The organism is Streptomyces parvulus, assembly GCF_014648855.1.
In the GTDB taxonomy this organism is placed as follows: Bacteria; Actinomycetota; Actinomycetes; order Streptomycetales; family Streptomycetaceae; genus Streptomyces; species Streptomyces parvulus.
The window spans coordinates 1-57,151 of record NZ_BMRX01000003.1 but is presented as its reverse complement, the minus strand read 5'-3'; the positions used below and the strand labels follow the sequence as shown (position 1 = coordinate 57,151).

Annotated in this window: 52 protein-coding genes and 2 pseudogenes (1 of these 54 cut by a window edge); 38 read left to right on the top strand and 16 right to left on the bottom strand. The window is 71.7% G+C overall.

What is annotated here, in order from left to right; translation table 11 throughout:
- From IE108_RS05720 to IE108_RS05650, 15 genes are all read left to right on the top strand, one after another.
- Positions 1–342, top strand: partial view of an aldose epimerase family protein gene (locus tag IE108_RS05720; RefSeq protein WP_064726411.1) — the end only. 657 nt of this gene lie to the left of the window's left edge; the window shows 342 of its 999 coding nt (coding positions 658–999); the start codon falls outside the window, past its left edge; it ends in the stop codon at positions 340–342.
- A gap of 10 nt (positions 343–352) precedes the next feature.
- Positions 353–625 (top strand): phosphopantetheine-binding protein, encoded by a 273-nt coding sequence (locus tag IE108_RS05715; RefSeq protein ID WP_079163414.1) that lies wholly within the window; start codon positions 353–355, stop codon positions 623–625.
- Complete coding sequence (locus IE108_RS05710; RefSeq protein ID WP_064726409.1) at positions 609–1,565, top strand: LLM class flavin-dependent oxidoreductase; 957 nt, start codon at positions 609–611, stop codon at positions 1,563–1,565. Before IE108_RS05715 ends, IE108_RS05710 begins: the two co-directional genes overlap by 17 nt.
- Positions 1,566–1,662: 97 nt before the next feature.
- Positions 1,663–1,980: a hypothetical protein gene (locus IE108_RS05705; protein ID WP_202545335.1), complete on the top strand. Its 318-nt coding sequence runs from the start codon at positions 1,663–1,665 to the stop codon at positions 1,978–1,980.
- A 16-nt stretch (positions 1,981–1,996) separates the two neighbouring features.
- On the top strand, positions 1,997–3,508 hold the full coding sequence (locus IE108_RS05700) for a pyridoxal phosphate-dependent decarboxylase family protein (protein ID WP_064726407.1): 1,512 nt from the start codon (positions 1,997–1,999) through the stop codon (positions 3,506–3,508).
- Entirely contained in the window at positions 3,505–4,422 is a 918-nt protein-coding gene (locus IE108_RS05695; RefSeq protein ID WP_064726406.1) for a phytanoyl-CoA dioxygenase family protein, read from the top strand. Before IE108_RS05700 ends, IE108_RS05695 begins: the two co-directional genes overlap by 4 nt.
- A gap of 10 nt (positions 4,423–4,432) precedes the next feature.
- A complete protein-coding gene (gene hppD, locus IE108_RS05690) occupies positions 4,433–5,530 on the top strand; it encodes a 4-hydroxyphenylpyruvate dioxygenase (RefSeq protein WP_064726405.1) in 1,098 nt (365 codons plus the stop codon).
- Positions 5,527–6,675, top strand: a complete 1,149-nt coding sequence (locus tag IE108_RS05685) for an alpha-hydroxy acid oxidase (RefSeq protein WP_064726404.1) — start codon at positions 5,527–5,529, stop codon at positions 6,673–6,675. The genes hppD and IE108_RS05685 overlap by 4 nt, the downstream gene beginning before the upstream one ends.
- Positions 6,672–8,045, top strand: a complete 1,374-nt coding sequence (locus IE108_RS05680) for an aminotransferase-like domain-containing protein (protein WP_064726403.1) — start codon at positions 6,672–6,674, stop codon at positions 8,043–8,045. The genes IE108_RS05685 and IE108_RS05680 overlap by 4 nt, the downstream gene beginning before the upstream one ends.
- 23 nt (positions 8,046–8,068) lie before the next feature.
- Positions 8,069–9,241: a LeuA family protein gene (locus tag IE108_RS05675; protein WP_064726402.1), complete on the top strand. Its 1,173-nt coding sequence runs from the start codon at positions 8,069–8,071 to the stop codon at positions 9,239–9,241.
- Positions 9,238–10,662: a 3-isopropylmalate dehydratase large subunit gene (gene leuC, locus IE108_RS05670; RefSeq protein ID WP_064726401.1), complete on the top strand. Its 1,425-nt coding sequence runs from the start codon at positions 9,238–9,240 to the stop codon at positions 10,660–10,662. Before IE108_RS05675 ends, leuC begins: the two co-directional genes overlap by 4 nt.
- On the top strand, positions 10,650–11,270 hold the full coding sequence (gene leuD / locus IE108_RS05665) for a 3-isopropylmalate dehydratase small subunit (RefSeq protein WP_064726400.1): 621 nt from the start codon (positions 10,650–10,652) through the stop codon (positions 11,268–11,270). The genes leuC and leuD overlap by 13 nt, the downstream gene beginning before the upstream one ends.
- 10 nt (positions 11,271–11,280) lie before the next feature.
- Positions 11,281–12,306 (top strand): isocitrate/isopropylmalate dehydrogenase family protein, encoded by a 1,026-nt coding sequence (locus IE108_RS05660; RefSeq protein ID WP_064726399.1) that lies wholly within the window; start codon positions 11,281–11,283, stop codon positions 12,304–12,306.
- Between the two features lie 58 nt (positions 12,307–12,364).
- Positions 12,365–13,429, top strand: a complete 1,065-nt coding sequence (locus tag IE108_RS05655) for an SAM-dependent methyltransferase (RefSeq protein ID WP_064726398.1) — start codon at positions 12,365–12,367, stop codon at positions 13,427–13,429.
- Complete coding sequence (locus IE108_RS05650) at positions 13,426–14,565, top strand: pyridoxal phosphate-dependent aminotransferase (protein ID WP_064726397.1); 1,140 nt, start codon at positions 13,426–13,428, stop codon at positions 14,563–14,565. Before IE108_RS05655 ends, IE108_RS05650 begins: the two co-directional genes overlap by 4 nt.
- Before the next feature lie 109 nt (positions 14,566–14,674).
- Here IE108_RS05650 and IE108_RS05645 read toward each other — a convergent pair whose 3' ends face one another.
- On the bottom strand, positions 14,675–15,883 hold the full coding sequence (locus IE108_RS05645) for a cytochrome P450 (RefSeq protein ID WP_064726396.1): 1,209 nt from the start codon (positions 15,881–15,883) through the stop codon (positions 14,675–14,677).
- Complete coding sequence (locus IE108_RS05640) at positions 15,880–17,133, bottom strand: MFS transporter (protein WP_064726395.1); 1,254 nt, start codon at positions 17,131–17,133, stop codon at positions 15,880–15,882. Before IE108_RS05640 ends, IE108_RS05645 begins: the two co-directional genes overlap by 4 nt.
- A 192-nt stretch (positions 17,134–17,325) precedes the next feature.
- On the opposite strand from IE108_RS05640, the gene ileS reads away from it, so the two are divergent.
- From ileS to IE108_RS05615, 5 genes are all read left to right on the top strand, one after another.
- Complete coding sequence (gene ileS, locus IE108_RS05635; protein WP_229851662.1) at positions 17,326–20,445, top strand: isoleucine--tRNA ligase; 3,120 nt, start codon at positions 17,326–17,328, stop codon at positions 20,443–20,445.
- Positions 20,442–21,998, top strand: a complete 1,557-nt coding sequence (locus tag IE108_RS05630) for an amino acid adenylation domain-containing protein (protein ID WP_064726393.1) — start codon at positions 20,442–20,444, stop codon at positions 21,996–21,998. The genes ileS and IE108_RS05630 overlap by 4 nt, the downstream gene beginning before the upstream one ends.
- 2 nt (positions 21,999–22,000) lie before the next feature.
- The gene (locus IE108_RS05625) at positions 22,001–22,297 is read left to right on the top strand and encodes an acyl carrier protein (RefSeq protein WP_159394592.1); all 297 of its coding nucleotides are present in this window, start codon (positions 22,001–22,003) and stop codon (positions 22,295–22,297) included.
- A complete protein-coding gene (locus tag IE108_RS05620) occupies positions 22,294–23,337 on the top strand; it encodes a GNAT family N-acetyltransferase (RefSeq protein ID WP_064726392.1) in 1,044 nt (347 codons plus the stop codon). The genes IE108_RS05625 and IE108_RS05620 overlap by 4 nt, the downstream gene beginning before the upstream one ends.
- A 139-nt stretch (positions 23,338–23,476) precedes the next feature.
- Positions 23,477–24,205 carry a hypothetical protein gene (locus IE108_RS05615; RefSeq protein WP_229851648.1) on the top strand — a complete coding sequence of 243 codons (729 nt, stop codon included), beginning with the start codon at positions 23,477–23,479 and terminating at the stop codon, positions 24,203–24,205.
- A 48-nt stretch (positions 24,206–24,253) separates the two neighbouring features.
- On the opposite strand, the gene IE108_RS05610 is transcribed toward IE108_RS05615, so the two are convergent.
- A complete protein-coding gene (locus tag IE108_RS05610) occupies positions 24,254–25,108 on the bottom strand; it encodes a class I SAM-dependent methyltransferase (RefSeq protein WP_064726391.1) in 855 nt (284 codons plus the stop codon).
- A gap of 49 nt (positions 25,109–25,157) precedes the next feature.
- Between IE108_RS05610 and IE108_RS05605 the strand changes: the two genes are divergently transcribed.
- Complete coding sequence (locus IE108_RS05605) at positions 25,158–25,730, top strand: helix-turn-helix domain-containing protein (protein ID WP_064726390.1); 573 nt, start codon at positions 25,158–25,160, stop codon at positions 25,728–25,730.
- Positions 25,731–26,033: 303 nt separating this feature from the next.
- Positions 26,034–26,765, top strand: a complete 732-nt coding sequence (locus IE108_RS05600) for a GAF and ANTAR domain-containing protein (protein WP_064726389.1) — start codon at positions 26,034–26,036, stop codon at positions 26,763–26,765.
- 225 nt (positions 26,766–26,990) lie between these two features.
- Here the strand turns inward: IE108_RS05600 and IE108_RS05595 are convergent, their stop codons facing one another.
- Together IE108_RS05595 and IE108_RS05590 are read right to left on the bottom strand one after the other, a co-directional pair.
- A complete protein-coding gene (locus tag IE108_RS05595) occupies positions 26,991–27,851 on the bottom strand; it encodes an alpha/beta fold hydrolase (protein ID WP_064726388.1) in 861 nt (286 codons plus the stop codon).
- 129 nt (positions 27,852–27,980) lie between these two features.
- Positions 27,981–28,655, bottom strand: coding sequence for a TetR/AcrR family transcriptional regulator (locus IE108_RS05590; RefSeq protein WP_064726387.1), 675 nt, complete (start codon positions 28,653–28,655; stop codon positions 27,981–27,983).
- Between the two features lie 92 nt (positions 28,656–28,747).
- On the opposite strand from IE108_RS05590, the gene IE108_RS05585 reads away from it, so the two are divergent.
- The 4 genes from IE108_RS05585 to IE108_RS35300 all read left to right on the top strand — a co-directional run bounded on the left by IE108_RS05585 (position 28,748) and on the right by IE108_RS35300 (position 32,584).
- Positions 28,748–29,629, top strand: coding sequence for an SDR family NAD(P)-dependent oxidoreductase (locus tag IE108_RS05585; protein WP_064726386.1), 882 nt, complete (start codon positions 28,748–28,750; stop codon positions 29,627–29,629).
- A 124-nt stretch (positions 29,630–29,753) separates the two neighbouring features.
- Positions 29,754–30,767, top strand: a complete 1,014-nt coding sequence (locus tag IE108_RS05580; protein ID WP_064726385.1) for an ATP-binding cassette domain-containing protein — start codon at positions 29,754–29,756, stop codon at positions 30,765–30,767.
- On the top strand, positions 30,764–31,573 hold the full coding sequence (locus tag IE108_RS05575; protein WP_064726384.1) for an ABC transporter permease: 810 nt from the start codon (positions 30,764–30,766) through the stop codon (positions 31,571–31,573). The genes IE108_RS05580 and IE108_RS05575 overlap by 4 nt, the downstream gene beginning before the upstream one ends.
- A 174-nt stretch (positions 31,574–31,747) precedes the next feature.
- Positions 31,748–32,584: a DUF427 domain-containing protein gene (locus IE108_RS35300; RefSeq protein WP_159394591.1), complete on the top strand. Its 837-nt coding sequence runs from the start codon at positions 31,748–31,750 to the stop codon at positions 32,582–32,584.
- Between the two features lie 34 nt (positions 32,585–32,618).
- Here the strand turns inward: IE108_RS35300 and IE108_RS05565 are convergent, their stop codons facing one another.
- A complete protein-coding gene (locus IE108_RS05565) occupies positions 32,619–33,005 on the bottom strand; it encodes an SRPBCC family protein (protein WP_064726383.1) in 387 nt (128 codons plus the stop codon).
- A gap of 184 nt (positions 33,006–33,189) precedes the next feature.
- Between IE108_RS05565 and IE108_RS05560 the strand changes: the two genes are divergently transcribed.
- Positions 33,190–34,491 carry an alginate lyase family protein gene (locus IE108_RS05560; protein WP_064726382.1) on the top strand — a complete coding sequence of 434 codons (1,302 nt, stop codon included), beginning with the start codon at positions 33,190–33,192 and terminating at the stop codon, positions 34,489–34,491.
- A 62-nt stretch (positions 34,492–34,553) separates the two neighbouring features.
- Here the strand turns inward: IE108_RS05560 and IE108_RS05555 are convergent, their stop codons facing one another.
- Positions 34,554–35,519, bottom strand: a complete 966-nt coding sequence (locus IE108_RS05555; protein WP_064726381.1) for a right-handed parallel beta-helix repeat-containing protein — start codon at positions 35,517–35,519, stop codon at positions 34,554–34,556.
- Positions 35,520–35,803: 284 nt separating this feature from the next.
- Here IE108_RS05555 and IE108_RS05550 point away from each other — a divergent pair, with 284 nt between their 5' ends.
- From IE108_RS05550 to IE108_RS05530, 5 genes are all read left to right on the top strand, one after another.
- Positions 35,804–36,880 (top strand): glycoside hydrolase family 5 protein, encoded by a 1,077-nt coding sequence (locus IE108_RS05550; RefSeq protein WP_064726380.1) that lies wholly within the window; start codon positions 35,804–35,806, stop codon positions 36,878–36,880.
- Positions 36,881–37,246: 366 nt separating this feature from the next.
- Positions 37,247–38,170, top strand: coding sequence for an NADP-dependent oxidoreductase (locus tag IE108_RS05545; RefSeq protein WP_064726379.1), 924 nt, complete (start codon positions 37,247–37,249; stop codon positions 38,168–38,170).
- 152 nt (positions 38,171–38,322) lie between these two features.
- Positions 38,323–39,345, top strand: coding sequence for a DUF6215 domain-containing protein (locus tag IE108_RS05540; RefSeq protein WP_064726378.1), 1,023 nt, complete (start codon positions 38,323–38,325; stop codon positions 39,343–39,345).
- Between the two features lie 87 nt (positions 39,346–39,432).
- Positions 39,433–40,188 (top strand): dienelactone hydrolase family protein, encoded by a 756-nt coding sequence (locus IE108_RS05535; RefSeq protein ID WP_064726377.1) that lies wholly within the window; start codon positions 39,433–39,435, stop codon positions 40,186–40,188.
- 53 nt (positions 40,189–40,241) lie between these two features.
- Positions 40,242–40,472, top strand: coding sequence for a bacteriocin immunity protein (locus tag IE108_RS05530; protein ID WP_064726376.1), 231 nt, complete (start codon positions 40,242–40,244; stop codon positions 40,470–40,472).
- Between the two features lie 124 nt (positions 40,473–40,596).
- Here the strand turns inward: IE108_RS05530 and IE108_RS34750 are convergent.
- Positions 40,597–41,116: pseudogene (locus IE108_RS34750) on the bottom strand (transposase); the annotation flags it as partial.
- Between the two features lie 205 nt (positions 41,117–41,321).
- Here IE108_RS34750 and IE108_RS05520 point away from each other — a divergent pair.
- Together IE108_RS05520 and IE108_RS35200 are read left to right on the top strand one after the other, a co-directional pair.
- Positions 41,322–42,515 carry a hypothetical protein gene (locus IE108_RS05520; protein ID WP_159394589.1) on the top strand — a complete coding sequence of 398 codons (1,194 nt, stop codon included), beginning with the start codon at positions 41,322–41,324 and terminating at the stop codon, positions 42,513–42,515.
- A gap of 255 nt (positions 42,516–42,770) precedes the next feature.
- Positions 42,771–42,923, top strand: coding sequence for a hypothetical protein (locus IE108_RS35200; protein WP_308433745.1), 153 nt, complete (start codon positions 42,771–42,773; stop codon positions 42,921–42,923).
- A 174-nt stretch (positions 42,924–43,097) separates the two neighbouring features.
- Here the strand turns inward: IE108_RS35200 and IE108_RS05510 are convergent, their stop codons facing one another.
- Complete coding sequence (locus IE108_RS05510) at positions 43,098–43,388, bottom strand: hypothetical protein (RefSeq protein ID WP_064726374.1); 291 nt, start codon at positions 43,386–43,388, stop codon at positions 43,098–43,100.
- 303 nt (positions 43,389–43,691) lie between these two features.
- Here IE108_RS05510 and IE108_RS05505 point away from each other — a divergent pair, with 303 nt between their 5' ends.
- Positions 43,692–44,567 carry a glycosyltransferase family 2 protein gene (locus tag IE108_RS05505; protein WP_064726373.1) on the top strand — a complete coding sequence of 292 codons (876 nt, stop codon included), beginning with the start codon at positions 43,692–43,694 and terminating at the stop codon, positions 44,565–44,567.
- Positions 44,568–44,910: 343 nt separating this feature from the next.
- Here IE108_RS05505 and IE108_RS05500 read toward each other — a convergent pair.
- Positions 44,911–45,132, bottom strand: a pseudogene (locus IE108_RS05500) (transposase); the annotation flags it as partial.
- Positions 45,133–45,283: 151 nt separating this feature from the next.
- Positions 45,284–46,252 carry a DUF3500 domain-containing protein gene (locus IE108_RS05495; RefSeq protein ID WP_064726372.1) on the bottom strand — a complete coding sequence of 323 codons (969 nt, stop codon included), beginning with the start codon at positions 46,250–46,252 and terminating at the stop codon, positions 45,284–45,286.
- 200 nt (positions 46,253–46,452) lie between these two features.
- Here IE108_RS05495 and tsaD point away from each other — a divergent pair, with 200 nt between their 5' ends.
- Complete coding sequence (gene tsaD / locus IE108_RS05490) at positions 46,453–47,523, top strand: tRNA (adenosine(37)-N6)-threonylcarbamoyltransferase complex transferase subunit TsaD (RefSeq protein WP_064726371.1); 1,071 nt, start codon at positions 46,453–46,455, stop codon at positions 47,521–47,523.
- A gap of 86 nt (positions 47,524–47,609) precedes the next feature.
- Complete coding sequence (locus IE108_RS05485) at positions 47,610–48,212, top strand: dienelactone hydrolase family protein (protein WP_064726370.1); 603 nt, start codon at positions 47,610–47,612, stop codon at positions 48,210–48,212.
- Between the two features lie 62 nt (positions 48,213–48,274).
- Here IE108_RS05485 and IE108_RS05480 read toward each other — a convergent pair whose 3' ends face one another.
- From IE108_RS05480 to IE108_RS05460, 5 genes are read right to left on the bottom strand one after another with little or no spacing between them, the layout of a single operon-like run.
- Complete coding sequence (locus IE108_RS05480; RefSeq protein ID WP_064726369.1) at positions 48,275–48,910, bottom strand: DUF6875 domain-containing protein; 636 nt, start codon at positions 48,908–48,910, stop codon at positions 48,275–48,277.
- Positions 48,907–49,470 carry a hypothetical protein gene (locus IE108_RS05475; RefSeq protein WP_064726368.1) on the bottom strand — a complete coding sequence of 188 codons (564 nt, stop codon included), beginning with the start codon at positions 49,468–49,470 and terminating at the stop codon, positions 48,907–48,909. Before IE108_RS05475 ends, IE108_RS05480 begins: the two co-directional genes overlap by 4 nt.
- A gap of 9 nt (positions 49,471–49,479) precedes the next feature.
- Positions 49,480–49,680: an MbtH family protein gene (locus tag IE108_RS05470; protein WP_161346813.1), complete on the bottom strand. Its 201-nt coding sequence runs from the start codon at positions 49,678–49,680 to the stop codon at positions 49,480–49,482.
- A 45-nt stretch (positions 49,681–49,725) separates the two neighbouring features.
- Entirely contained in the window at positions 49,726–49,962 is a 237-nt protein-coding gene (locus IE108_RS05465) for an acyl carrier protein (protein ID WP_064726367.1), read from the bottom strand.
- Entirely contained in the window at positions 49,959–51,362 is a 1,404-nt protein-coding gene (locus IE108_RS05460) for a class I adenylate-forming enzyme family protein (RefSeq protein WP_064726366.1), read from the bottom strand. Before IE108_RS05460 ends, IE108_RS05465 begins: the two co-directional genes overlap by 4 nt.
- Positions 51,363–51,881: 519 nt before the next feature.
- Between IE108_RS05460 and IE108_RS05455 the strand changes: the two genes are divergently transcribed.
- On the top strand, positions 51,882–57,151 hold a 5,270-nt coding region (locus tag IE108_RS05455; RefSeq protein ID WP_189397587.1), incomplete at its 3' end, for a non-ribosomal peptide synthetase.

Genomic DNA, 57,151 nt, shown 5'->3' with positions numbered 1-57,151 from the left:
CTCCAGGGCCCACCGGAGAGCGTCGTCGGCACACCGCTCGACTACCGCACGCCCCGGCACCTCGGCGACGCCCGCCTCGACAACTGCTTCGTGCTGGACGACCCCTCCTGGGCCGCGGAGCTGTACGACCCGGTCGGCGGCCGCGCGATGCGTGTGACCACCGACCAGCGAGGACTGGGCGTGTACTCCGCCGACGGTTTCACCGGCCACCCGCGCGGGGGCCTGTGCCTGGAGGCGGGAGCCGTGCCCGACCCGCCGGGCCAGGAGGTGTCCGCCTCCGCCCGCCTCGATCCGGGCCAGGTCTACCGGCACCGGACGACACACCAGTTCCTGACCCGCTGAGGAGGCCGCCTTGGACCCAACCCTCGTGTCCGTCACCGACGTCGTACGGCGCGTCCTGCCCGAGGACCGGGCCGGCGCCCTGTCCGGGCCCGACCAGGAACTGCGCGACCTCGGACTCGGCTCGCTCGAACTCGTGGGCCTGCTGGTCGCGATCGAGGACGCCTTCTCGGTGCGCCTGCCGGCGGACGTCATGCACCAGGCCACCTTCCGCAGCGTGCGCACCCTCACGGCCGCGCTCCGCACGGCCACGGAAGCGGAGGACCCCCATGCCCGTCCACGGTGACACCGTCCGGTTCGGCGTCCACTCGGGCCAGCAGAACCGGACGTTCGGCGAATCCCTGGAGCTCTGGCAGCGCGCCGAGGAACTCGGCTACGCGTGGGCGTCCGTCTTCGACCACTTCAGACCTCCGCTGGGCGGCCCCGGCGGGCCCTGCTTCGACGGCATGACGCTCCTGGCCGCCCTCGCCGCGCGCACCAGCCGGATCCGCTGCGCCCTCATGGTCTCGGCGCCCACCTGGCGTCATCCCGCGGTGGCCGCCGCCATGGCCGCGACCATCGACCACATCTCCGGCGGGCGCCTGGAGTTCGGCCTGGGCGCCGGAGGCGACGACCTCGCCTACGCGCAGTACGGCATCCCCTTCCCCCCGGCGGGGACTCGGATGGACCTGCTGGAAGAGGCCTGCGGGGTGGCACGGGCCCTGTGGACACGCGAGGTGTCGGACTTCGCGGGGCGGCACGTGCGCCTGGAAGGGGCGCATCTGGAGCCCAAGCCGTTGCAGTCCCGCATCCCCCTGGTCATCGGCGGCGACGGGGAAAGGCGCCTGCTGCGAATCGTGGCCGAGCACGCCGACATCTGGAACACCCTCGCCGGCACGCCCGAGTCGTACCGCCGCAAGCGCGACGCACTGGCCCGGCACTGCGCCGAGACCGGCCGGCCGCCGGAGGAGATCCGCCGGTCGGTCACGTTCCGGGCCGTACTCGCGGAGAACGAGAGAGACGCGGCGGCACGGAAGGAAGAACTGCTGCTGCGCCTTCCCGCGGACTCTCCGCTGCTCGACGAGTACGTGACGTTCGGTACGCCCGAACAATGTGTGGCCGACCTCCTTCGCTTTCGCGCCCTGGGGGTGACCGACTTCATCCTCGGGGTCCGCCCGCCGATCGACTGGCTCACCGTCGAGCTGGTGGCCCGTCACGTCATGCCCGCCGTTGTTACCGCGAAATGAGTTGACCGTGGAATACGGCCATTCGCAGACGGTGCGTCCAAGCGTAGGGTCTGCTCCAGGAAATGCCGAAAGGGAGGTGCTGAAAATGGTGACGGTGATGGAGACGTGGCGACTCAGGGACGAGTTCGCCGGCCGGTCGCTGGAACTCATGCAGGAAATGGACGACATCGTCGGACCGGCCGCCCACGTGGACCCCGGCTGGTGCGAGCACGGGCGGTTCTTCCAACTCCACGGCAGTCCGGGCGAGATCAGGATGATGTACACCTGGCGCACCCGGGCCGAGCACGAGGTGTTCATCAAGAACGAGGAACTGCTGCTCACCGACTTCTACGAGCGGTACTGCGTCGGGCCGCGTGAGATCACCTACTTCGACGAGCTCCCGGTGGACGTAGATGCCGTCGGCGCCACTTCCTGACCCGCGGGACGGAGAGATGCCCGAGGAATTCGGGGACTGGGATCCCGAGATATTCGAGAAGCACGGCCGCGAGGTCATCTCGCAGATTCGCGGCCATTTCGAGAAGATCCGGGACGTGCCGGTGGCCGTGCCCCGGGATCCGGCGGAACTGAAATCCGCGGTGGCGGCGGATCCGCCCGAGACCGGTGAGCTATTCGAACGGGTCCTCGCCGACACGTGGGAAAAGGTCGTCCCCGGACTAGTCCAGTGGAACCACCCCTCCTTCCACGCCTACTTCCCCACGTCCGCCAGCCTGCCCGGCGTCCTCGCCGAGACACTGACCGCCGCACTCAACGTCAACTCCATGCTGTGGCAGACGAGTCCCGCCGCCACCGCGCTCGAACTGGTGGTGCTGCGCTGGCTCGCCGCCATGGCCGGCTACCCGCAGGACGCCGACGGCCTGCTCGTCACCGGCGCCTCGCTGGCCAACCTCTACGCCCTGGCGACGGCCCGCGACCACGCCCTCGACTTCGACGTCAGGGAACGGGGCACCGGCGGCCCCGGAGCGCCCACCCTGCGCATCTACACCTCGGACCAGGCGCACAGCTCCGTCGACAAGGCGGCGATCACCCTCGGCACGGGTCTCGCCAACGTGGTGAGGGTGCCCTCCGACGAGCAGTACCGCATGCGGCCGGACCTCCTCGACGAGGCGATCCGCCGCGACCTGGCGGCGGGGTTCCGGCCGCTCGCCGTGGTGGCCACGGTGGGCACCACCGCGGTCGGCGCCGCCGACCCCCTCGAACGCGTGGCGGAGGTGTGCGCCGGGCACGGCGTGTGGCTCCACGTCGACGCCGCGTACGGCGGGCTCTACCGCCTCGCGCCGTCGCTCGCCGGCACCCTGGAGGACCTGTCCGTCGGCGACTCCGTGGTGGTCAATCCGCAGAAGACCCTCTTCGTCCCCCTCGACTCGACGGCGCTGTTCTGCCGCCGGCCGGGCGCGTTGGCGCGCACCTTCCGGCTGGTGCCCGAATACCTCACCTCGGCACACGACGGCGACACGACGGACCTCATGGACCTCTCCCCGCAACTCGGCCGCGGATTCAGGGCGCTGAAGGTGTGGTGGGTGATCCGGACGTTCGGGCGCGCGGGCCTCGCCGCCCGGCTCGACGCCTCCGTCGCCCTGGCCCGCCGACTCCGCGAACGCGTCGACCGCCATCCCGACTGGACGTGCCCCGCACCGTCGGCGTACCCCCTGGTGTGCCTGCGGTACACGCCCGAGGCCGTCACGGCGGACCCGCGGCTCTCCGAAGGCCGCAAGCGTGAGATCACCGACGCGCTCAACGCGCGCATCCTCAGGAGGGTCAACGCCTCCGGCACGGCGTTCCTGTCCCACGCCGTCCTGCGCGACGGCTACGTGCTGCGGCTGTCCATCGGCAACATCCGCACGGTCGGGGAGGACGTCGAACGGGTCTGGCGCGAGCTCGACCGCATCGCCGCAGCAGAACTGGCCGAACCGACCGGCACGACAGCGTGGACGGACCCAGCATGACGACAAGCATCAGGAAATTCGAGCTGACCGACGCCGAGACCGAACTCCTCCCCTCCGATCAGGACGTCGCGTTCTACGCGGAGCACGGGTGGTACCTCTCGAAGAAGCTCTTCAGCGACGAGGAGGTGGAACGGCTGGAGGCGGCGAGTGAACGCTTCTACGCCGGCCACGTCGACCGTCCGCTGCCCGGCCGCCCCCCGCGCCTCGCCTACTGGCGGCCGCGGGACGGACCGGTCCAGCGCCACAACGACTACATCCACTACGAGAGCGCGGCCATCGGGGAGATCCTGCGCAAGCCCCTGCTCGGCGCGGTGGCCGCACGGCTCAGCGGAGCCCGCGAGATCCGGATCTTCCAGTCCACGCTCATCTACAAGCCCCCGCGGCCGGACGAGGCCAGCAACGTCGTCCCCTGGCACTTCGACCGGGACTACTGGGCCACGTCGACCTCCGAGCGGATGCTCACCGCCTTCATCCCCTTCCACGACTGCGACGAGCGCATGGGCACCATCACCATGGTCGACGGCAGCAACCGCTGGCGGCAGGAGAGCCGGGCCAACGTCACGTCGCTGCACTTCGCCGACCGCGACCGGGACGACCTCGAAGCGACCCTGGAGCGGAACGCGAAGTACAACGGAGCGGCCGTGCGCAAGGTCCCCGTGGTCATTCCGAAGGGCCACGTCAGCTTCCACCACAACCACACGTACCACGGCAGCGGCCCCAACCGGTCGACGAGTCCGAGGCGTGCGATCTCCCTCCACCTCCAGGACGGGGAGAACACCTACCGGCGCTACGTCCTGCCCAACGGCGAGACGGCCTCGTACAACCACGACTTCCTGGTGCGGCGGACCCCGCAGGGGTCGCCCGACTACGGGGACCCGGCCTACTGCCCGGTGACCTGGCGCAGCCGATTCTGAGGAGCCCCCCATGACGCACAACGCCCCTTCCCCCGTGCTGCCCGAACTCACGGTCAACCACGTGGAGTTCTACGTCGCCGACGCCCGGGAGCAGGCCGACCGGCTCTGCGGGCAGTACGGATTCACCACCGTCGCGGCCTCGGGGACACCGGACGGGCCGGGCGACCACTTCTCCATCGCCCTGCGCCAGGGCGGCATCACCCTCGTCGTCACCGAGGCGCGCTCCGAACGGCACCCCGCCCACGCCTACGTCGAGGCCCACGGCGACGGGGTCGCCGACATCGCCCTGCGCACCCGCGACGCGCGGGCCGCGTTCGACCGGGCCGTGGCGGCCGGGGCCGGACCGCTGTCCCCGCCGCACCGGCCGCGGGACTCCCGCGCCGGCGTGACGGCCGCGATCGACGGCATCGGCGGAATCCGGCACACCTTCGTACAGGCTCCCGACGAGGACACGTTCCTCCTCCCCGGCTTCCCGGACCTCGGGGCGGCCGCCGAGGACACCGGCACGGCCCTGCTCGACATCGACCACTTCGCGGTCTGCCTCGGGGCCGGCCGCCTGGACGCCGCCGTCGCCTTCTACGGGACCGCTCTGGGGCTCGGTCTGGTCTTCGAGGAGAAGATCAACGTCGGCTCCCAGGCGATGCGTTCCCAGGTGGTGCAGAACGCGTCCGGCACCGTCACCCTGACCCTGATAGAGCCCGATCCCACCGCCGACCGCGGCCAGATCGACGCGTTCCTCGACAGCCACCGCGGCGACGGCGTGCAGCACATCGCGTTCCGGACCGACGACGTCGTGCGCACCGTCGCGACGCTCGCCGGCCGGGGCGTGGAGTTCCTGACCACCCCGGGTTCCTACTACGACCTGCTCGGCGAGCGCCTGACTCCGGACGGGCACTCGATCGAGGAACTTCGGCGCCTGAACGTGCTGGCCGACGAGGACCACGGCGGGCAGCTGTTCCAGATCTTCACGCACTCCGTCCACCCGCGCCGCACGTTCTTCCTGGAGATCATCGAACGGCTGGGCGCGAGCACGTTCGGCAGCAGCAACATCAAGGCCCTGTACGAGGCCGTCGAGGCCGAGCGGGCCAAGGCGGGGGCGCTCTCGTGAGCGCACCGGCCCACGACGCGGGCACGCCGTTCGACATCGACGACGTCGCGCGCGCCGCCTGCCGGGCGCTTCCCGGCCCCGTGTGGGACTTCATCGACGGCGGCAGCGGCACCGAGTCGACGCTCGCGGCCAACCGCAGCGCCCTCGGCGGGATCTGCCTGGTGCCCCGCGCCCTGACCGGCGTCACCCGCGGGGACTGCGCGGGCGAACTGCTCGGCAGCCGGGTGAGCGCACCGCTCGCGGTCGCACCCATGGCCTACCAGCGGCTCGTCCACCCGGACGGCGACCTAGCCCTGGCCCGCGCCGCCCGGTCCGCCGGGACGGTGTACGTCGCCAGCATGCTCAGCAGTCACACGGTGGAGGAGATCGCCGGCACCGGCGCCGAAACCTGGTTCCAGCTCTACTGGCTGCGCGACCGCGACCGCACCGGCGCACTCGTCGAACGCGCCGAGGCGGCGGGCTGCCGTGCCCTGGTCCTCACGGTGGACGTGCCCCGCATGGGCCGTCGGCTGCGCGACCTGCGCAACGCCTTCGCACTGCCCCCCACCGTGACCGCCGCGAACCTGGACACACCCGCCGGCGAGGCCCGGAGCACCACCGCCCACACCGCACGGCCCGGCGCCTCCGCCGTGACCGCACACACCGCCGAAACCCTCGACCCGACCCTGAACTGGGCCGACCTGGCGTGGATCCGCGCCCGGACCCGCCTCCCGCTGGTCATCAAAGGAATCATGGACCCCGGCGACGCGGCCAGGGCGGTCGAGGCCGGAGCCGACGCCGTCGTGGTCTCGAATCACGGCGGGCGCCAGCTCGACGGCGCCCTGCCCAGCATCAGCGCCCTGCCCGGCGTGGTCCGGGCCGTGGACGACCGGTGCCCGGTGCTGATGGACGGCGGCATCCGCAGCGGCGCGGACGTGCTCAAGGCCCTCGCGCTGGGCGCCACCGGCGTGCTCGTGGGCCGGCCCGCCCTGTGGGGACTGGCCGCGGGGGGCCAGGAAGGCGCGTCGGCCGCGCTGCGCCTGCTCCACACCGAGCTGGAGGAGGCGATGGCGCTCGCCGGGTGCGGCGACCTCGCGGCGGCCCGGCGGCTCTCCGTCCGGACGGCGGCCGGCGCCCAGGTGGCCGACGAGGGAACCGCGCGATGACCACCACGGCGGAGTCCGGACCGCGCGCCGGAGCGACGGCGTGCCTGCGCCTCGACGACCTGCACGACTCGGTCACCGACCCACTGTCCGACTCGATGAACCTGCTGAACGAGGTGGCCCAGCGCCACCCGGAGGCCCTCTCCTTCGCCGCGGGCCGCCCGTCCGAGGCCTTCTTCGAGACCGAGCAGGTCCATCGCCACCTGCGGACCTTCTGCGCCCACCTCGGCGGCGCGGGCGGCCGGCCGGACGAGGAGGTGCGCCGGACGCTCTTCCAGTACGGCCGCACCAAGGGCGTCATCCACGACCTGGTCGCCAGGAACCTCGCCGTCGACGAGGACTTCGAGCCGGACCCCGAAGCCGTCGTGGTCACCGTGGGCTGCCAGGAGGCCATGTTCCTGGTGCTGCGCGCCCTGCGCACCGGCCCCCGGGACGCGGTCCTCGCCGTCGCACCCACCTACGTCGGGTTCAACGGAGCCGCGCGCCTCGCCGACTTGCCGGTGCTCCCCGTGCGTTCCGGAGACGACGGCGTGGACCTCGACGACCTCGTCCGCACCGTGCGGCGGGCGTGGGAGGAGGGACTGCGCCCCCGGGCCTGCTACGTCATCCCCGACTTCTCCAACCCCCTCGGGATCAGCCTCGCCACGGACACCCGGCGCCGGCTCCTCGATCTCGCCGCGGAACACGATCTGCTGCTCCTGGAGGACAACCCCTACGGACTCTTCCCCGCCAAGGGCTCCCGCCGGCCCACCCTCAAGTCCCTCGACACCGGACGACGCGTCGTCTACCTCGGCTCCTTCGCGAAGACGGTCATGCCCGGCGCCCGGGTCGGATTCGTCGTCGCCGACCAGGAGGTGACCGACGCCGACGGACGCCGGGTGGGGCTGCTGGCCGACCAGCTCGCGAAGGTCAAGAGCATGCTGACGGTGAACACCCCGCCCCTGGCACAGGCGGTCGTCGCCGGCAGCCTCCTGGAGAACGGGCACTCCCTCGTACGCGCCACCGCGCGGGAGGCGGAGCTGTACCGCGGGAACCTCCACGTGCTGCTCCGGGGACTGGAGGAACGCTTCCCGCCGGGCTCCGGCGTGTCCTGGAACACCCCCGACGGCGGCTTCTTCCTGGTTCTGACCGTGCCGTTCCGCACCGACGACGCCCTGCTGGAGCACTCGGCCCGCCGGCACCGGGTCATCTGGACCCCCATGCACCACTTCTACGCCGGCCGTCCCCACTCGAACCAGATCCGTCTCTCGTTCAGCACCCTGCGCCCCGAGGAGATCCGGACCGGCCTGGACCGGCTCGCCGGCCTCGTCCGGGAGCAACGGGCCCGCGCCGGACGGCCCACGACCGGCACACTCCCGCACCCGAACCCGTAACCGACCCGAACGGCGGTAGGACCATGCGCCGAATACGCGTTTTCGATGCGACACTCCGTGACGGGGAACAGGCCCCGGGCAACGCGATGTCCCCCGAGCAGAAGCTCGCTCTCGCGCTGAAACTGGAGGAGATCGGGGTCGACGTCGTCGAGACCGGCTACCCCGGCTCCTCGCCCTCCGACTTCAAGGCCACCCAGCTCATCGCCCAGTCCCTCACCCGGGCCGGCTTCGCCACGTTCAACCGCTGCTCGCGCGAGGACATCCGGCTCTCCATGGAGGCCGCCGGGGACGACCCCCGCCACCAGGTGCAGGTCTGCTGCACCGGCAGCGACATCCACCTGCGCCACAAACGCGGCATCACCCGGGCCGAGGGCCTGCGCGAGATCGACGACTCCGTCCGGTTCGCCCGGTCACTGGGAGCCGTCGACATCAACCTCGCCGTCGAGGACGCCAGCCGCGGCGAGCACGACTGGATCCGCGCCCTGGTCGGCACCGCCGTCGAGGCGGGCGCGACCGCCGTCACCCTCGCCGACACCACCGGCTTCGCCGTCCCCCAGGAGTTCGGCGAACTCATCGCGACGGTGCGCGCCTGCGTCTCCGACGACATCGTGCTCGCCACCCACTGCCACGACGACCTCGGGCTGTCGCTGGCCAACGCGCTGGCCGGCCTGGCCGCCGGGGCCGACGAGGTGCAGGCCACGCTCGCGGGCATCGGCGAGCGGTCCGGCAACACCCCGCTGGAGGAACTGGCCGCGGTGCTGTCGTACAAGAGCGCCGAACTGGGCATGGACACCGGGCTGCGCACCGAACTCCTCGACGAGGCCTACGTCATGCTCGCCGACGCCATCGCGCTGGACCGCCCGCGCAACAAGGCCGTCCTCGGCACCAACTCGTTCGCCACGCAGGCGGGCATCCACCAGGCGGCCATGCTGCAGAACCCGGTCACCTACGAGTTCATCAAGCCCGAGAGCTTCGGACGCCGCAGGTCGCTGCTGGTCGGCAGGCACTCCGGACGGTCGATCCTGCGGCACCTGCTGGCGCAGCTGTCGGTGCCCGCCGACGACGACCTGGTGGGCCGGCTCTACCAGGAGTACATCGCCGACCGGCCGGGCGGGGAGTGCGACGAGCTGGACGTCCTGCGCGACCGGCTGGCGAGCCGCCTCGGCGTCACGCCGGCCACCGGAGCGGGGGCATGAGCGCGGCCCCGGCGACGATCATCGACAAGCTCTGGGACGGCGCCGTCGTGTGCACCGAACCCGACGGGCCCGACCTGCTCTACGTCGACCTGCACCTGGTCCACGAGGCGACCTCGCCGCAGGCGTTCGAGGGCCTGCGGCTGAGCGGCCACAAGGTGCGCCGCCCGGACCTGACACTCGCCGTCGAGGACCACAACGTCCCGACCGACTCGCTGACCGTCTCCGACGCCCTCGGCCGGGAGCAGCTGGAGACCCTGCGCCGCAACTGCGCCGACCACGGCATCGCGCTGTTCCCGCACGGCCACCGCCGGCAGGGCGTGGTCCACGTCGTCGGCCCCGAACTCGGCCTGGTGCAGCCCGGCATGACCGTGGTGTGCGGAGACAGCCACACCTCCACGCACGGGGCCTTCGGCGCCCTCGCCTTCGGGGTGGGCACCAGCGACGTCGAACACGTCCTCGCCACCCAGACGGTGGCCGTGCAGAAGCCCCGCACGATGCTCGTGGAGTTCACCGGGACACCGGCGGACGGCGTCACGGCCAAGGACCTGATGCTGGCCCTCATCACCCGGATCGGCGCCAACGGCGCGCACGGCCACGTCGTGGAGTACCGGGGCGACGCCGTACGCGCGCTCTCCATGGAGAGCCGGATGACGATGTGCAACCTCAGCGTGGAGGCCGGGGCCAGGGCCGGGCTGATCGCCCCCGACGAGACGACCTTCGCCTACCTCGCGGGCAGGCCCGGCAGCCCCGCGGGCCCGGCCGGGCGGGAGGCGGTCGCCCACTGGCGCACCCTGGCGAGCGACCCCGGCGCCGTCTTCGACCGCACGGTGACCGTGGACGTCTCGGGCCTGACCCCGTGGGTGACCTGGGGCACCAACCCCGGCCAGGCCGTACCGATGGCGGGCACCGTGCCCGACCCCGCGGCCTTCACCGACCCCGACGAGCGGGCGGCGGCACGCCGCGCCCTCGACTACATGGACCTCGCCCCCGGCACGCCGATGCGGGACATCGCCGTCGACACGGTCTTCATCGGCTCCTGCACCAACGGCCGGCTGGACGATCTGCGGGCCGCCGCCGAGGTACTGCGCGGCCGCCGGGTCCACGACGGCGTGCGCGTCCTGGTGGTGCCCGGTTCCATGGACGTCCGCGTCCACGCCGAACGCGAGGGACTGCACGACGTCTTCACCGCCGCCGGGGCCGAGTGGCGCCTGCCGGGCTGCTCCATGTGCCTCGGCATGAACAGCGACCGGCTCCCCGGCAGCCAGCGCTGCGCCTCGACCAGCAACCGCAACTACGAGGGCAGGCAGGGACCCCGGGCGAGGACCCACCTGGTGTCGCCCGCCGTCGCCGCCGCCACCGCGGTCGCCGGCCGGCTGGCACTGCCCGCCGACCTTCCCCGAGGAGACCAGTGGAACCGCTGAGAAGCCACACCGGAAGGTGCCTGCCACTGCGCCGCACCAACGTCGACACCGACCAGATCATCCCCAGCGAGCACTGCCGGAGCGTACGCCGCACCGGCTACGCGGACGCCCTGTTCGCCCGCTGGCGCACGGACCCCGGCTTCGTCTTCGAGCGGCCCGAACGGTCGGGCGCGACCGTGCTGCTGGCCGGCGCCCACTTCGCCACCGGCAGTTCGCGCGAGCACGCCGTGTGGGCGCTGCGGGACTGGGGCGTCGCGGCCGTCGTCGCACCGAGCTTCGGCGACATCTTCCGCCGCAACGCGCTCAAGAACGGCCTGCTCGCCGTGGTCCTCCCGGAGCGGGCCGTCGCCTCGCTGCTCGAACGCGCCGAAGCGGACCCCGCGTTCGACGTCACGCTGGACCTGGAGGAGTGCCGGGTCACGGCCGGTGGAGAGAGCTGGGGCTTCGACATCGACGCCCGCGCCCGACGGCTGCTGCTCGCCGGCCACGACGACATCACGGCCACCCTCACCAGGCAGGACGCCATCGCCCGCCACGAGCGGACCCGCCCGCACTGGCGGCCGGCGCTCACGCCCGGGTGGGCGTCCGTCCCCGCCGAACCCTCGTGAGGAGCCGGACATGACACGGATCGCCGTCATCCCCGGCGACGGAATCGGTCCCGAGGTGGTCGAGCAGGCGGTCATGACGCTGGACGCGTTCGGGCTGGGCCTGGACTTCGACCACCTCGACCACGTCAACGCCGGCACCTACCTCCGTACCGGCGTCGCGCTCTGCGACGAGGACGTCGCCCGGGTCGCGGCGAGCCGCTCCGCGCTGCTGGGCGCGATCGGCGACCCCCGGGTCGCGTCGCCCGCGTACGGCAGAGGCGTCCTGCTCCGCCTCCGCTTCGAACTGGACCTCTACGTGAACCACCGCCCGGCCAGGCTCCTCAGCGACCGCCTGAGTCCCCTCCGGCCGGACCGGCCCCGGGCGGTGGACTGCGTCGTCATCCGGGAGAACACCGAGGGCCTCTACACCGGCATGGGCGGCGCGCTGCGCGCCGGAGGCGAGCACGAGATCGCGCTCGACATCGACCTCAGCACCCACCGCGGCACGTCCCGGGTCGTCGAGCACGCCTTCACCATCGCCCGCCGGGAAGTCTGCATGGTCGACAAGGCGAACGCCGTGGAGCACGGCGGCAGTCTGTGGCAGCGCTGCTGGCGAGCGGCCGCGGCACGCCATCCCGACGTCGCCGCCCGCCACCTGTACGTCGACGCCGCCGCGATGCGCATGGTCACCGACCCCACCGGATTCGACGTGGTCGTCACCAACAACTCCTACGGCGACATCCTCAGCGACGTCGCGTCCGCCGTCGCCGGCGGGATCGGCACGGCGGCCTCGGCCAACCTCAACCCGGAACGCGGCTTCGGCCTCTACGAACCGGTCCACGGCAGCGCGCCCGACATCGCGGGCACGCGGGCCGCGAACCCGGTCGGCGCCATTCTGAGCGCCGGCCTCCTCCTCGCCGACCTCGGCCACACCGCCGAGGCCGCCGCCCTCAGGAACGCGGTCGACCTGGCCGTCGCCGACGGCGAGACCACACCCGACCTCGGCGGTTCGCTCGACACCGGCAAGGCGGGACAGGCCGTCCGCGCGCGGCTGTGAGACCACGGGCCCCGCCCGTGACCCGAGTACATCAGCACGCTCAAACGACAGGAGTGACATGTCCAACAAGGTCGAACCGGTCGAGTCGGTCGAGGTGTCCGACGCGTCGGTGCAGCGGGAGTGGAAGTCGGTGGCCGCCACCGGTGCCAGGGAACTGGCCTCGTCGTACGTACTCTGCAACACCGTGCTCGGACTGGCGCGTTCGGGCATCGCCGCGCGGCTCTCGGACCACTGGACGCCCCTCGCGGAACTGGTCCCGCCCGGCGGGTACACCGAGCTGGTGGGCAACCTCCTGCGCTTCGCGGAAATCCGCGGCCTCGTCGAGTCGCGCGGCGACTCCTGGCGGCTGTCCGCGTCCGGTGGCGCGCTGCTCGGCGAGGTCCCCGAGGCGGTGATCGGCTACTACGCGGAGGCCTACGGGCCGGTGCTGAGCAGCATCGAGGGGCTGGCCACCGGCCGGCTCCACTACGGGACGGACGTGGAGCGCGACACCGAGGCGCTCGGCCGCCGCTGCGAGGTGCTGTTCCGCAGCGTCGGAATGAACGTGGTACGCGAACTGATCGGCAGGTACGGCGCCGAACGCGTCCTGGACCTCGGCTGCGGAACCGGCGGCATGGTGCTCGACCTGGCCCGCGAGGATCCCCGCCTGCGCGCGGTGGGCCTGGACATCGCCGAGGACGCCGTCGCGCTCGCCTCGAAGCGGGCGCGGGAAGAGGGCCTCCAGGACAGGGTGTCCTTCGTCGTCGGCGACGCCTTCGTGCCCGGGGAGTGGCCCGCGGCGGCCCGCGAGTGCGACCTCTTCATCGCGGTCGGCGCGGTCCACGAGCACTTCCGGGACGGGGAGGAGGCGGTGGCCGAGCTGCTGCGGGCGTACGCGGAGCTGCTCGCCGGCAAGCCGGGAAGCGTCCTGGTGCTCGCCGAGCCCGAACTGTTCCGGGACGCCGAGGACGCGGACTTCTTCCTGGTGCACGCCCTCACCGAGCAGGGCTTCCCGCAGCGCAGGGAACCCTGGCTGAAGGTCATCGAAGCGGCCGGGCTGACGTGCCGGCGGATCCAGTCGGTGCCCGACACCATGTTCCGCTTCGCGTACTACGAGATCACCTCAGCGGCGGTCCCGCGATGAAGCCGTCCCTGCGGGCGCGGGCGCTGTCTCCCATGGAGCTGGCCGGCCTGCAGCGCCTGTCGGGGACGGGAGCGCTGGACATCGCCCTCGGCATCCCGCCGGGGGACCCGCCCGCCGCCGTCGTCGACGCGGCCGTGTCGGCACTGCGGGACGGCCTGCACCAGTACGCCGACCCGGCGGGACTTCCGGAACTGCGCGCCCTGATCGCCGCGGACGCCCGGCGTACGCACGGTGTGGACGTGGACCCGGAGACCGAGGTGACGGTGACCGTCGGTGCCACGGAGGGCCTGCTGACGGCGCTCCTCGCCGTCACCGACCCCGGGGACGAGGTCCTCCTGCCCGAGCCCTACTTCGAGCTCTACCCGGGCATCGTCGAGCTGGCCGGCGCGGTGCCCCGCCCCGTCCGGCTGGAGGCCCCGGGCTGGCGGCTCACCGAGACCGCGGTGACCCGCGCCCTGTCGCCGCGGACCCGGGCCGTCGTGCTCAACACACCGCACAATCCCACCGGGCGGGTCTTCGACCCGGGCGAACTCCGCCTGCTCATGGACATCTGCGCCGCACAGGGCATCGTCTGCGTCACCGACGAGGTCTACGACTGCACCGTCTTCGACGGGCGGCGCCACCTGTCCCCGCTGGCCATGCCGGCGGCCCGCCCGGACACCATCGTGGTCGGAAGCCTCTCCAAGAAGCTCCAGATGACGGGCTGGCGCATCGGGTACTGCATCGCCGACCCGGAGACCACGTCGGTACTGCGCACGATCCACGAACACACCACCGTGGGCACCAACCACCCCTTGCAGGCGGGCGCTCGGGCCTTGAAGCCGTCCGACGTGCTGGACGGCCGGCGGGAGTTCCAGGAGCAGCGGGACGAACTCGTCGCCGGCCTCTCCTCACTCGGCTTCACCGTGCGCCCGCCGGAAGGGGGCTGGTTCGTCTTCGCCGGCACCGAGGCCCTCGGCCGGTCCGCGCGGGAGATCTCGCGCACGCTGGCCGCCCGGGCGGGCGTACTCGTCGCGCCGGGGACACCGTTCTTCGGCCGCCCCGAGGACGGTGACCGGTGGATTCGCACGACGTTCGTCCGGGGGGCGGAGACGACCCGGGCGGCACTCGACCGGATGGCCGCACACCTGCCCTGACCGGCCGTGCCGGAGGGCCCCGGCCCTCCGGCTACCGCGTGTGCGGGCCCGGCCTTCGAAGCGAAGGCCGGGCCCGCAGGCGCTCCCGGTCAGTCCCGGGCCGTCCCGCTCACCACAGGACGGGCAGCTCGACCGGGCCGAACGTGCCCATGTGGGCGTAGGCGATCTCGTCCGCGGGCACCGCGAGCCGGAGCTTCGGCAGCCGGCGCAGCAGCGTGGGCAACGCCGTGCCGAGGTCCGCGCGCACCAGACTCTGCCCCAGGCACTGGTGGCTGCCGTAGCCGAAGGCGAGATGGTGCGGAGCCCTGCGGCCGAGGTCGAGCGTCTCCGGCGCGTCGAACACCGTGCCGTCGCGGTTGGCCGCGGAGAGGGCGACGAACACCCCGTCACCCGCGCGCAGCGACTGGCCGCCGATCTCCATGTCCTCGGTCACCACGCGCGCGAAGCCGGCGTCGGCCGCCGACAGGAACCGCAGCAGCTCCTCGACGGCGGCGGCCACCACGGCGGGGTCGTCCGTGTCCCGCAGCAGGCCGGCCTGGTCGGGGTCGCCGAGCAGCGCCAGGGCACTGAGCCCGATCATGTTCGTCGTCGCCTCGTGCCCGGAGATCAGCAGCAGCAGGGCGAGATCGGCCAGCTCGTCCCGGCTGATGCGGCCCTCGGCCAGCTGCTCGGTGACCAGGCGGCTGATGATGTCGTCCTCGGGGCGCCGCTCCTTGGCCTTCGTCAGCTCGCGCAGGAAGCCGCGCATCTCCTCACCCGCCCGCGCGACCTCCTCGGCCGAGGAGTGGGTGTCCAGCAGCGCGATGCTGCGCGACTGGAAGAAGTCGTGCTCCTCGTAGGGGATGCCCAGCATCAGCGATATGACCAGCGACGGGAAGGGCAGGGCGAACTCGGCCATCAGATCGGCGGGGGCGCCGTTCCGCGTCATCGTGTCGATGAGGTCGTCCGCGAGCCGCTGGATACGGGGACGCAGCGCCGCCGTCCGCCGGGCCGAGAAGTCACGGGCCACCATGCTCCGCAGCCGGGTGTGACCGGGATCGTCCATCCGGTTGAAGGACGCCCGCAGCGGTGTGGCCACCTGCGAGGCGGGCGAGACCGTGGGCATGTCGTCCCGGGACCCGTCACTGCTGACGCGCGGGTCGCTGAGGACGGCGCGGACGTCCTCGAAGCGAGTCGCCAGCCACGCCTCGCGCCCGTTCCACAGGCGGATCCTGCGCAGACCGCCGTCCCTGCTCCAGGCGACGTAGGCATCCGGGGGGTCGAAGGGGCAACCACTGCGGCTGATCGGGTAGTTCGGAAGGCCGGCGTCTGTGTTCACGAGACACCCTTCAGGGAGGTCGACGGCAGGGACGAGGATCCGAAGTAGTGCGCGCGGGTCCGGGCCGCCCAGCGGACGGCGGGGCCCATGGCGAGAGAGGCCAGGAGGAAGGCGGCGCCCAGGATCAGCCAGCCGGGCGTCCCGTACTCGATGAGCAGGGACGTGAGCAGCACCGGGGCGATCATCATCGAAGCGGCGTAGCCGGTGAAGAAGAAGCCCTGGTACTGGCCCTGTTTGTCCGGTGGGGCGAGTTCGTAGCTCACCACCCAGGCCGCGGCGGACAGCACCATCTCGCCGTAGACGTGGACAGCGCCGCCGGCGACCAGCAGCAGCCCCGACACCAGCGGCGAGCCGGTCGACGACACCGCGAACAGCAGGCAGCAGAGCAGGAGCACCGCGCCGGAGCGGCGGAACGCCGTGACGGCCGAGGGCAGGTCGTCGACCCTCTTCGCCACGCGCACCTGGAACGCCACCACGCAGACGGTGTTGATCAGGAACAGCACGGTCACGAGCCACGGGGGAGCGGTCGTGTGCCGGACGATCCACAGCGGCAGCACGATCTCCAGCAGCACCGCGTACAGCGACAGCACCACGCTGACGAGGGTGACCAGCGCGAAGGGGCGGTCCCGCAGAACGGCCAGCCGCGGCTCCCCCGCGGCGGGCGCGGGCGCGGCGGCCGTCGCGGGCAGGGTCATGAGCAGGAGGGCGGAGACGAGGAAGCTGAGCGCGTCGAGGACCAGGACGACGCGGAAGGCGGTGTCGCTGCCCAGCTGTATCGCGAACCCCGCGCCCAGCGCGCCGAGCGCGATGCCCGCGTTGTTGACCGACCGCAGATAGGCGCGGGTCCGCACCAGTTCGGTCCCGCGCAGGACGACGGCGAGCGTCGCCTGGAGCGCCGCCCGGCCACCGCGTTCGAGGACGACGAACGCACAGGCCACGAGGAGGAACTGGACGAAGGAACCGACGAAGAGATAGCCGGCGGCCGCGACGCCGTTCAGGGCGACCAGGGCCGCCGCCGTCCCCCGGGGGCCCCGGCGGTCGGCGAGGTGGCCCAGGGGGACCCCGGCCAACAGCCCCACCAGGCCGGCGATGCTCAGACCGATGCCCAGCCGGGCCGGCGACAGCCCGACCACCTGGGTGAAGTAGAGGGCCGAGCAGGTCATGAAGGCGCCGTTGCCCATCGTCATGAACAACGTCGCGGAGGTGAGGCTCCGGGCGGGCCCGCGCGCGGGAAGAAATCGACTGTCCACGACGCCGGATCCTAGGAGAGCCGGGTCATTCGGGAGTCATCGAATTCGGCGGGCGGAGATGACCGCAGAATTACCCGCCGTTCCTAGAGTGAGGGCCATCCGGCCGATTGCGGCCACCACGGGTCCGCGATGCGGGGGACAACCGCGAGGAGTGTTCTGGTGGGGTACCCGAAAACGAATCCGGGAGAAGGCGTGACCGCGCGCCCGTTCCTTCCCGGCGTCGAAAAGGCAGTCCTCGAATACTGGGAGAGGGATCGCACGTTCGAGGCGAGCGTGGCGGCACGCGGGAAGGACGCCGACGGCGGAAGCGAGTTCGTGCTGCTCGACGGGCCCCCCTTCGCGGACGGCCTCCCGCACTACGGTCATCTGCTGGCCGGATACGCCAAGGACGCCGTCTCGCGCTACCGGACGATGCGCGGTGACCGCGTCGAACGCCGCTTCGGGTGGACGTGCCACGGGCTGCCCTCGGAGATGGAGGTGGAGAAACAACTCGGCATCTCCTCCAAGCGGGACATCGAGTCGCTGGGCGTCGACGCGTTCAACCGGGCCTGCCGTTCCTTCGTCATGCGGCACACGCAGGAGTGGCGGGACTACGTCACCCGTCAGGCGCGCTGGGTGGATTTCGACAACGACTGCAAGACGATGGACCTGACCTACATGGAAAGCGTCATGTGGGCCTTCAAGAAGATCTGGGACAAGGGGCTGATCTACCAGGGGCATTCGATCTCCTGGTACTGCGGCGCCTGCGAGACACCGCTCTCCGACTCCGAGAGCGAGGGCACCATGGACCACCGGGACACCGGCCGCGAGGTGCGGGACCCGGAACTGACGGTGCGCCTGCGGCTGGAGACCGGCGAGGTGGCCCTCCTGTGGACCCGCACCCCGTGGCTGCTGCCCGCCACCCTCGCCGTGGCGGTGCACCCCGAGGCCGAGTACGTCACCGTCGAGCACGACGGCGAGCGTTACCTGCTGGCCGCGAGCAGGCTGCCGGACCACACGCGTGAGCTGGGCGAGGACGCCGCCGAACGCGTCGTGGCGAGAACCCCAGGCGCCGACCTCGCGGACCGGCGCTACACCCCGCTCCTCGACTCCTTCGCCGGTCACCCCGGCGCGCACCGCCTGGTCGCGGCGGGCCATGTCGGTACCGACGAGGGCACCGGCCTCGTACCCGTCGCCCCGGCCTTCGGCGAGATCGACCGGGCCGTCGCCGAAGAGGCCGGCATCGCCCTGGTGCTTCCCCTGGACGCGGGATGCCGGTTCACCGACGACGTCGCACCGTACGCCGGCCTGCCGGTCCTCGACGCGGGCCCGGCTCTCGTGCGGGACCTGGAGGCCGCCGGTGCCGTGCTGCGCCGCGCGACACACCGGCACACCTGCCCGCACTGCTGGAGATGCGGGGAGCGGCTGCTGGAGCGCGCCGTGCCCTCCTGGTTCCTCGCCGTGGACGGCATCCGCCGCAGGATGCTCGAACTCAACCAGCGGATCTCCTGGACGCCGGAGCGGGTCCGCGACGGCCTGTTCGGCAAGTGGCTGGAGAACGCGCACGACTGGAACATCTCCCGCAACCGGTACTGGGGTGCTCCGATGCCGGTCTGGGTCTCGGACGACCCCGCCTGGCCGAGGACCGACGTGTACGGCTCGCTGGAGGAGCTGCGACGCGACTTCGGGGTGCGGTTGTCCGACCTGCACCGCCCCGCCGTCGACGAACTGACCAGGCCCAACCCGGACGACCCGACCGGCCGGTCGACGATGCGCAGGATCCCGGAGGTCCTCGACTGCTGGTTCGAGACGGGGTCGATGCCCTTCGCGCACATCCACTACCCGTTCGAGAACGCGGAGTGGTTCGAGCGCCACAACCCCTGCGACCTCGTCGTCGAGTACCACGCGCAGACCCGCGGCTGGTTCTACTACATGCACGTCCTGGCCACCGCGCTCTTCGACCGTCCGGCCTTCGGCAGTTGCTCCGTCCTGGGAGTCGTGACGGGCACCGACGGTCACGCGATGTCGAAGTCGCGCAACAACTACCTCGACATCCCCTCGGTGTTCGAACGCGACGGGTCCGAGGCGATGCGCTGGTCCCTGCTCAGCTCACCGCTCGTGCGCGGCGGCGACCTCGTGGTCACCGAGCGCAACAGCCAGGAGGCGCTGCGCCAGGCGGTCATGCCCCTGTGGAACGCCTGGGCCTTCCTCTCGCTGCACGCCGCAGGGGCCGGGAGGGCGGGACGCCGGCACACCGGGAGCGCCCAGCTGCTGGACCGGTACCTCCTCGCCCGGACCCGCCTGCTGGTCGGCGAGACGACCCGCGCCATGGACGACAACGACCTCGCGGCGGCGTGCGCACCCGTGCGCGACTTCCTGGACGCGCTCACCAACTGGTACATCCGCTGCTCGCGGGCCCGGTTCGCCGCCAAAGACACCGACGCGCTCGACACCCTGCACACGGTCCTGGAGATCCTGTGCCGCCTGATGGCGCCGCTGCTGCCGATGGTCGGCGAGCACATCTGGCGCGGCCTGACCGGAGAACGCTCGGTCCACCTGGCCGACTGGCCCGCCGAGTCGGAACTGCCCGCGGACGAGGCGCTCGTGGCCGCCGTGGAACGGACCCGGCAGATCGTGTCGACCACCCTCGCCCTGCGCCGCGCGGACGGCCTGCGGGTCAGACTGCCCCTGCCCCGGCTCACCGTCGCCTGCGACGACCACGCCGACCTCGCACCGCTGACCGGTCTGATCCGGGAGCAGGTCAACGTGAAGGAGGTCGTCCTCGAACCCGACCCCGCCGCCCACGCCACGGTCCGGCTCTCGGTCGACGCCCGGGCCTGCGGCCGCCGGCTGGGCAGCCGCACCCAGGAGGTCATCGACGCCGCCGCGGCCGGGGCGTGGATCAGGGATCCGGACGGCGGCATCACCGTGGCCGGGGTGCCCATGCTGCCCGGGGAGATCAACGAGCGACTGGTCGCGGACGCCCCGGGAACGGCCGTCCTGCCCGACGGAGCCGGTCTCGTCGTCCTCGACACCCGGGTCACCGAGGAACTGGCCGCCGAGGGCCTGGCCCGTGACTTGGTCAGGGTCGCCCAGCAGGCCCGCCGGGCCGCCGGGCTGCGGCTGCTCGACCGGATCGAGCTGAACCTGGAGGTACCGGACGACGTGGCCGCCGCCGTCAGACCGTACGAGGGTTTCATAGCCCGCGAGACCGTGGCGGAGACGGTGTACTTCAAGGCCCTCGGCCAGGAGGCCTTCACGGGCACCGTCGGAGACGGCGCGCGGGCGCGGGCCTCGGTGAGCACGGTGCCCGCCGCGGGGGGTTCGCGATGACGGGCGCCGCGCACCGCCTCGAACACCTGGTCTCCGAGCGGGCCGCACGCGTCCCGGACGCGGTGGCGGTGGTCGACGCCACCGGATCCCTGACCTTCTCGGAGCTGGAGCGGCGCGCCAACCGCGTGGCCAACACGCTGCTCGCGGACGGCCTGCGGCCCGGTGACCGGGTCTGCCTGCTCGTCCCGAAGTCGGCCCGGGCCGTCGCCGCCGTCCTCGGCGTCCTGAAGGCGGGGGGCGTGTGCGTTCCCCTCGACGAGACGGGCCCGGCCATGCGGACGGCGGCGGTCCTGCGGCAGTGCGCGCCGTACCGGCTGATCGTGGCTCCGGAGTGCTCGGCCGTGGCACGGCGCCTGGCGGGCCTCACCGACCCGGCCTGGGGGAGAGGCGTCCTCCGCCTGGGGGAGGAGGAAGGCGCGCCGGAGCACGCCCCGGCGCCGGTCCCGGCCGGTGACGAGACCGCGTACATCCTCTTCACGTCCGGTTCCACGGGGCTGCCCAAGGGCGTGGTCCTCACCCACGGCAACGTGGCGCACTTCGTCGCCTGGGCGAACGCGCGGTTCGGCATGAGTCCCGGTGACCGGATCTCGTGCCAGCTCCCGCTGTACTTCGACGGGTCGCTCTGGGACGTCTTCGGGTCCCTGACCGCCGGGGCGGAGCTCCACCTGATGTCCGGACGCGACAACCTCCTCCCGAGCACGGTCGCCGACTTCATCGCCGGGGCCCGCCTCCAGCAGTGGCTGACCGTGCCCTCGGTGCTCACCTCGATGGCCGGCCTCGACGTGGTCTCCCACGGGGACTTCCCCGAACTGCGCAGGATCTTCTGGGGAGGCGACGTCGTAGCCCTGCCCGTCCTGCGGTACTGGATGACGCGCCTGCCCCACGTGCGGTTCACCAACATGTACGGCCCGACGGAGACGACGATCGTGGCGAGCTGCCACACGTTGCCCGGGATCCCGGCACCGGACGCCGGGGCGGTTCCGATCGGCACCCCGGTGGACGGGAAGCAGTTCGAGGTGCTGGGCGCCGACATGCGTCCCGTCGAGCGGGGGACCGTCGGCGACCTGTACATCTCCGGCACCGGACTCACCCCCGCCTACTGGCGGGCGCCCGCGCTCACGGACGCCTCCTTCACCGAGTGGCCGGCCGGTTCCGGGACGCGCTGGTACCGGACCGGCGACCTGGCCCGGCAGGACGCCGCGGGCGAGTACCACTTCCACGGCCGGGCGGACCGGCAGATCAAGTCCAGCGGTCACCGCGTCGAGCTGGACGAGGTGGCGGCCGCCCTGACCGGTCTGCCCGAGGTGAGCGACGCCGCCGTGATCGGCGTCCCGGCCCCCGAGGCCGAGGGAAACCGGATCTGCGCGGCCTACGTGCCGGCGGCCGGCGCGCGGGTGGACGTCGCCCGGCTGCGGACGGCGCTGGCCGCCAGGCTGCCGCAGTACATGCTGCCCGCGCACTGGCGGGAGTGCGGCTCCCTGCCCACGAACGCGAACGGAAAGACGGATCTGCCGGCCCTCAGGCGGATGTTCACCGACGACAGGAGGAAATGACCATGAGCGGATCGCACGATGTGCAGGACGTGGCGCGGACGGTGCTGGACTGTCTGCGGAACAAGCTCTTCCTCGACGGCGTGACGGCCGACACCCACCTGATCGAGTCGGGCCTCATCGACTCGGTCGGATTCATCAGGATGTTCGTCGTCCTGGAGGAGGAGTTCGGCATCGAGGTCACCGCCAGGGACCTGTCCCTGGAACGGTTCCAGAACGTCGGCAGCATCAGCCGGTTCGTGATCGAGAAACTGGCGGAGGGCGGCGGCAGCGACAAGCCGGCCGAGGCGGTACGCGCATGAACGACTACCGGATCACCACGTACGAGCCGCGGCACCGCGGCGCCGTCGTCGAGTTCCAGCAGATGCTCTGGCAGGGCGGCGCCGCCGGGAACTCCGCCTATCTCGACTGGAAGTTCGGCGCCAACCCCTACCTGGACGACCGTTACGTCACGCTGGCCTGGCAGGAGTCCGAACTCGTCGGAATGCTCGGCGTCTTCGGTTCGTGCTGGGAGGTCGACGGTCACGGCCGGGTGATGCTGCCCTGCCTCGCCGACACGGTGGTGGCGCCGGCGCACCGGGGCGGGCCCCTCTTCGGACGCATGCTGGAGTGGCTCGTGGAGCGGCTGCGGGCCGACGAGGTGCCGTGGCTGCTGGACTTCGGCGACCAGCCGGCCGGGCCCGCCATGCTGATGAGCGGCTGGACGGCGGTCGGCCCCTGGCCCGTCGCCGTCGCCGAGCGCGAGGTCCTTGGATCGGGGGAGGGGGAGTGGAGTGCGCGGGAGGCCGTTCGGGGTTCCCGCTCCGGAGCGACGATCACCCCCGTCGCGACCAGCCTCCCCGAGATGCCGGCGCTCGCCGCCGAGACCCGCTCGCGGGGAAGTGTCCGGGTGGTCCGGGACGAGGAGTACTTCCGCTGGCGGAGCCGGAATCCGCTGGCCCGGTACTTCCACCTGGTGGCGGAGGAGCAGGGGACGGTCGGCTACCTGATCGCCCACCGGACGGCGGTCGACACGGACGACGGGCCCACCCCGACCACCATCGTGGAGTGCGAGGCGCTCGACGACGACGTCTGGCGCGACCTGGTCGAGGCGGCCGTCGCCACCCTTCCGGGCAAGGTCGTGACCATGTGGGTGCGCGACCTCGCCCCCGCCCGCGAGCAGTCCCTCGCGTCACTGGGGCTGTCCCCGACCCGGCCCAGCGGCCGGCTCAGCCAGGACATCCACCTGCCGAAGCTCGTGATGCGCTCCACCGGGGTGGTCGACGACGCCGGCCCGCTCGCCACGCTCACCTCCCCCGACGTGTGGGACATGCGTGGCGTCTCCGGACGCGGGTGGCGTTGAAACCCGGCCTGTTTCCCAGGGGTGAGCCGGCAATGGAATACGCCACTTCATATCCGAATTCGCCGCAAGTAGATTCGGGTTCGTGAACAGCGGTCCGAGCAGAAGGAGTCAGAAGGTGAAAGGCGGGGAGTTGTCTTCGATGGACACGATGAAGCAGCAGCCGGACGATGAGAACGAGGTACACGACCTGGTCACCTTCGAGGACCCGGATCTCAACCGGGTGACGCCTCTCGCACAATTCCCGGCGGAGGTCTCGCTCGCGATAGTCGAGAAACTGGCGAACATCGTGCGGCAGGCCCATGGAACCGAGAGCGCGACCCGCCCCGACGAGGACGGAATCGTGCGCGCCCAGAGTTTCGAGGAGGGCAATGTCTACATGACGGAAAGGCCCTTCGAGGGATACTTCGCCGACCGCTACCTCATGGACTTCTACGACGTGGAGGAGCGCGACATCTGTTCCCGGATGCACCTGCACACCGGACTGCGCTTCGTCCGCATGATGACCGGACCGGACACGCGGATCAGGGTGTCCAGCCTGTCACCCTTCATCGTCTGCGACGTACCGGGAGTGACCCCCTTCGTCCCGCAGGCCTTCGAGGACGACCTGCCCGGAACACCGCCCGGGGTGCGGCGGACCCGGTACAACCTGGTCGTGCCGGAGAACTCGTGGCTCGACATGCAGGTCCCCCGGGGCGTCTCGCACCAGTTCAACGCGATCGGCCCGAACGCGGTGATCGACTCCGTGCATCCCGAGGAGTCCATCGAGACGTTCCGCGAGAGCATGAGCAACTACCGCATGATGGCCCAGACCGTCTTCCTCGCCGAGGAGAAGGAGAGCGCCGGCACCTGCGCCACCCTGCCCGGATGAGACCCCGGCCGGGCGAGGCGCCGACGGTGATGCCGATGCCTGCGCCCCTCAGGGGCGACGGGCGATCCATGTGGTGCGGGTGGTGCGCACGCTCAGGTCGCCGCGGCGTGCGACGCCGTGCGGCCGGGCGTCGTCCAGCAGCTCGTCCAGGGCGGCGACGTCGTCCGCCGCGAGAAGGCCGGCGGCATGGGAGCGGAGCCTGGCCAGGCAGGTCCGGGCGTAGGCGTTCAACGCGGGCCCGGCCTGGGCGTTGTCGAGGCGGATGTCGAACGGGCGTCGCTCTTCGACGAGGAAGCCCGTCCGCTCCAGCGCCTCGGTCCAGTCGTGCGGCGGCCGGGTGTCGGTCGCGGCATGCAGCCGGGCTTCCAGGCCGGCCCGCCCGGCCCCGGCGTCCTCGGGCAGGAAGCGGGGGAAGAAGTCCATCTCGGTGACGGCGAGCAGGCCGCCCGGCCGCAGCCGTGAGAACGCCTGGGCGAGGGTGTACGAGGGGTCGGCCGCGTGGTGCAGGAAGGCGGCGGCCCATCCCAGGTCGTACGGTCCGGCCATCGCCGCCGGCCACGGCCGGTCGAGATCCGCCTCCAGCGTGCCGACCCGGTCGGCGACGCCGTGCGCCACCGCCCGCTCGCGCACGCGGTGCAGCATCTGCGGGGAGACGTCCACCGCGGTCACCGCCGCGGTGGGAAACCGGTGGGCGAGGGCCAGACTTCCGGTGCCGGGCCCGCTGCCCAGGTCGAGGATCCGCACCGGGACGCGGTCGGCCCGGTCGGCGAGCCAGGCCGTCAGCCCCGCCAGGTGGGGCGCCAGCACCTGCGCGTCCAACTCCAGCAGCCGGACCGTCGAGACGTCGTCGGCACCCGCTCGCCGGTGCCCTTCATGGCCGCGTGTGCCGTGGTGTGTGCTCATGTCCTCGACCGTAGAGCGGGCGTTGTCGAGCGGTCATACACTCTTGCCGGTGGAGCAAGAATCGACACTGGACGCCACCGTCAGGAAGCGGATCAGGTCCCTGCGCAAGGGGCGCGGCTGGTCCCTGGACAACCTCGCCGAGCGCGCGGGCATCAGCCCTTCCCAGCTCAGCCGCATCGAGACCGGCCACCGGCGCCTCAGCCTCGACCAGCTCACCTCCATCGCCGCCGCGCTGGGCAAGTCCCTGGACGAGCTGGTCGAGTCCCCCGACGACTCCGACGTGGTCATCCGCCCCGACCGCGACGAGCGCCGCGGCCTGACCACGTGGCTGCTGACCAAGGGGAACGGTCCTCATGACCTGACCGTCGGCAAGATGCGCATCAGCGACCAGGCCGGCGGCGTCACCCCCGACGACCTCGGCGTCCACCCCGGCCGTGACTGGTTCACCGTGCTGTCCGGGACCGTCGTCCTCTACCTCGGCGAACGAGTGATCCGGGTCGAGGCCGGTCAGGCCGCCTCCTTCTCCACGATGACGCCGCACGCCATCCGCTGTGACCGCGGCCCCGCCGAGATACTGATCATCCTCGACCACAACGGCGAACGCAGCCACCTCCACACCTGAACCCCGGGTCGGCGCCCGGCGGAACCCGCGCCGACGGGTTCGTCCCCACGAGCGTCTCTGGTTAGAGTCGGGCACGGAGCGCTTGGGAAGCAGGTGCTGCCCGCAGTGCGCCCGCCGGGGCGCGGATGCGGCATGCCCTGCTCGTCGCATCCTGAATCGGAGCTTCCCATGGACCAGTTCCTCTGCCGCTCGGACGAGGTGACTGCTCAGTCCGCGCTGTGGGCTCCCTCACCCGGCTCACGTGCGGTGGACCCATCGCCGCAGGAGCTGGGAACGCGTAACCGCCGCCTGGCTCACGAAGGAGTGGCGGCCGCGCAGGAGTTGCTGGTCAAGCGGTACCGGCTGAGCGAATCCCGGGCAGGGTTCGAGCTGTTGAGGTCGGTGTCGCAGCAGTGCAACGTCAAGCTGCACACGCTGGCGGACGCCGTGGTCCGCGTGCCCGCTCCCGACCGTGACGCGCGGTTGTGGTTCCCCGCACGGCGGCGGCACGACCCGCCCCGGCTGCCCGGGCTGATGCTGGAGCCCGGCTCCCGCGGCAGTCAGGGAGCCGTGCTGAAGGCGGTGCTGCACCGGGTGCTGTCGATCGCGCAGACGCCGATGGGCAACGTCCAGCTCCTGAACGGCGACCGATTGCACCTGGCCCGCCACACGGGCCTCAACAGCTACTTCACCGAGTTCTTCGCCTTCGTCGAGGGCTCCACCACCGCCTGCGCCGAGGCGGCGGCCCAACGCCGGCAGGTCACCGTGGGGGACGTGGCGAGCGCGGAGGTGTTCGACGAGGCCTCGCGCTACGCGATCCTGCAGGCGGGCAGCCGAGCCGTCCACAGTGTTCCCCTCACCCATGCCGGCGGCGCGGTCCTGGGCATGGTCTCCTCCCACCACGAACACCCCGTGGCCGGATTCACCGGTGCCCAACTCGCGGCGTTCCAGCGGACCGGCGCCGATGTCGGTCGCTGGCTGTCCTGGCACTGGAACACCGTCGTCCTGGACGCACTGGAACGCCTCCACGCCACCGCCACCCGCCGGCCGGAATGAACACGCGGCCCGCCGGTCTTGGCCGGGGCTGCCGCCGGCCACGGCGCGGGGCGGCCCCCGCCCCGGTACCCGGCCGTCCACCCTGGCAATTGTCAGGGTCGGGAAGCCGCCGGCGCCGACCGGAACAAGACCCCCGCCGACGGCCGGATCTACACGGTCCGGGACGAGGCGACGTACGACTTCAATCGCCTCGACCCGTGCTGAGGGCACCCCGGGCCGGTTCGGTCAGGGGGTGAAGAAGTCCCCCAGGGCATCGGAGAGCGGGCCGGGGGCCTCCTCCGCCACGTGGTGGCCCGCGTCGATGCCCTGGCCGCGCACGTCGTCGGCCCAGTCGCGCCAGACGGCGCGCGGGTCGCCGTACAGGTCCTCCAAGTCGTCCCGCAGCGACCACAGCACCAGGACCGGGCACCGGATCCGTGCGCCCCGGGCCCGGTCCTCCTCCTCGTGGCGGCGGTCCACCGTGAGCCCGGCACGGTAGTCCTCCAGCATCGCGCGGACGACGTCCGGGTTGCGGGTGGCCGCTCGCCACTCGTCGTAGTTCTCCTGCCCCATGGCCCGGGCGTCGCCGCGGTACCAGGCGTCCGGGTCGGCGTTGATGACGCGTTCGGGGATCTCCGGCTGGGCGAAGAAGAACCAGTGCCACCAGGCGGTGGCGAACCGGGCGTCGGCGCGTGCCAGATGCTCGCTCAGGGGGATTCCGTCCACGAACGCCACCCGGGTCACCGCCTCCGGGTGATCCAGCACCAGCCGGAGCGCCACGGGCACCCCGCGGTCGTGGCCGACGAGCCCGAAGCGCCGGTGCCCCAGGGCCCGCATGACCTCGGCCATGTCGCCGGCCACCGCACGCTTGGAGTGCGGCGCGTGGTCGGCGGCGGGGGCCGGGCCGCGGGACCGGCCGTAGCCGCGCAGGTCGGGGCAGACCACGGTGAAGCCGCGCCGGACCAGGAGGGGCGCGACGCGGTGCCACGTCGCCGACGTACGGGGATGGCCGTGCAGCAGCAGCAGGGGCGGCCCCTCTCCGCCGTGTCGGACGAAGACGGATGCCTCGCCGACGTCCACCAGGTCGGTGGTGAAACCCTCGAACACGGATCGCCCCTTCCGGCTCCGGAGGCCCGGTCCGGGCACCGGTATCCCGTCTGCCCCGATCCATGCCCCCGTCGTCAAGTGGTCGGCGGCGGCGGGGCGGCAGCCGTCCTTGCGACGGTCCGCGGCGGATCAGTTCGTGCGGGCGCCGCCGTCGTCGTCCATGCCGATGAGCAGGGCGGTGAGGACGCGGCGCAGCCGGGGTTCCACCTCGACGATCGCGTGGCCGAGCCGCGGTTCGCTCTCGTAGAGCTCCCGCAGGGCCGCCCGGGGGGTGGCCATCTGCCACAGGGCTCCGGCCATGGCTGTCGCGGTGGCGACCGTGTCCACGGCCTGCTGTTCGCTCAGGCCGAGCAGCCGGTCCAGTTCGGCGGCGATCCGCGCGACCTCCTCCAGCGTGATGAGCTTGAAGGCGCGAACGGCTTCGAGGGACACGTTCCGCTCCAGGTTGAGCGGGGCCTGGGCCAGCAGGTCGCAGAAGAGCGGCCGTGCCGACAGCGTGGCGGCGAAGGCGTCGGCGACCGCTCCCGGCGCGGCCCGCTCGCACGACGCGAGGTGCCCCCGCAGCGCGGCGGACCATGCGCGCCAGCCCTCCGCGGTGAGGTCGAGGAAGATCTGCTCCCGCGTCTCGAAGTAGCGGAGCAGCGCCGACTTGTGCATGCCGACCTCGGCGGCGATGTCGGTGAGCGTCACCTCCCGGATGCCGTGCCGGGCCCCGAGTGTGCGGGCCGCCTCGAGGATCGCGGTCTCGCGGGCCTGCTTCGCCCGGACGCTGCGGGCCCGCTGGAAGGCGACCTGATCAGTCATGCGCTCATCATAGGAGTCCTTAGTGAAACGGCGTTGCGTTATTACGGCAACGGTGTTTCACTAAAAGCATGAGTGATGACGCGAACACCTCCATGAACGGCACCGGGACGACGGGCGGCGGGCGGCCCGTCTGGTTCATCACCGGCTCCTCCCGCGGCTTCGGCCGCGCGCTGGCCACGGCCGCCCTGGAGGCGGGTGACCTGGTCGTGGCCACCGCGCGCCGCCCCGAGGTCCTGACCGAGACCCTCGGCGCGTACGGCGAGCGCGTGCTGCCCCTGGCCCTGGACGTCACCGACCCCCGGGCCGCGCGCCGCGCGGTCGACGCGGCGGTGACCCGCTTCGGACGGATCGACGTGCTCGTGAACAACGCCGGATACGCGAACGTGTCGCCGATCGAGACCGCGGACGACGCCGACTTCCGCGCCCAGTTCGAGACCAACTTCTGGGGCGTCTACAACGTCACGAAGGCCGCCCTGCCCACCCTGCGCCACCAGGGGGCGGGCACGGTCGTGCAGTTCTCCTCGATCGGCGGCAGGGTCGGAGGGTCGCCCGGCATCGCCTCGTACCAGGCCGCCAAGTTCGCGGTCGACGGCTTCAGCCGCGTCCTGGCCGCGGAGACGGCGCCCTTCGGTGTGCGGGTGATGGTCGTCGAGCCGAGCGGCTTCGCCACCGACTGGGCCGGGTCGTCGATGACGGTCCACGACATCCCCCAGGCGTACGACGCGACCGTCGGTGAGATGAACCGCCGGGTGCGCCGGAGCGCGGACGGCGCGGCGGGGGACCCGCGGCGGGCCGCCGAGATTATCGTGCGCACCGTCCACCGCGAGGAGGTCCCCGCCCACCTCCCCCTCGGCGTGAACGCGGCGACGATGGCCCTGGACCACTCCCGCCACCAGACGGCGGAAGCGGCTGCCTGGGAGCGGGTCAGCCGCTCGGCGGACTTCGACGAGCCCTACCCGGTGGCCCTGCCCTGAAGGCGTCCCGGGGCAGGGGCGGAGTGCTCATGACGTCGTAGGACCCCGACGGGGAGCGCGCCTGCATCCGCGCGGCGGGTCCGGCCGGTACACATGGTGCGAAGGCCGATGCAGGGAGCGCGTCATGGAACTGCCGGGTACCGCGATCGCGGCGGAGGGCGTCGAGCGGCGCTTCGGCGACCTCGTCGCCGTCGACCGCGTCGACATCGCCGTCCGCGCCGGCGAGATCTACGGCTTCCTCGGCCCCAACGGCGCCGGCAAGTCCACCCTGACCCGGGTGCTCTGCACGCTGCTCCGCCCCACCTCCGGCCGGGCCACGGTGGCGGGCCACGACGTCGCGACCGAGGCCGACCAGGTGCGGCTCCGGGTCGGCGTGGCGCTGCAGGAGGCCGCGCTGGACGACCGGCAGACGGGCGCGGAGATGCTGGCCCTGCAGGGCCGCTTCTACGGCCTGACCCGCGCCGCCACCCGGGCACGCGTGGCGGAGCTGACCGACCTCGTCGACATCGGAAGCGCCCTCGGCCGGCGGGTCGGCACGTACTCCGGGGGCATGAAGCGGCGTCTGGACCTCGCCCTCGCCCTCGTTCACGATCCCGAGGTGCTCTTCCTCGACGAGCCCACCACGGGGCTCGACCCCGTCAGCCGGTCCCGCATCTGGGAGGAGGTGCGCCGCCTCAACAAGGAACTGGGCATGACGGTGTTCCTCACCACCCAGTACCTGGAGGAGGCCGACGAGCTGTCCGACCGGGTCGGCATCATCAACCGGGGCCGGCTGGTCGCCGAAGGCACTCCGGAGAGCCTCAAACGGGCCATCGGTACCGACGTGGTCGTCGTGAGAGTGGAGGGCCCCGTCGAGGACGCCCGGCGCGCCGTGCGGTCGCTCGACGTCGTGCGGCGGGTGGACACCAGTGGCGGGACCCTCACGGTGAGCGTGTCCGACGGGCCGTCCGCGATCAGCCCCATGGCCGTCGCACTGTCCCGGGTCCCCGGGGTGACCGTCCAGGAGCTGTCGCTGCGCCGGCCGTCGCTGGAGGACGTGTTCCTCTCCGCCACGGGGGAGCGCATGGCAGGACGCCGCCTGGACGCGGAGGCGTCGCGGGGCACGGAGGGCGGCCGGCCCGACACGGAGGCGTCATGACCACCACCGACGAGCGCGGCGGCATCGTGCGCGCGCAGCCGCGGCGGGCGGGATTCGCCGGGGACCTGGTCTCCGTCGCCATCCGAGCGCTGCGGTCCATTCCGCGCGACCTGGAGACCGTCGTCCCCGCGCTGATCATCCCCGTGTTCTTCTTCGTGGTGAACATCGGTGCCCTGGAACCCGTCGCCGAGCAGAGCGGCGTGCGGGACTTCCGGGCCTTTCAGCTCCCGGTCGCGATCATCTTCGCCGTCACCGGCGTCTCCCGTGCCAGCGGCCTCGTCACCGACATCAGCAGCGGCTACTTCGACCGGCTGCTCCTGACTCCGATGCGCCGTACGGCCCTGCTGCTCGGCCTGATGGTCGCGGACCTCGCGCTCGTCATGGCGCTGTGCGTCCCGGTCATCGTCCTCGGTCTCGTCGTCGGAGTCGGTTTCACCACGGGCGTGCCCGGGGCCGTGGCCTTCGTCGTCATCGCCGGGCTCTGGGGACTGGCCTTCACCGGATTCCCCTACGCGATCGCCCTGCGCACCGGAAGTCCCGGGGCCGTCAACTCCTCCTTCCTGCTCTTCTTCCCCTTCGCGTTCCTCACGACGTCCTTCCTGCCGCAGCAGGCCCTGACCGGGTGGCTGGCCACCATCGCCGACTACAACCCGGTCACGTACCTCCTCGCCGCCCTGCGCTCCCTGCTCAGCGACGGCTGGTCGTGGTCCGGGCTCTGGCCGGGGCTGCTGGCGGTGCTCGGCGTCGGCACCGTCAGTTTCGCCCTCGCCTTCACGGCGCTCCGGGGCCGCGTCTCACGCGGTTAGCGCCTGTCGTTGGATCATGCCGGCGTCGACAGGCCCTGGGTCTCTCGTGGACGGCGACCGCATCCGGCAGGCCGAAGCCGGGCGAAGCAGGGGCGAGGCAGAAGCGCGCCGGGGACGACTCGGCCGGAAGGAGCGGAGATGGAGAGCCGGAACCGACCGCCTCGGACGGCGGCGATGACGCGGAGTGGGACGGAACCGGAGCCGCGGTGGGAGCCCCGTCCGGACGGCGGCCGCCCGGACGGCCGGCTGTGCGCACACACCCGAACGGCGTTCCCGGAGCCACTGCCCCTGAGCGAGGTGTGCCTGCCCTGCGCGGCGGGCGGGCGGCACCAGATCGGCCTGCGGCACTGCCTGACCTGCGGACACGTCGGGTGCAGCGACAGCTCACCCGGCGCTCACGCCAGCGCCCACTTCGACGACAGCGGCCATCCGGTGGTGCGCTCCCTGGCGCCCGGCGAGGACTGGGCCTGGTGCTACGAGGACCAGGTCTACCTCGATCCGGCGCCCCGAGGACGTCCGGACCCCACCGCCCCCGCCTCGTCGATGCCGGAGTCCGTGTGGGACTACCCGAGGCCGCCGGCGCTCCGGGAGGACGCCCGGGTGGTGCGCGTCGAGTGCGCGGGTCATGTCGTCGCCGAGACGCGAGAGGCCGTCCGGGTGCTGGAGACGAGTCACCCCCCGGTCTTCTACGTACCGCCGTCGGACGTGGCCACCGAACTGCTGCGCCCCGCGGCGGAAGCGCCGACTTGGTGCGAGTGGAAGGGCGAGGCGACGTACTGGGACGTAGTGGTGGGGAGCGACAGGCGGCCCGGCGCGGCTTGGAGCTACCCTGCTCCCGCACCGGGCTACGAGCGCATCGCCGGATTCTTCGCCTTCTACCCCGGGCGGATGGACCGCTGCACGGTCGGCGACCAGGTGGTGGGGGCGCAGCGGGGCGACTTCTACGGAGGCTGGATCACCGCTGAGGTGCGTGGCCCCTTCAAGGGTGCGCCGGGTACCGGCATGTGGTGACGGAGCGCGGCGGCGGCGTCGGGGTCCCGGTTGCTCACCGCCGCACCAGGCGGCGCAGGGCGAAGCGGGCGAGCGGCGCGTAGGCGGCCAGCACGAGGCCGGGCCCGTTCAGGGTGAGGTCGGTGCTGCACCCTCCGTCGCGGGCGTGCACCTGGTGGTGCAGCCGGAGCCGCACCGGCCCCACCCGGACCCGCCAGGACCACGCGCGCCGCTCGTCGTCGACCGCGTCGACCCGGAAGGGAACCTTCAGCCCGGTCACCGACTCCACCCGGCCGGTGAGGCCCGGAGCGAGGGAACGGCGCCGCGCGTGCACACGCCTGATGTGTGGCGCCCACGAGGCCCACTCGTCCAGCCGGGCGTACCGCCGCCAGGCCGTGTCGGCGTCGATCGGTCCTGCCGCGTGAAGGGTCAGAGTCGCCATGGCCGACGAGTACCCCGGTATCGCGGGGGTGGCCGGGCACAGCCGTCGGCCGATCCGGCCGCGGCCGTCGCCACCACGGGCCGAACCGTCCCGGGAGCGCGACGCATTGCCAAACCCGGAGAGCGCACCTAGTCTCTGCTCGTCCTTAATCGTGAACGCTATTCATGTTCATGAACGGAGAGCGATGGGAAGACGATTCCGCCCGATCACGGCCCTGCTGGCCGCGCTGACGCTCGTCGGGCTGCTCGCCCCGGCCGTCGCCGCGCGCCCGGCCGGGTCTACCCAGCCGGCCTCCGCCGCCCAGGCGGTGTTCCGTGCTCCCAGGACGGCCGTCCTGCCGGGTGAACGCATGCGGTACGCCAAGCTCCGGCTCGTCCTCGGTGATCGTGAACTGCGCAGCGCTGTGCGGCAGTTGACCCTCAGGGCCGATCGGTGGCTCGGCCAGGGCCCCTGGACCGTCGTCGACAAGCCGCGACCGGCACCCGGCGGCGACGTCCACGACTATCTGAGCCAGGCTCCCTACTGGTGGCCCAGCCGGACCCCGACCGGCGACAACCCGTGGGGCTGCCCGTACGTCCAGCGCGACGGCGAGCGGAACCCCGAGGTGGACACGGGGACCGACCGCCAGGACCTGGAGAAGGTCTTCGACTCCTCGTACGACCTGGCGCTCGCCTGGTACTACACCGGCGAGCGGCAGTACGCGCGGAAGGCCGCGGACGTCCTGCGGACCTGGTTCCTCTCCCCGGCCACCCGGATGAACCCCGACCTCGACCACGCCCAGTTCATCCCCTGCAAGTACGACGGCCGGGCCATCGGCATCATCGACTTCTCCCAGTCCTACACCTCCGTGCTCGACGCCGTCGCCCTCCTGGAGACGGGCGCGCCGGAGTGGACGCGCGCGGACCGGGAGGCGATGGGGGAGTGGAACGGCGACTTCCTGGGCTGGCTGCGCGACAGCGACTTCGGACAGCAGGAGGCCGCGGCCGCCAACAACCACGGCACCTTCTACGACATGCTGGTGGCCGGACTCGCGTACGCCACGGGCGACCGCGAACTGGCCCGCCGTACCGTGCGCGAGGCCGCCGCCAAGCGCGTCGACGCCCAGATCGCCGCGGACGGCAGCCAGCCGCTGGAACTCGCCCGGACCAGGAGCTGGCACTACTCCACCTTCGACCTCGTCGCCTACACCCGGCTCGCGGCGATCGGCGAGAACGTCGGCGCGGACCTCTGGGCCCACCGGGGGCCGCAGGGGCAGAGCCTGTTCGCGGCCGTACGGTATCTGCTGCCCGCCGCGACGGGCCGCCAGGCCTGGCCCCATCCCGAGCTGGAGTTCCAGCGGTTCGCCGCGAGCGACGTCGTGCACGCGGCCGCGGACGCGGGCGATGGTGCCGCGCGGCGCGCGCTGCCCCTGCTGGAGGTGCCACCCGGCGGCGATCTGTGGGCACTTCGCCCGGCCGCCGAGCAACTGGACTCCATAGCGGGCTGACCCGACCCGGCCGCGTGCGGACACCAAGAGGGGGTCGGCGCCACCCCCTCATGGTGTCGGTGTCACGGCGTCACGGCGATGTTGGTCAGCCCCCGGCCGCCGGTCACCGTGTTGCTCGCGTACACCGTGGTCCGGCAGCCCGAGCCGGAGTTCGTGACGTTGACGGCCAGCCTGGTGGAACCGCCGGCGCCGCTCAGGTCGGACCTGTTGTTGCGGAACACCGTGCCGCAGCCCCAGCCCGGCTGCTGGGTGTGCGTCTGGTAGCCGTCGTTCGTCGTCCGGGTCCCGGTGTTGTTCTCCACCAGGACGTCGTTGCCCTTCACGTCCACCCACGAGTCGTCGTAGTGCACGCCGGTGAGGCCGCCGCCGTCGAACGTGTTCCCGATGATCCTGGTCCCGGTGGTGCCCTCCTTGACGTCGATGTTCTCGCCGCCGACGTCGGGACCGATGGTGTTGTTCAGTATCTGCACGTTGTCGCTCCGGTCGGAGAGCGTGTTCGCCGTACCGACGTACACGCCCTCGCCCATGCCGCGCCCGTCGTTGCCGGTGTCGTGGATGCGCGAGTCGCGGATGACGCCGTCCGCGCTGGACTTGCGGAAGTGGACGCCCTCCATGTCCAGGCCGTGGACCGTCACGCCCTCCACGACGACTCCGCGCGCGGCGTCGATCACGATGCCCTTCTGGCCGCCGGTCACCGTCACCCCGCGGACCGTCCAGTAGGAGGCCGCGTTCAGGTGGAGGCCGTAGCCGCCGCCGGCGGTGAGCACGGCCCGGGGCGAACCGGTGAGCGTGATGCGGGAGCCCGCGGTGGCGGCCCTGGTGGCCTTGAAGTTGCCGGTGTACGTGCCGTCGGCGAGCCGGATCGTGTCGCCGGGCGCGGCGGCCGCGAGCGCCGACTTCAACTGGGCGGCGGTGGAGACCTCGATGACGGCCGCCGACCCGAGGGCCGGGGCCGGCGTGGGGAGCAGGGCCAGCCCGCCGGTCACGGCGAGCAGGGAGGTGAGCAGCGAGCGGGAGCGCGTGCGCATGGGGGACCTCCGGAGTCCTGGGAGAGGGGGGTTCACGGGCGAATGGGTGTTCGCATACATGGACGCTACTTGCTGTTGTGAACCAGCCTGAGGGGAAGTTAGGGGCGCTCCTCCGAGGCGTCAAGCCCGTGCGGTGGGCCCTCCTCGGGATGACGCTCCATTCACAGGGCGGTGTGAATGCCGTGTCGGCCGGATGTCGTCGGCACTCTTGATGGGGCGGGCGGAGCTTGCTTCTCTGTAGTTAGGAAAGTTTCCTATCAGACAGTCCCATGAACGGAGTTCGTATGCGCGCACACCGCACCTCATGGCGATCCTCTGTGGCGGCAGGTGCCGCCGGCAGCGCCCTGCTCCTGCTCCTGAGCATTGCGCCCGGCGCGGGGGCCGCCACCGCGCGGCCGGCGCCGGCCGCACCCGCCGCGGAGACCCCCGTCGGCGCCAACGGCCAGCTCAGGGTCTGCGGCACCAAGCTGTGCAACAGCCGCGGCAATCCCATCCAGCTGCGCGGCATGAGCAGCCACGGCACCCAGTGGTACCCGCACTGCCTGACCGGCGGTTCGCTCGACGCCCTCGCCCAGGACTGGAAGGCGGACGTCCTGCGGGTCTCCACCTACGTGCAGGAGGGCGGCTACGAAACCGACCCGAAGCGCTTCACCGACCTGGCGAACTCCCTCGTCCAGCAGGCGACCGACCGCGGCATGTACGTGATCGTCGACTGGCACATGCTCACGCCGGGCGACCCGAACGCCAACCTGGGCAAGGCCCGGCAGTTCTTCACCGAGATCGCCAACCGCAACAAGAACAAGAACAACATCATCTACGAGATCGCCAACGAGCCCAGCCGCGTCGCCTGGTCCCGCGTCAAGAGCTACGCGGAGCAGATCATCCCGACCATCCGCGCCATCGACGCCGACGCCCCCGTCCTGGTGGGCACCCGCGCCTGGTCCTCCTTCGGCGTCTCCGAGGGCGCCGACGAGTCCGAGGTGGTCGACAACCCCGTCCGCGCCGCCAACATCATGTACACGTTCCACTTCTACGCCTACTCGCACCGTGACGAGTACCTGGCGACCCTGTCCCGGGCCGCCGACGCCCTCCCGGTCTTCGTCACCGAGTTCGGGACGCAGAACTACGCCGGCGAGGGGAGCAACGACTTCGCCATGTCCCAGCGCTACCTCGACCTCATGGCGAGCAAGAAGATCAGCTGGGTGAACTGGAACTTCTCCGACGACCAGCGCTCCGGTGCCGTCTTCAAGACGGGCACCTGCGACAGGAACGGCCCGTGGACCGGCACCTCCCCGCTGAAGCCCGCCGGTGCCTGGATCCGCGACCGCGTGCGTTCACCCGACGCCTTCCCCGCCCGCTGACCCCCGGGCCTCGCCTCCCCCCTCGGGTCATCGAGTCGCGAGAGCTGCATCCGTCCTCCGCGCGTCGGCGGAAGGACAGGTCGAGGGGCTCTCCTCGGGACCCTCGCCGCCCCCGGTGCCGCTGACGGAATCACCGCCGGGGGCGGCCTGCGCACATGGGGTTCCGCCGACGCGGCGCGGCCGCCGTCCGGGCGCCCGCGATCCTCGCGCTCCGGCCGGAGCAAGTGGCCCACCGACCGTGAGCGCGATTGGCCCAGCCGTGTGGGCCGGCCGCTTCGTAGGCTTGGAGACCCACGGGCAACGGGGCCGGTCAGCCGCCCCGTGACCCCCCTGCCGAACCTCTCGCACACAGAGGCGGAACCCCTCATGCAAGCCATCACCATCCAGGACCGCGACGCCGGTGTCGGCGGTCTGACCCGCTCCGAGCTGCCCCATCCGCACGTCGCCGAGAACGACGTCCTCGTGGAGGTCCACGCCGCCGGATTCACTCCGGGCGAGCTGGACTGGCCCAGCACCTGGACCGACCGGGCCGGCCATGACCGGGCGCCGAGCGTGCCCGGCCACGAACTGTCCGGCGTGGTCGCCGAACTCGGCTACGGCACCACCGGCCTCACGGTCGGGCAGCGGGTGTTCGGCCTGACGGACTGGGCCCGCAACGGCTCGCTGGCCGAGTACACGGCGGTCGAGGCCCGCAACCTCGCCCCGCTGCCCGCCGACGTCGACCACGTCACCGCGGCCGCGCTGCCGATCTCCGGACTCACCTCCTACCAGGCTCTGTTCGACCACGCCCACCTGGTCACCGGCCAGACCGTGCTCATCCACGGCGCAGCGGGCGGCGTCGGCTCCATCGCCGTGCAGCTGGCCCGCGAGGCGGGCGCCCGGGTGATCGGCACCGGCCGGCCGGGCGACCGCGACACCGCCCTCGGCCTCGGCGCGGACGCCTTCCTCGACCTCGAGTCCGAGAAGCTGGAGAGCGTCGGCGAGGTCGACGTGGTCTTCGACGTGATCGGCGGCGAGATCCTGCAACGCTCCACCGCGCTGGTCCGGCCCGGCGGCACCCTGGTCACCGTCGCCGAGCCCGTCACCGTCCACCCCCGCGACGGACGCGCCGTCTTCTTCGTCGTCGAACCCGACCGCGACCGCCTGGCCGACCTGGCCCGACGACTGCGGGACGGGCGCCTCAAGCCGATCGTCGGCGCGGTCCGGCCCCTCTCCGAAGCCGCCTCCGCCTTCGCGCCCGCCAAGCGCACCCCCGGGAAGACGATCATCCGCGTCGCCGGCGCGGACTGAGCGGGGACGATGACGCGGAGGACCGGGGAGCGGGAGGCCCGGCCCGGGACCCGGCCGGTGCCGGAGGGCGCCGTTTGATCACGGTTGGGCCCTGGGCCGGAACTGTGGCTTCCACCACAGCGAATGCCTTCCTGGCCTGCTGAGATCGCCGGATGGCCGGTTTCCTCCTCCGTCTCCTGCCCTTCTGGGTACGAGAGCCCCTGCTGATCGTGGTCGGGGCCGTCTTCGGCGTGCGCATCCTGTATCTCGCCGCCCTCGGCGACGGCGGATGGATGGCTGCCGGCATCGGCCTGGTGTTCCTGGTCTTCACCGCGGTGCGCGTCCACTCGGTGGTCCGTGCCCTGCGCGCCCGCCGCGACAGGCGACGTACCATCGCCGCGGACGCCGTGGCCCCCGCGGCCGCCGGCACGGTGACGTCCGCCGCCGTGCCGCCGAGGGCTCCCGCTCCCGCGGCGCGGCTCCCCATCCCGGCCGCCCGGGAGAAGGAGCCCAACGCGTGGGCCCAGGCCTTCGCCGCCGTGGCCGTGTTCGCGGCGCTCGGGGCCGCGGTGTGGCTGGCCCCCCACCTGTCGCCCGCCGAGGCGGACAGCACGCCGCAGGCCGTCTCGTGTCCGAGCGCGGAGGACGGGGAACTGCCCAGCGCCTACGCGAAGACGCCCGGTGCCGTGACCGGCGCCGAACTGTGCACAGCGCTCAACCGGCCCGACCTCGCCCGGATCCTCGGCACGCCCGAGGAGACCGCGACATCGGCATCCGGTACCAGCGACACCGCGCCCCTGACGGACGGCAAGGTCGCCCAGCCGGAGGCCGAGGTCCGGTTCGACACCTACACCGTCAACGTGTCGGCCACCTACAACAAGCTCTCGATCGCCCAGTACGTGGACCTGATGAAGTTCGGCCAGGAGACGGACGTCAGGACGATCACCGTCCTCGGCCGCCCTGCGGTCCTCGCCTCCGACCACACCATGAAGATCGAGATCGACCTCGGCAGCGGCGCCTCCGGCGGACCGGTCGAGCAGGGCCCGCTCGCCAGGACGCTGTCCGTGGCCTTCGACGCCGAGGACAGGGGCGGCTACTTCGACATCACCGTATGGAGCACGTCCGGAGCCCTCCCGGACGACGGCGTCCTCCTCGACCTGGCCGAGAAGGTGCTTCCGACGCTTCCTCGCTCCTGACCGGAGTCCGGCCGAGCGTCCGCGCCGGGTTTGGTGCCCGTTCCCTCGGGTGGACTACGTTGTGGACCGGCCACGACAGGAGAACTCATGCCCATCAAGACGCTGCGGATCACCACCGCGGACGGCCGGGCCGACGCCTTCGCCGCCTTCCCCGACGGCGGCGGACGGTACCCGGCGGTGCTGATGTACCCGGACGCGTTCGGGATCCGCCCCGTCCTGCGGGAGATGGCCGGGCACCTGGCCGGGCACGGGTACTACGTGCTCGTCCCCAACATCTTCTACCGGCACGGCGAGACACCGGTCGTCGAACTTCCCGACCACATCGGCGACGAGCACCGACCCGCGCTCTTCGCCCGGTTGATGCCCATGATCGAGGCCCACACCGCGGAACGTGCCCTCAGCGACGCCGACGCCTACCTGCACTTCCTCAGGGCCCAGCCCGAGGCCGACGGCGGACCGGTCGCGGTGACCGGCTACTGCTTCGGTGGCCTGCTGGCGACGCGCACCGCCGTGGCCCACCCGGACGAGGTGGCCGCCCTCGCCGCGTTCCACGCGCCGGTGGGAGCGGACGGGCCGGACAGCCTCGCCAAGCTGACCGCCGGCGCCCACTTCGGCCACGCCGAGGGCGACTTGACGCCCGAGGCCCTCCGTGACCTCAACCGGGCGCTGGACGCGTCGGGAGCCGACTACACCTCGGAGATCTACCCCGGCACCGTCCACGGCTTCACCATGTCCGACACCGAGGCCTTCGACGCCGCGGCCCTCCAGCTCCACTGGGACCGCCTGCTCCCCCTGCTGGACCGCACGCTCACCGGGAACCGAGGCGCCGGCGCCGGTGACTAGGAGCTGTCTGCGCGATCACGCGTCCCGTTAGGGTGAGTCGGCGGAGGGACGTGATGGCTGCTGTGGAGATGACTCGCGCGGGGGCGGTCGCGCTCGTGCAGCGGATCATGGAAGCGGACTACGCCTCCGACGACGAGATGGACGGCTGGTTGGACAGGCTCGACAAAGCCCTAACATGTCCGTCCGGTTATGCCAGCGACTTGATCTTCTGGCCGCCGGAGCGGGAGCTTTCGGCTGATGAGGTAGTCGGTCAGGCCTTGGCGTACCGGACGATCGCCTTGTGATGTCGGAACTCAGTGCCGAAGCCAGATGGTAGCGCCGCGGTGGTTGCGGTGCCGTGCAAGACGTAGCCGCGCTTGTCATGGCGGGTGGCCACGGCCCGGGACTGCTTCATCCTGCTGATCGCTCGAGCGGGCGGCAACGGCCGTCGGCGCTCAGGTGGAATTTGCTGGTAAACCCGCCCCGCGAGCGGCCCAGGCCCTCGCCTCCTGCACCACCTCCACCAGCCGGGCGAGCAGGCTTTGCCACGGTGTTTCGCCCTGATGTTCTGCCGCTTCGGCCCCCTTTGACGTGGGTGCCGGCGGCGGGTCGGTCCGGGCACCGGCCGCGTGCTGATGGGCGCGCAAGGTGGTGGAGTGCACCGAGATGTGCCAGTCGATCTCGCCCGCGATGTCGGCGGCGGCCTGGACCTGCTGCAGCAGACGTTCCCACATGCCATCGGCCGACCACAGCCGGTGGCGTTCATAGACGGTCTTTCAGGGGCCAAACCGCCCGAGAGGATCCCGCCACTGCACCGGGTCCGCACCCGGTGCAGAATCCCGTCGATCACCTGTCGGTGATCTCACCACCGGCCGTAACGTCCATTTCTCACCGGCAGGACCGGCCGCTGCCGTTCCCACTCCGTATCCGTCAGATCGCCCCGCCCCATGCCAGCAACAACGAACCAGGCAGGAGGCGCACCGATGTGATCGCCGCGACCAGTCACGCGCGCACGCCGGCCGAGAACCGCTTCGCCCAGTTCGGCGGCGAGGCCGCGCTCCCGGCCCTGCGAATCCCGCCCTACCCGAGGTCTTTCGTTGCTAGCCTTCACCCCTTGCTCGCGCTGAGCGTGCGCCGTGACCCGGGGGTGGGCCGTGGATCGGATCTTGCGCAGTTGGTGGACGGTCGGCGTGCTGACCTGTTTAGCGCTCGCCTCACTGATCGCCCGGGGTGTCCTCGTCGATCAGGGTGTTCTCTACGGCCGTATGCAGGTCCTCAGGGTCGACGGCATCATCGCATCCGTCGCGGTTCTCGCGCTCGCCTTCGGTCTGGCACACCGACCCGCCGGCAGTGCCCCGAGACCAGAGGGTGTGGCCGCCCCCGAGCGATGGAACATCGTCACCGGCGCACTCGGTCTGCTGGTGCTGATCGTTTCCGTGGTGAGTCTCTTCTCCCCGGTCGACAGACCCGGTTTGCCCAAGGCGGCGTGCCCCAATGCCCGCACCCAGGGGGCACAGTACGTCGGTCTGACTTCAGGAAAGCTGGGCAACAACAGCCGAAGCGGGCCCGGCCGTGCGTTTCCTGCCAACGGTCGATTCCCGACTGACTGCTCGGTGGGTTTCGCCGACTACTGCCTCGGCGATCCGATCCTCGACGACACCGGATCTACCGAGCATCAGGAGTGGGTGACCGGCCGCTGGCTGCGCATGGTCAAGCAGCCGCCCGGATGGCGGCAGAACGTCGCCGGTTTACTCTCCGACGAGAGCCCCGGAAACCAGTTCATCACCGACGCCTTCGTCATTCCAGCGACCAATTATGAGGGTCTGGAATTGGCGGGTGAGGAGGTGTGCGGTCCTCAATTCCCGGCCGAGCGCGCTGAACTGGGAGCGTTCACCTGGAAGCGCTATGAGGGGGACAAAGAACCGAGCGTCGAACTGGCCGCCACCTCGGACCACGCTGTCAACATCGGCTTCTCCGTATACCTGCCGCCCGGTGAGGGATTCCGCGAAAACGGAATGGTCTTCCCTCTGTACGACGAGTCCCTCACTGCTCCACAGAACCCGGGCCGCGTCTCGCCTAAGAGCGGCAATCGCAAAACCATCACCTGGGTCTACAGCGAGGCGCTGCGTGCCCGTCTGCTGCCCGGCCACAAAGGGCCAGCGCACATAGTCCTCATGGCGATCCCCTGCATCGGGAACAACCTGCCCGACGAGATCTCCAAGGGCGACCTCGCTCGCTACGACATCACCCCGAAGGGCTTTCCGCGGAACAGCGCACTCAAGCCCGCAGAGCAGAACAGGGCTCTCCGCACCAAGCTGGCCCGGGCCGCCTGTCAAGCCAACGTCTAGCGTCCGGGCCTGCTCATCGCCCATGGATTCCACCGGCACGACCGGGACCGTAGCCAGCCCCGGACCGGCCCCGGAGCCTCCCCGGCTCTGGTCTACGCCGACGACATCGCCTCCGCCCGTCATCAGTAGCCGTGGCTTTGTTCACGAGATTGGGTTCTGGTCCAACCTCTGTGGCGAGGGGACAGTGACTGTTGTCAGCCGCATGTGGTTGGGTGCGCGGAGAGTTCTGCAGCCATCACCTTCGGGGGATCGTCCATGTCGCAGTACCCGTCGCTGACCCGCGCCCTGGCGGAGGCGCTTGTGGACCTCGCCTGGTTCGTCGAGAGCGCGGACGATGAGCACATGGATCAGGACGACGCGGTGAAGGCGCTGGAGGGTGTCGCCGCGGTGGTGGATCGCCTGTCGTAATCCCAGCGGGCAGAGTTCCAGCAGGTGATCGAGGCTATGACCGAGACCGAGAGGGATCCCGGCCGCCGTGAATTCCTAGAAGCGTTCCCGGACGGTTTCGGTCTCGTGGAGTAGCTGCCAACCGGCTCAGGTTCAGGACGCGCGGAGAAATCGCTTCCTCATCGCGGTTGAGGTTCACGTGGCCCGGCCGGCGATGTAGCGCACCGTTCCGGACAGCGCGTGAGCGCGCTCCAGTGCGGCTGTGTCGTCCGGACGCAGTTGAGTTTGGGCCCGGCCCAGATCCCGCTGGTAGCGGGTGAGCTGCTCGATAAGTGGGTTGTCAGCGTCGCGCAGCGCGGCGGAGACCTCGGCGACGGCCGACCGCAGGTCGCACAGGGCCGCCTCGTAGGCCTGGTTCCCGTACAGACCGCCGGGTACCGGCTCGACGTGAGCGAGGATCGGGTCTTTGGCGCAGTCGTCAGTCATACGTGCGTCGTTCCTTCCGTCTCGTCCGTCGAGGGTGAGTGAGCCGTGCCGCCCCGAGATGCCAGACGCAGCCGGAAGCCGTCGTCGTTCCAACGAACACCCAGGCGTTCGGGACGGGCAGCAGCTTCTCGGGTGCTACGGAGCCGCGATCCCGGCCAGGACATAGCGCAGAGCCATGACCACTCATGCGGGGTGGCGAAGACCCGCCGCCCGGGACATGGCTGCGGGTCTTCTGTCTTCATGGTCCGGGTCGGGTGGGGTGGGCCGGTAGCCTCTGGGTGGAAAGTCGATCGGAGTTCACCTGTGAGTCATCCACGTCTGGGGATTGCCGTCCTGACCATGGGCAACCGGCCTGCCGAGCTTCAGGCGCTGCTGGTGTCGGTGGCCCGGCAGACGCTTCCTGCCACTCGGGTCGTGGTGGTCGGCAACGGGAGTGCGCTGCCCGTACTGCCGGCGGGCGTGGACGGGGTGGAGCTGGAGGAGAACCTGGGGGTGTCCGGCGGCCGGAACGTGGCCATCGAGCACCTGCGGGCGTGCGGGGACGTGGACGTCGTCGTCGACCTGGACGACGACGGGCTCCTCGTCGACACAGACGTGTTCGCGAAGGTGGCCGAGATGTACGAGGCCGACGACCGGCTGGGCATCGTGTCGTTCCGGATCGCCGACGAGCAGGGCCGTACCCAGCGCCGCCACGTGCCGCGGCTGCGGTCCAAGGACCCGCTGCGCGCCGGTGAGGTGACCACTTTCCTCGGCGGCGGACACGCCCTCTCGATGCGGATGCTGGAGCGAACCGGCATCTGGCCGGACGCCTTCTTCTTCGCGCACGAGGAGACCGACCTGGCCTGGCGGGCGCTGGACGACGGCTGGCGTGTCGTCTACGAGCCGTCGCTGCTGCTTCAGCACCCCTTCACGTCTCCGGCCCGGCACGCGGTCTACTACCGGATGACGGCACGCAACCGGGTGTGGCTGGCCAAGCGGCATCTGCCCGCACCGCTGGTTCCCGCCTACCTCACCGTGTGGACGCTGCTGACGCTGGCACGGACCCGCTCGTGGGGCGGGCTGCGGGCCTGGGCGGGCGGCTTCGCCGAAGGAGTGCGTGCCTCGGGCGGGCCGCGCCGGCCGATGCGGTGGGCGACCGTGGCCCGGATGACGCGCCTGGGCCGCCCGCCAGTCATCTAGTACTACCGTCAGAAATCGTTGCTTGAGCTGGTTCTTCTTCGGCAGTGCAGCAGCGGGCCGTGGCTTGTGTCGTCTGCGCCAGAGGGACCAGTTCAGGGCATGTGCAACGGGTCCGAGGAGGGGTGCGGGGCGGGGCAGCAGAGCGGCCATGAGTCGGCGGACTTCTGCCACAGTGAAGTGGATGGTGCTGGTGGGGTCGCTTCTGCAGCCCCCTTCAGTGGTTTGGGCTGCGACAGAGGCCAGGAACGCGTGGCCGAGCATGGACGGGGCGATGCGCCGATACCAGGCGCTGGGTAGCGGCGGACTTCGTACTGGGCGAGGCCACATTCGTTCTTCGCTGCCTGACCTCGATCTGGCAGTTCTCGGTGTGGCCGGCCGTGCCCGAGTACCGCCGCTGCCCACCGGCAGAGGCGGTGCCCTTCTTCAAGAAGCCGGTGTCGTCCACGATCAGGACCCCGTCCGGTATGCCGAAGCCGGCCGGTCTACGGTGACCTGCGAACTCGGCCAGCTGCCAGCCGTTCTTCCGCTCCACCGGAGCCAGCAGACCACGCATGTGGTCCCGCATCCGCCACCGCAGAACCACCCGCGAGAACCGGCCCGCCACACAGGCGAAAAACCGAGTCCAACTCGCCAGCCGAAAGGTCACCTTCGCTCATCCCCACCATGCCTGGAACAACGTCGCCGCCCAGCTCAGGCAACGAGGTCTGACTGGAGTACTAGCCGTGCCGCTCCGTGTAATGGCCGCGGAGCAGATCCGCCCCCCAGTCGTGGCGGACGTGGCGCCAGACCGAGTGGGCGTGGTTGCCGTCGTCCTGGGTGTTGTCGTACTCGATGAGGAAGTCGGGCGCGCGGACGCAGTAGTAGTGACGGTCCCCAGGAACCAGGCCGCCGGCCCAGGCGAAGGAGACCGGTCCCAGTCCCCGGGCCACGGCGGCGGACCAGCACTCCCGCGCGTAGGCCGCGGGCGCCCGGTCGAGGTAGCGGCGGACCAGACGTTCCAGCAGCCGCTGCTGATCGGGCGTCATGGCCTCGTGGGCGAGGCCGTCCGGCAGCAGGCGCGGGTCGGCGAACGGATCGTCGCGGGTCAGGATGTCGTCCGGCGGCGTGGCGGCGAAGACCGCCGCGGCCCGCCTGCCGCCGTCCAGACCCGTGACCAGTTCCCTGGCCAGGTCCTCCTCCGGGCCGAGGATCCGGCGGCCGGCCTGCGGGCCGCTGCCGACGCGGGCCGGTTCCGAGCCGACGAAGTGCGGCGTCACCCGTACTCCGGCCGACGTGACCAGCACGTGCACGGCCAGGTGGTGGCCGTTCATCCGCCAGCCCCACGGTCCCTCCCCGTCCGGGTCGCCGAGCAGCCGCACCCAGTAGCGGTCACCGCTCACGGGCCCGTGCCGGGCGCGGCGGTGCCGTTCCACCTCGATCGCCCCGCGCGCCAGCTCCGCCCCCGGCACGCTGTGCGCCGTGGCGAGCAGCACGTCGACCGCCTCGCGCTGCCGGGCGCCGAGCCCTTCGGTGCACAGCCCGGGGCGCGACCCCGGCAGGTAGGTCCACTCGCGCAGTTCGGGGGCGTCCAACCGGTCGGGCCCCGCGCGCAGTTCACGTACCTGCTCCGGTTCCAGGACGGCCAGCAGCGCACGCGCGGCCTCCCGCGCTCCGGAGGCGACGCTTTTCGACGCGGTCTCGTCCACGCTTCTCCTCCCGCTGACGGCCGGCCGGCAGCGGGCTTCATTCTGCGCCCGGATCCCGCTGCCCGCACGTCTCCGGCCGACCATGCGGCGTGGCTCCGCGACAAGGGCCGGCCGTCGCCGACGGTGTCCGGGGGGCCGTGGCACCCGAGTGCAATCGCGTAGAGTCAGTAACTGCAACCATTGTGCAAGAGAGGCGCGGCATGGGCGGACCAGTGGTACTCGGCATCGAGTCCTCGTGCGACGAGACCGGGGCCGGGATCGTCCAGGACGGGCGGCTCCTCGCCCATGTCGTGGCGTCGAGCATGGACGAGCACGCCCGCTTCGGCGGGGTCGTGCCCGAGATCGCCGCCCGGGCCCACCTCGAGGCGTTCGGCCCGGTCGTCCGCGAGGCCCTCGACCGCGCGGGGCTGCGGCTCAGCGGCGTCGACGCCGTCGCCGTCACCACCGGACCCGGCCTCTCCGGCGCCCTCCAGGTCGGCCTCGCCGGAGCCAAGTCGCTCGCCTACGCGGCCGGGGTCCCGCTCTACGGGGTGCACCACCTGGCCGGACACGTCGCCGCCGACACGCTGGAGCACGGGCCGCTGCCCGCCCCCTGCGTCGTACTGATCGTCTCCGGGGGACACACCTCGCTGCTGCTCGTGCGGGACCTGGTGCGGGAGCCGATCCTGCACCTCGGGGACACCCTCGACGACGCGGCGGGGGAGTGCTTCGACAAGGTCGCCCGCTTCCTCGGCCTGCCCTACCCGGGCGGCCCCGCGATCGACCGGGCGGCGCGGGCCGGCGATCCCCGCGCGGTCGACCTCCCCCGGCCCCTCACCCGCCCCGGCGACGACCCGTACGCGTTCTCCTTCTCCGGTCTCAAGACGGCCGCGGCACGGTGGGCGGAGAAGCACCGGCTGCGCGGCGCGGAGGTGCCGGTGGCCGACGGTGCGGCCGCCCTTCAGGAGGCCGTCGCCGACGTGCTGACGCGCAAGGCGCTCGCCGCCTGCCGCGCCCACGACGTCCGGACGCTCATCGTGGTGGGCGGGGTGGCGGCGAACTCCCGGGTGCGGGGCCTGGCCGAGGAGCGCTGCGCCGCCGCCGGGATCGAGCTGCGGGTGCCGCCGATGACGCTGTGCACGGACAACGGCGCCATGATCGCGGCCGTCGGCGACCTCCTCGTCCGCTCCGGTGCCGAGCCCGCCCCGCTGGAGGTCTCCGTCGACCCGTCGGCGCCACTGGAGTACGCCTCCCTCACCCCGCTCCCCGTCCCGTCGCCGCGGGCCGCCTGACTCGCCGCCGTCGCCGCCGCTGTCAGTGCCGGGGTCCATACTCGTCCCGCGGCGCCACCCGGGCATCGCGGCACGAGGGGAGCGGCATGGCAGAGGTACTGGTCTTCCACCACGGGCACGGACTGACCACCGGCGTACGCGACTTCGCCGGCCGGCTGCGCGGAGCCGGGCACACGGTCCACGTCCCGGACCTGTACGAGGGGCAGGTGTTCGCGACGCTCGAAGAGGGCATCGCCCACGCCGGGAAGACCGGCTTCGACACGATCGCGGCGCGTGCGACCGCGGCCGCCGAGCGCCTCCCGGCGGAGCTGGTCCACATCGGGTTCTCGCTCGGAGTCATGTCGGCGCAGCGGCTGGCCCAGACCCGCCCCGGCGCGCGGGGAGCCGTGCTGATCGAAGCCTGCGCCCCCGTCGCGGAGTTCGGCGGCGCCTGGCCTCGGGACGTCCCGGTCCAGGTCCACGGCATGGACGCGGACCCCTTCTTCGCCGGGGAGGGCGACGTGGACGCCGCCCGCGAGCTGGTGGGGGCGGCGCCGGACGCGGAGCTGTTCCTGTACCCCGGCGACCGTCACCTGTTCACGGACAGCAGCCTGCCGTCGTACGACGAACAGGCGGCCCGGCAGGTCGTCGACCGGGTGCTCGGCTTCCTGGCCCGGATCGGGCAGGGGAGGACCGGTTCCGCGACATGACGTGCCGGTGGGGACCCCCGGGTGCCGCAGACCCGACCGGCGCGTCATGCGGTCGCCGGCTCCTACGGCGGCGGACCACCGTACGCCTCCTCGGCCTCCTGGTAGCGCCCCACCAGCAGCGGGTCCATGACGGTGGACCCCGGTCCGAAGAACTTGCCGAACCGGTCCCGGTACTGCTGGAACCAGTGCGGCCGCTCAGCCAGGAAGAAGACGTCGTGCAGGGCGATGGCGCGGATGGCGAACAGGGGCAGGGGCGCCTTGCTCACCGTGAAGCCGGGGTTGCGGGCGGCCGTCACCTCGCAGTTCTCGTGGAACTGGCCGATCATGAGCCCCCGTGCCACGAAGGCGTCCTTCACCCGGGCATGGGCCTGGTCGAGCAGACCGGTGTCCTCGACGCGCAGGTCGGGAAGGGCGACCACCATGGCCCGCAACATGGGGTTGCGGCCCTGCCAGCTCGTCAGCTCGTACTCCCGCAGACTGCTGCGGGCGATCTCCTCGATCAGTTCGGGCGTCGGCTCGTGGCCGGCCAACCGCACGCGGATCTCCATCGTCCGGTTCTTGCGCGAGGGTGCCACGAAGGGACAGATGGGCCCCGTGCGGCCGATCTCCGGATGGCTCGCCGAGATGTACTCGGTCAGCCATTCCTCGACCGTCTCCAGCGCGGACGCGAAGTCGATCAGGGAGGCCGTCGACGTCATGACGCACCGGTCAGTTCGGTGACGCGCTCGACGGCGACGCGCGCGAGCCGCTGGATCTCCGACTCCTCCGGTACCCGGGCGTTGACGAAGGTGAGGATGTCGTCCTGCGCGACGATCGCCCAGGCGGTCTCGATGCGGAAGTGGTCGACGGTGGACAGCCACCGCACCAGGAAGCCGCCGTCCCCCAGCTCGACGGGTCCCAGGCCGACCCGGGTGATGTCGAGCCGCACGCCGTCGTTGAGTTCCATCCGGTACCGCGCGCAGGCCTGTACCGCGTCGAAGAGTTCCCGGTAGACCTGCCGGCAGGTCCCGTGGCCGAACCGGGCGACATGGTGGAACACCACCGATCCCACGACGTTGGTGAACAGCGCGGAGGCGTGGTGCACCGTGTCGGGATGCGTGCCGTGCGTCAGCATGTTGGTCAGGTCGACGATGGCCTGCCCCGACGCGTCGCCGGAGACGAAGGCCGGATCGTAGGCGGCGCTCGGCTCCTCGCCGTAGAACGACTCCTCGAGGTCCTCCTCCCGTAGCAGCAGCTGCTGGAATGCGGCGTCGTCCATCGAGGTCTCCTATCGGCGCACGAGGCTCAGCGGGCGCATGTCGGTCCAGTGCTCCTCGACGTGGGCGAGGCAGGTCTCGCGGTCGCTCCGGTCGAGCGCGACCGTCCAGCCCGCGGGCACCTCGGCGAACGACGGCCACAGCGAGTGCTGGCCCTCGTCGTTGACGAGCACCAGGAAGGTGGCGTCGGGGTTCTCGAAGGGGTTGCTCATCATCGCTCCCTGCGCGTGCGGTCGGTGGGGGCCGGGTGGCGCCGGTCAGCGCTCCCGCGCGACCCCGCTCAAGTAGGTGTGGATGCCGTCGATCGAGGTGAACTGCGCCATGTCGTCGAACTGCGGGTCGATGACCATGCCGTGCCGCTCCTCCAGGACGTGCTGGAGGATCACCAGGGTGAAGGAGTCGATCACCAGCTCGGCGTCGTCGGTCAGTTCGCCGGGCGGCCCGAGTCCCGCGTTCTCGGCCAGGATCGTCCTGAGGTCGTCCTTCGATATCACCGGTCCCCCTGTGCCCGTGCGGGCGGTTTGGACGGAACGCGTCCGAGCATCAGCGCACGGTCGCGGATCAGCTTCCCCATCGAGTTCCGCGGCAGCAGCCGCGTGACGTGGAACCTCTTGGGGACCTTGACGGGACTCAGCCGCTCCCGGCACCAGACCGTCAGCTCGTCCGCGCCGACGGCGGGGTCGGCGCCCACGAAGGCCTCGACGACCTCTCCGTGCGTCACGACGGCCTCGGCCACCCGGTCGTGGGCCAGGAGGACGTTCTCCACCTCCGTGAGGTCGACCTTCAGTCCGCCGATCACGGCCAGCGAGTCCGCCCGGCCGATCATGCTGAGCACCCCGGTCGCAGGGTCCTGCCGGACCCGGTCGCAGGTCCGCAGCCAGCCGTCCGCGTAGCGGTCCGCGTGCTCGCCGTACAGGTACGGCGAGTGGTCCATCCGCACGTACAGCTCCTCGTCGACGACCTTGACCTCGGCTCCCGGCACCGGGAGCCCCAGCTGCGGGGGGACGGACGTGCCGGACAGGTCACCCGCGATCAGCCCGATCTCGGTCAGTCCGTAGACCGGGCTGACCGGCAGGCCGAAGCGTGCGCGGAAGTTCTCGTAGGTCTCCTGCGGCACCCGCTCGCCGCCGGACACCGCGAGGCGCAGTGCGGGCAGCCGGGGCCGGTCGGAGACGCGGGACAGCAGGTCGTAGTGGACGGGCGTTCCGTAGACGGCGGTGGTTCCGGTCGCCGCCATGAGCCGTACGACCTCGGCAGGCCGCACCGTCGGCGGGATGATCAGCGTCGCCCCGGACGCGAGGGCGTGCAGCACGCCGCTGACCAGGCCCATGTTGTGCATGACCGAGTTCAGCAGCATCACCCGGTCGCCCGCGCCGGGGATGCCGGGGAGCCCGGCGTGCCGGTCGATCTCGGCCAGCACGGAGGCGGCGGGCCGGCCGATGACCTTGGGGCGGCCCGACGAGCCCGAGCTGAACTGCACCAGCCGGATGCCGTCGACGGCGGGCCGGCCGTCCGGCAGCCGCCGGACCGTGAACTCGGACTCCTGACGGAATCCGGCCACCGGCCCCGCGGCGCCGGACGCGGCGACGAGGAACTGCGGGCGCACCAGCCGCGCCAGCGGTTCGTACTCGGCCGGTTTCAGCCGGAAGTCGACCAGGACCACCTGCGCGCCGCGGCTCCACAGAGCCAAGAGAACCTGAATGTAGGTGAAACTCGGTGTCATCCTCAGGAGAACCGAGCTGCCTTCACCGATTCCCTCGTTCCGGAAGCGCTCTTCGAGTTCGACGACCGCGCCGCGCAACTGCCCCCGGGTGACCGGCGCGCTCGAAACGGCCCACGGTTCGTCGTCCGCGCCACGGTTCAGCAAATGGCTTGTCCACTGCGTTCTCGCCATACGGGTTTCCTTTTTCGAAACAGCTTCGGGAAACGTGCGATCGGCATTTGTGGAAAGTGAAGCTAACACCGCCGAGAAACGGCGGGCAAGGGGCCGTCGATCAAGGCGCGGCGTCCCGCGGCCGACGCGCAGGTCCCCGCGCCGGCCGCCGCGCGCAGCCCGCGCGAAAGGGCTCCGTCCGCCGTGTGGCTAGCATCCGAACCACTCCGCCGCAAGCGCCGCACGCCCGCATCGCCTCCCGTGTCCCGCCGGCGGGACACGGCCCGGACATGCACGTGGCATAGCCGATTGGTTTCCTTGACCCTCCGGATCTCGCGGGGTTAGGTTCCCTCTGTCGCGTTGCCGGGCGGTTGGGTCCGGCTCCTGTACACGCACGGCGATCCACGTCGCTCCGACAGAGCAGAGGTCGCCGATTCCTTTCTGTGCGATCGAATTTACGACGCATTTTCCAGGACATTGTGAGTTTTTCATTCCTGTCTCTCCGGCCGTCCGTGCGGGGGAATTATCGGAGGTGGAGACTTGTCCGTCAGTGCCGGCACCACGCTGCCCATTACGGCTGCGCAGCGCGAGATATGGATCGCCGAGCAGCGGCTGGGGAGAGGGAATCGCGTTTTCCGGGTGGCGGAGTACCTGGAGATCCACGGAGGCGTTGACCCGGAGCTGTTCGAGAAGGCCCTGCGGCGCGTCGTCGCCGAGGCGGAGGCGCTGCACGTCCGCTTAGTCGAGGAATCCGGCGAGACCCGGCAGGCCCTCCGGGAGCCGGCCGGCTGGTCGCTCGCGGTCACCGACATGAGCGCGGAACCCGACCCCGAACAGGCCGCCCGCGACTGGATGGACGCCGCGGTCGCCCGGCCCATGAACCTGACCGAGGGCACGCTGTTCGAGTACGCGCTCCTGAAGCTGGGCGCCGACCGCTTCTGGTGGTACCAGGGCTACCACCACGCCGTGATGGACGCCTTCGGCTCCCTGCTGATCACACGCCGGGTCGCCGACGTCTACACCGCGCTCGCCGGCGGCGGCCCGGTGGGAGCAAGTCCGTTCGGCACGCTGGCCGACCTGCTCGCGGCCGAGGAGGCCTACCGGACATCGGAACAATTCGACCAGGACAGGTCGTACTGGACGGATCGCTTCGCCGACCGTCCGCAGTCGGCCGCACTCGTCGGCACCCCGTCGACCACGCCGGAGCGCTACCTCCGGCACACCTCCGCTCTGGAGCCGGCCGAACACACCGCCCTGCGCGACGCGGCGCGCCAGGCCCGCGCCCCCTGGTCGCATCTGGTCATCGCCGCCGCGGCACTCCACGTGTACCGGACGACCGGCACGGCCACCGTCGTCCTGGGACTGCCGGTGACGGGCCGCCTCACCCAGGTGGAGCGCCGCACCCCCGGCACGGCCGCCAACGTCCTCCCCCTGCGGCTCACGCTGCGACCGGAGCTGACGCTCGGTGAACTCCTCGTCCAGATCGGCGAGCGGGTGCGCGAACTCGGCGGCCACCAGCGGTACCGGGCCGAGGACATCCACCGCGACCTCGCACTGCCCGGCCGCCCGGGGTACGCGCCGGTCGTCAACGTCATGTCCTTCGACTACGCGATCACCTTCGCCGGACTGCCGACCACCGCCCACAACCTCTCCTCCGGCCTGGTGGGCGACTTCACCCTCGCCGTGTGGGACCGGCGCGACGGTGCCGGGCCGACCGTCGACGTGAACGCCCACCCCGAACTGTGCACGCACGACGAACTGGCCGTTCACCACCGGCGTCTGCGCACGGCCCTGCGCGCCGTCACGGCAACGGATCCCTCGCGGCCGATCGGGGGGATCGATCTGCTGTCGGCGCCGGAGCGGGCTGCGGTGCTGGGGGTGCCGGCTGCTGTCGTGCCGTCGGGGGCGACGTTGCCGGGGTTGTTCGAGGCGCGGGTGGCGGCTGAGCCGGGGGCCGCTGCGGTGGTGTGGGGCGGGTCCACGTTGTCGTACGGGGAGTTGAACGAGCGGGCGAACCGGTTGGCGCACGAGTTGGTGGGGCGGGGTGTGGGGCCGGAGGACGTGGTGGCTCTTGCGCTGCCCCGGGGTGTGGATCTGGTGGTGGCCGTGGTGGCGGTGCTCAAGGCGGGTGCGGCGTATCTGCCTTTGGATCCGGCGTATCCGGCGGCGCGTGTGGCGTACATGGTGGCCGATGCCCGGCCGGTGCTGGTGCTGACGACGGGGGAGTCCCGTCTTGCGGCGGAGGCGGTGGGTGGGGCTCCGGTGGTGTTGCTGGATGTGCTCGATGTGCGGGAGCGGTCCTCGGACAACCCGGTGACGGCTCTGTCGGCGGATCATCCCGCGTACGTCATCTACACCTCCGGCTCCACCGGCCGCCCCAAAGGCGTCGTCGTCGCCCACCGCAACGTGACGCGGCTCTTCGACGCCACCCGGAAGTGGTTCGGCTTCGGTCCCGACGACGTGTGGACCCTGTTCCACTCGTACGCCTTCGACTTCTCCGTCTGGGAGCTGTGGGGAGCGCTGCTGCACGGGGGCCGCCTGGTCGTGGTGCCCTACGAGGTCAGCAGGACGCCCAGTGCCTTCCTCGACCTGCTGGCCGAGCACGGCGTCACCGTCCTCAACCAGACACCGTCGGCCTTCCATCAGCTCGCGCAGGCCGACGCCGACGCCTCCCCGCCGGGCCGCCGGCTCGGCCTGCGCACCGTGGTGTTCGGCGGTGAGGCACTCCAGCCGTCCCGCCTCGCCGACTGGTACCGGCGCCACCCCGACGACTCGCCGACCCTGATCAACATGTACGGCATCACCGAGACCACGGTCCACGTGACGTACCAGGCGCTCACCCGGGAGCGAGCGACCGGGGCGGCGGCCAGCGTCATCGGCGCGGGCATCCCCGACCTGCGGACGTATGTGCTCGGCCCCGGCCTGGAGCTGGTGGCGCCCGGCGTGGTGGGGGAGCTGTACGTCGCGGGGGCCGGTGTGGCCCGGGGCTATCTGGGCAGGCCGGGTCTGACGGCCGAGCGGTTCGTGGCGGACCCGTACGCGGTCGAGCCGGGCTCGCGGATGTACCGCACGGGTGACCTGGTGCGGTGGAACCCGGACGGCGAGCTGGAGTTCGTCGGCCGCGCCGACCACCAGGTCAAGATCCGCGGCTTCCGCATCGAACCCGGCGAGATCGAGAACGTGCTGACCGGCCACCCCGACGTCACCGAGGCGGCGGCGGTGGTCCGCGACGACCGGTCCGGCGACGCCAGGCTCATCGCCTACGTGGTGGCACGGGCAGCCGTCCGCGCCGGGGACATGAGGGAGTTCGCGCGGGACCGGCTGCCCGACCACATGGTGCCGGCCGCCGTCGTCGTACTGGACCGCATGCCGCTCACGGCCAACGGCAAGCTGGACAAGGCGGCGCTCCCGGAGCCGGACTTCACCGTGCTGAGGCCGGGGCGGGAGGCACGCACGCCGCAGGAGCAGATCGTGTGCGACCTGTTCGCGCAGGTCCTGGGGCTGCCGCAGGTGGGCGTGGACGATGGCTTCTTCGACCTGGGCGGGCACTCGCTGCTGGCCACCCGGCTGATCGCGCGGATCCGGGCCGCGTTCGGCGTGGAGCTGGAGCTGCGCGCGCTGTTCGACGGGCCCACGCCGAGCGCGGTGGCCGCGCTTCTCGACACCGCGGGACCCGCCCGGCCCACCCTGGTGGCGCGGGAACGCCCGCCGGTCCTGCCCCTCTCGTCCGCACAGCGGCGGCTGTGGTTCCTGCACAAGATGGAGGGGCCGAGCGCCACCTACAACATCCCTCTCGTCATACGGCTGACCGGCACGGTGGACCGCGACGCGCTGCGGGCCGCCCTCGGCGACGTCGTCGCCCGGCACGAGAGCCTGCGGACGGTGTTCCCCGAGACCGACGACGCTCCTCACCAGCGGATCCTCGACGGCCCGAACGTCGGACTGCCCGCCACCCGCGTCACCGAGACGGAGCTTCCGGGCGCCCTGGAGTCCGGGGCCCGGTACGCCTTCGACCTGTCAGCCGAACTCCCCGTCCACGCGCGGCTGTTCACGGTCTCCGAGGACCGGCACGCGTTGCTGCTGGTCGTCCACCACATCGCGGGTGACGGGTGGTCGCTGGGTCCGCTGGCCTCCGATCTCAGGCGTGCCTACACGGCCCGGGTGGAGGGCCGGGTGCCGGAGTGGACGGCGCTGCCGGTGCAGTACGCGGACTACACGCTGTGGCAGAACGAACTCCTGGGCGAGCAGGACGATCCGGAGAGCCTCTTCGCGACGCAGGTCGACTACTGGAGGGGGGCGTTGGCGGGTCTGCCGGACCAGCTGACGCTGCCCACCGACCGTCCGCGTCCCGCCGTGATGACGTATCGCGGCGACTACCTCACCGTCGATGTCGACGCCGAGCTGCACCGGCGGTTGTCGGAAGTGGCGCGGGCGTCGGGTGCGAGTCTGTTCATGGTGCTGCAGGCGGGGCTCGCCGCCCTGCTGTCGCGTCTGGGTGCGGGTGAGGATGTTCCGGTGGGCGCTCCGGTGGCCGGCCGGACGGACCAGGCGTTGGACGAGTTGGTCGGGTTCTTCGTCAACACGCTGGTGGTGCGTACGGACACGTCCGGTGATCCGACGTTCGGCGAGTTGATCGGGCGGGTGCGGGAGCGGAGTCTGGCGGCCTACGCGCACCAGGATGTGCCGTTCGAGTATCTGGTGGAGCTGCTCAACCCGGCGCGGACGTTGTCGCATCATCCGCTGTTCCAGGTCATGCTCGCCCTCCAGAACGCGCCCGAGACCCAGCTCGAACTCCCGGGCCTGCGAGCCGGGGTCGAGCTGGGCAGGACCGGTACCGCGAAGTTCGACCTGTTCTTCAGCCTCGCCGAGCGACGCGGCGAGCGCGGCGAGCCACAAGGCCTCACCGGCGTCGTCGAGTACTCCAGCGACATTTACGACGCTCCCACCGTCCAGATCCTGTTCGAGCGTTGGCTGCGGCTGCTGGACGCGGCCGTCTCCCACCCCGACCAGCCCCTCAACCACATCGACATCCTCACCCCCGAAGAACACCGGCGTGCGGTGGTGGACTTCAACGACACGGCGCATGCCGTGCCGGACGTGTCCCTGGGTGAGCTGTTCGCCCGGCAGGTGGCGCGGACGCCTGATGGCCTTGCCGTCACGGACGGCTCTGTGACGCTTACCTACGCGCAGCTCGACGCGCGTGCGAACCAGGTCGCGCACGAGGTGCTCGGCAGGGGAGTGCGGTCGGGTGACGCGGTCGGTGTGCTTCTGGAACGGTCGGTCGGGACGGTCGTCACGGTTCTCGCTCTGATGAAGGCCGGCGCCGTCTACGTGCCCCTGGACGCCCGCTATCCGGCCGACCGCATCCGCCATGTCCTGGCCGACACCGGCGCACGCCTGCTGGTAACCGACGAAAGGTCGGTCCCGATAGCAGGTGCCGAAGCCGTGGAGCTGTTCCGCGTCGAGTCTCCGCGGTCCCTCATCTCGGATCCCGGAGCCCCCGGAGTGGGTGTGCGGTCGGACGATGCGGCGTATGTGATGTACACGTCGGGGTCGACGGGGGCGCCCAAGGGGATCGTGGTGACGCACGGGAATGTCGCGGCGCTGGCTGTGGATCCGCGGTTTGACCGTGTGGCGCATGAGCGGGTGCTGTTGCACTCGCCTGCGGCGTTCGACGCCTCGACGTACGAGTTGTGGGTGCCGTTGCTGAGCGGTGGGACGGTGGTCGTGGCTCCGGCCGGGGATCTGGACGTCCCGGCTTTGCAGCGCACTGTGGTCTCGCAGGGTGTCACGGCGTTGTGGCTGACGAG

Coding starts and splice junctions, on each gene's coding strand:
- IE108_RS05710 (WP_064726409.1), top strand. CDS start 609: ATGCCCGTCCACGGTGACACCGTCCGGTTCGGCGTCCACTCGGGCCAG.
- IE108_RS05705 (WP_202545335.1), top strand. CDS start 1,663: ATGGAGACGTGGCGACTCAGGGACGAGTTCGCCGGCCGGTCGCTGGAA.
- IE108_RS05700 (WP_064726407.1), top strand. CDS start 1,997: ATGCCCGAGGAATTCGGGGACTGGGATCCCGAGATATTCGAGAAGCAC.
- IE108_RS05695 (WP_064726406.1), top strand. CDS start 3,505: ATGACGACAAGCATCAGGAAATTCGAGCTGACCGACGCCGAGACCGAA.
- hppD (WP_064726405.1), top strand. CDS start 4,433: ATGACGCACAACGCCCCTTCCCCCGTGCTGCCCGAACTCACGGTCAAC.
- IE108_RS05680 (WP_064726403.1), top strand. CDS start 6,672: ATGACCACCACGGCGGAGTCCGGACCGCGCGCCGGAGCGACGGCGTGC.
- IE108_RS05675 (WP_064726402.1), top strand. CDS start 8,069: ATGCGCCGAATACGCGTTTTCGATGCGACACTCCGTGACGGGGAACAG.
- leuC (WP_064726401.1), top strand. CDS start 9,238: ATGAGCGCGGCCCCGGCGACGATCATCGACAAGCTCTGGGACGGCGCC.
- IE108_RS05660 (WP_064726399.1), top strand. CDS start 11,281: ATGACACGGATCGCCGTCATCCCCGGCGACGGAATCGGTCCCGAGGTG.
- IE108_RS05655 (WP_064726398.1), top strand. CDS start 12,365: ATGTCCAACAAGGTCGAACCGGTCGAGTCGGTCGAGGTGTCCGACGCG.
- IE108_RS05650 (WP_064726397.1), top strand. CDS start 13,426: ATGAAGCCGTCCCTGCGGGCGCGGGCGCTGTCTCCCATGGAGCTGGCC.
- IE108_RS05630 (WP_064726393.1), top strand. CDS start 20,442: ATGACGGGCGCCGCGCACCGCCTCGAACACCTGGTCTCCGAGCGGGCC.
- IE108_RS05625 (WP_159394592.1), top strand. CDS start 22,001: ATGAGCGGATCGCACGATGTGCAGGACGTGGCGCGGACGGTGCTGGAC.
- IE108_RS05620 (WP_064726392.1), top strand. CDS start 22,294: ATGAACGACTACCGGATCACCACGTACGAGCCGCGGCACCGCGGCGCC.
- IE108_RS05615 (WP_229851648.1), top strand. CDS start 23,477: ATGGACACGATGAAGCAGCAGCCGGACGATGAGAACGAGGTACACGAC.
- IE108_RS05610 (WP_064726391.1), bottom strand. CDS start 25,108: ATGAGCACACACCACGGCACACGCGGCCATGAAGGGCACCGGCGAGCG.
- IE108_RS05590 (WP_064726387.1), bottom strand. CDS start 28,655: ATGACTGATCAGGTCGCCTTCCAGCGGGCCCGCAGCGTCCGGGCGAAG.
- IE108_RS05585 (WP_064726386.1), top strand. CDS start 28,748: ATGAACGGCACCGGGACGACGGGCGGCGGGCGGCCCGTCTGGTTCATC.
- IE108_RS05580 (WP_064726385.1), top strand. CDS start 29,754: ATGGAACTGCCGGGTACCGCGATCGCGGCGGAGGGCGTCGAGCGGCGC.
- IE108_RS05575 (WP_064726384.1), top strand. CDS start 30,764: ATGACCACCACCGACGAGCGCGGCGGCATCGTGCGCGCGCAGCCGCGG.
- IE108_RS35300 (WP_159394591.1), top strand. CDS start 31,748: ATGACGCGGAGTGGGACGGAACCGGAGCCGCGGTGGGAGCCCCGTCCG.
- IE108_RS05565 (WP_064726383.1), bottom strand. CDS start 33,005: ATGGCGACTCTGACCCTTCACGCGGCAGGACCGATCGACGCCGACACG.
- IE108_RS05560 (WP_064726382.1), top strand. CDS start 33,190: ATGGGAAGACGATTCCGCCCGATCACGGCCCTGCTGGCCGCGCTGACG.
- IE108_RS05555 (WP_064726381.1), bottom strand. CDS start 35,519: ATGCGCACGCGCTCCCGCTCGCTGCTCACCTCCCTGCTCGCCGTGACC.
- IE108_RS05550 (WP_064726380.1), top strand. CDS start 35,804: ATGCGCGCACACCGCACCTCATGGCGATCCTCTGTGGCGGCAGGTGCC.
- IE108_RS05545 (WP_064726379.1), top strand. CDS start 37,247: ATGCAAGCCATCACCATCCAGGACCGCGACGCCGGTGTCGGCGGTCTG.
- IE108_RS05540 (WP_064726378.1), top strand. CDS start 38,323: ATGGCCGGTTTCCTCCTCCGTCTCCTGCCCTTCTGGGTACGAGAGCCC.
- IE108_RS05535 (WP_064726377.1), top strand. CDS start 39,433: ATGCCCATCAAGACGCTGCGGATCACCACCGCGGACGGCCGGGCCGAC.
- IE108_RS05530 (WP_064726376.1), top strand. CDS start 40,242: ATGGCTGCTGTGGAGATGACTCGCGCGGGGGCGGTCGCGCTCGTGCAG.
- IE108_RS35200 (WP_308433745.1), top strand. CDS start 42,771: ATGTCGCAGTACCCGTCGCTGACCCGCGCCCTGGCGGAGGCGCTTGTG.
- IE108_RS05510 (WP_064726374.1), bottom strand. CDS start 43,388: ATGACTGACGACTGCGCCAAAGACCCGATCCTCGCTCACGTCGAGCCG.
- tsaD (WP_064726371.1), top strand. CDS start 46,453: ATGGGCGGACCAGTGGTACTCGGCATCGAGTCCTCGTGCGACGAGACC.
- IE108_RS05485 (WP_064726370.1), top strand. CDS start 47,610: ATGGCAGAGGTACTGGTCTTCCACCACGGGCACGGACTGACCACCGGC.
- IE108_RS05480 (WP_064726369.1), bottom strand. CDS start 48,910: ATGACGTCGACGGCCTCCCTGATCGACTTCGCGTCCGCGCTGGAGACG.
- IE108_RS05475 (WP_064726368.1), bottom strand. CDS start 49,470: ATGGACGACGCCGCATTCCAGCAGCTGCTGCTACGGGAGGAGGACCTC.
- IE108_RS05470 (WP_161346813.1), bottom strand. CDS start 49,680: ATGAGCAACCCCTTCGAGAACCCCGACGCCACCTTCCTGGTGCTCGTC.
- IE108_RS05460 (WP_064726366.1), bottom strand. CDS start 51,362: ATGGCGAGAACGCAGTGGACAAGCCATTTGCTGAACCGTGGCGCGGAC.